We start from the raw sequence: 57,671 nt of genomic DNA on the forward strand, positions 1-57,671 counted from the left end.
ACAATAAATACAGATATCAATGGAATTTAAAGAAGATGACCCCTGTTCAATACAGAGATCACCTTCTTAATGTAGCCTAGGCTTTTTTTAAAACTGTCCTTTACAAAGGGTACACTTTAAACATGGTTTGGCTTTTTTTATTTGTATTCCTCCATCGAATTTTTTCTCTTACTATTCACCTCTAAAATATTTATCCTTTAAAATAAGGCACTAATTAGCTAAAAAGGCTGCTTTCGCAAGTTAATCGTAGAACTTTAATCATCTCAAAAAAATATCATTTTCTCCATTTTATTTACCATTTTTTAAATAGCGATATTAAGCTCTATTTTTTTATCTTCTTTGACAATATTCACGTTTAAATGAGTAAGTCATATAGCTCCTTTTGAAATATAACTGTAATAATTTTTTGTCCTAAATAGTCTATCTTTGATGTTATAATGGATACTGTGAATGTAAAATTATTGGATTTATCCATATAATTTGTCAAAAAACAGACTAACACGAGTGTTTTTTACATAAAATGACAAAATTTAGGTGATATTAAATGATAGAAATGCAGGATGTGTATAAAACTTATCCTAACGGTGTCCTAGCGATTAACGGGATTAGCGTGAAAATTAATGAAGGTGAATTTGTATATGTCGTTGGTCCTAGTGGTGCAGGGAAATCAACGTTTATTAAAATGATGTACCGTGAAGAAAAGCCATCAAATGGTTCAATTATGATAAATGGAATTAATTTATCAAGCCTTAAAGAAAAAAAGGTTCCTTTGTTACGGAGGCATATAGGAGTAGTCTTTCAAGATTTTAAACTTCTTCCTAAGCTTACTGTATATGAAAATGTGGCATTTGCTTTAGAAGTAATAGAAGAAAATCCAAAATACATAAAACGAAGAGTGATGGGAGTATTAGATTTAGTCCGCCTGAAGCATAAGGCTCGTTTTAAGCCAGATGAATTATCTGGTGGGGAGCAGCAACGTGTATCTATTGCTCGTTCCATCGTTAACTCTCCAAAAATAATGATAGCAGATGAACCTACGGGGAACCTTGACCCAGATACAGCGTGGGAAATCATGGACATATTTGAGGAAATTAATAATAGGGGAACGACAATTTTGATGGCGACTCATAATAGTGAGATCGTAAACAAAATTAAAAAACGAGTTATTGCAATTGAAAATGGCAAAATTGCCCGTGATGAAATGAGAGGGGAGTATGGTTATGAAATTTAGTACTCTCAAAAGACATACACGGGAAAGCGTTAAAAACCTAGGAAGAAACGGGTGGATGACCTTTGCTTCTATCAGTGCAGTGACTGTTACGTTGCTATTAGTAGGTGTTTTCCTTGTTATTATGATGAATATGTATCACTTTACTCAATTGATTGAAGAAGATGTAGAAATACGTGTGTTCATTGATACTGTAGCTACTGGTGATGAGGTAAAGGAATTAGAAAAGAATATTGATAAAATAGCTGAAGTTAAATCTATTACCTTCGTATCAAAGGATGAAGAGCTTGATAGCTTAGTAGAAAGTCTCGGACCAGTCCTTGATATGCTCAAAGGTGATAATAACCCTTTATCTGATGTATACGTCGTGAAAACGAATCAACCGATTGAAGTAAATGAAGTTGCAAAAAAAATTGCAGATTTCTCAGCAGTCGCACAGGTTGATTATGGTGAAGAAGTTGTAGACAACCTATTTAAAATATTTAATGTATCACGAAATATAGGGTTTGGTTTAGTCATCGGACTATTATTTACCGCAATGTTTTTGATCTCAAATACGATAAAAATTACGATTGTAGCACGTAGAAGTGAGATAGAAATTATGAAATTAGTTGGCGCAACTAATTCATTTATTCGCTGGCCGTTTTTCTTAGAAGGGTTATGGCTTGGAGTATTAGGTGCAATATTACCTATATCTATCATTCTAACAGCCTATTATTATTTACATGAAAATGCACAGCCGATGCTATCTGCTGATTTTCTACAAATGCTCCCATTTTACCCATTTGCACTGCAAATTGCTTTAATACTCATTTTGATTGGTGCGTGTATCGGTGTTTGGGGTAGTTTAATGTCCGTTCGAAAATTCTTAAAAGTATAGATAAAGAGATAACATAAAAAATGAACTTAGTGTGTGAAAGAAAGAGATTATGAAAACTCAATGTTTGGAGGAATAAGACTTTGAAGCCTTTCAAATCAAAGCTATTATTACTTGGAGTTTCAGTTACAGTTGGGCTTAGTGGATTATTAGTCACTTCGGATAAAGATGCTGCTTTCGCAGTAACAACTCAAGAAATTGAAGATAAGAAAAACGAAATTAAAAATATCCAAAGTAAGAAAAGTCAAGTTGCTGGTGAAATTACTGATGCAGAAAAGGAAGTTGAAGAATTACAACAGGAACAAGCTGTGTTACTTGATGAAATTAGACGATTAGATATTGCCGTAGCAGAAACAAATGAACAAATTACTGCAAAGCAAGCTGAGATTGAACAGAAAAAGCAAGAAATCGAAGTATTAAAAGGTAAAATAGCTGATTTGAAAGAACGAATTGAAGCAAGAGATGAGCTTATAAAAAATCGTGCTCGTTCCTTACAAGAAGGAGGAGGAGCAGTTAGTTATTTAGAAGTTTTGCTTGGTGCAAAAGACTTTGGTGATTTGATTGGACGCATGAGTGCGGTAGCTAAAATTGTTAAAGCAGATAAAGAAATTTTACGTGCACATGAAGCGGACAAGCAATTGAAGGAAGAAGAGGAAGCAAATCTTACTCAACAAAAGGAAGATTTAGAAAAAATACTAGGTGAATTAGAAACATTACAGGCTGAACTCATGCAAAAATCACAAGAAAAAGAAACATTTATGGAACAGCTAAGGGATAAAGAAGAAGAGATAGAAAGAGAGATTCTTTCAAAAGAGGAAGAACAAGAGATTCTTGCAAAGCAAGAGCAGGCAGAAAAAAATCTGCTAAAAGCATTGGAGGAAGAGCTTTCGAGACAGAATAGTGGCTCTTCAGCAGGATCTGGAACATTTATTAAACCAGCAGCAGGATCTTTTACATCTGGCTTTGGGGCGCGCTGGGGATCAACACACTTTGGAGTAGATATTGCAAAAGGTGGAACAGTGCCTATCGTAGCATCAGCTGACGGGTATGTATTCAGATCATATTATTCTACTAGCTATGGTAATGTTGTATTTTTATTGCATGATATTGGTGGACAAACATATACGACTGTTTATGCACATATGAGTAGTCGATCAGTATCTGAAGGACAAGTTGTACCCCAAGGGCAGCAAATCGGCGTGATGGGTAATACTGGGTTTTCCTTTGGTCAGCATCTTCATTTTGAAATACATAAAGGCTATTGGAATGCATCAAAATCAAATGCTGTAAACCCTAGAGATTATATTAACTAAAGATTTATTATATAAAGATTTACATCGTAAAATGCTGTAAGGTGTATATAAACTTAAGCTAGCTATTCTTTTTACAATAACAGTTAAGCTTACGAAAAATACTATACTTATGATGTTCAGATCATATAATAGAATTTGTTGACTATCCTGAGGTAGTCTGTGTAGAAAGACCGTAAGTGTTCATGTCACTTACGGTCTTTCTTTAGCATTGCTTTTTAGTATACATCAATGGTAGATTCATATAGAATAAGAAACAAACGGTAAGCTATATTACAGAAAATTCTAGTTAACATGGGTACAATATACCCTATTCGTATGGGTTGAAAGTATTAGTTTTGATGTGCTTTATTCACAAAATGAGGGTCATCTATGTCTAGTAGCTCTCCGACTAGTTTCAGCCTGTATTTGCTTACTTCAGAGTTAGTTAATTTAAAACACGACTCCTTAAAGAAGTACTGCCTTCATAAGAAATGATTTCAGAATTTAGTGGTAGTCATAGTGATGCCAAACTCATTGAAGAGGTGTAGCTATAAAGGTGTAAATCAAATGCAAAGGAGTGAAAAATTTGTCTCAAGCGATAAATAATAATAAGCTTTTACAAGCAAAAAATGTTATGGAGCTACAAAAAAAAGAAATGACAGAATTTTTAAATAACGCTGATAATATTGTTGAATCATCCAATAACTTAACGTACCTTTCAAACGATATTAATAATCAAGTAAATGAGGCAGCCCAGTATGCTGAAGATGGCACTCAAACCGTTGTCCGTACAGTTGAAGAGATGAACAGCATTCATCAATCTTCTACTGAGCTATTAACAAAGGTTGAAAATCTAGCTGGATTATCTCATCATTTAACTGAGATGATTAAATCATTACAAAATATTTCTTCCCAAACGAATCTTTTAGCTTTAAATGCCTCCATAGAAGCAGCCCGTGCTGGTGCTGCAGGGAGAGGATTTGATGTCGTCGCAAAGGAAATTCGTAAGCTATCTGAAGAAAGCGCCAAAGCAACAAAACAGGCGCAAACTTCAATTTCATCTATCTTATCTGAGATTCAAGATATTAGTGACCTTTCAAAGGATGGACAACATAAGATAGGAACAGGGATTCAAAGTGTTCAAACGTCAAAAGAGTTATTCGATTCAATCCATTCAGCGATCTCAGTTGTAGCTAATCAAAAAGAAGAGCTTAGGAATGTAACTGAAGAGATCAATCAAATGAGTCAAAAGGCTAACACGATAAGTCAAAGTATATCTGAAAATAGAAAAGTTATTGCAATAGGTTTAGATTCAGCCATAAGTGTACATAGTTAACTAGCCATAAGATCACTGGTGGAACAACAAGCAATACATAAGGTGATGAACCATATCGGTTAACGACGGTTCTCATGCCGTGCATACATACAACAGGCGCATTTAACATGAACGTCCATCCAGCAACTGCTGCCACCATTTTCTCAGAAAATGTCCATTTCTTAAAACATATATGTACGATAAAGATGCTTAAAATAGCAATAATAACTGTCTTTATGATAATCAAGTACAATATGGATAGTGAAAACATTGAATGGTCTATCATAAATGATCGATAAATATTTAAAATAATAAATCCATATAAGCTAATTGTGCCGAGCTTTTGATGTTGCTCGGTTTTCTTCTTATACAAGTGCATGTCCGTTCTTAATAAATGCAATCCATTACATAGACCAATGAACATACCGAGTACAAAGTCATATACAAAAGGAATGTTAGGAAATAAATGGTATTTAAACACAGCAACGATCATAGTTGTTATTGCTAATAAATATGCACTCTCCTTCGTAAAAGGGATATGTAATTTCTCTTTCTTTCCTATATGCCTATCTTGTAAGTTATCTTTACTATAAAACTGTCTGCTCAATAGTAAAAATATTGGCGTGATGAAAAAGACAAGCAACATCTGAATCGAACACCAATAAGATACGAGTGTTAAATCATCTTCAGAAACAAATGTGCTCACAAGTTCAATGTTAAAAGCAAACATAATAGAACTAAAAACCCATGTGTCAGTGCCACTAAGTAAATATGAAATGACATTCAAAAAGGTAATCAGTAAGGCACAAATGATGATTAGAGCAACTAGTCTGGATATGTATTTTCTATTAAGGACAGAAGCCATTTGCATCCCAATTGAAAAAAGAAATGCTGTTACCATAATTCTTTCTAACTCTAAAGGGAAAGTTAAAGGGTCGTTGAAAAATGCTGAAATTATAAACATTAGTACACTTCCGATGAACGGGATAGATACGAAATAATTTTGGAGTCCGTACTTTATAACTATGCTTTCACTGAATTTCATGACTAAGATAAGAAGAATGATCGATACTGCTATCAACATAAACACTCCATATAATTGCTCTTATATAATAGCTACTCTCGCATTGTGTTGTTAGTGTAAAAAAACATATACAACTGTAGATCGTGACACTTTTGCTCTTCAGTCGGATATAACCTTAGCAACAAAGTATACGAAGAGAACTTATACAATATATATAAGGCAATGTGAATTATTAAATCATCTTCAGCAACTGTATAATATAAATGACTATAATTCAGTAAGCGACCTTACATTCTATTCTCATGAGCTGTAAGTGGAGGAATTGATAAACTATATTTTTGAGTGTTGAGCACAATATTTAGCATTTATATGTAAATATATGGATTAATTACGATAGGATTTGAAAAAATAGTTGGAAAGCTTTAAACTATATATAACGACATAAAATGAAATAGTTATTCATATAGTTGCTGTAAAGGCATCGCACTACTATCGTGTGATGCCTTTGCTACAATGTTTTCATAAACATGTAAGATCATACGTTATTTTGGTTACGCTTAATAGTGTGTGTTCAAATGGAAAGTTGGACATCATGATATAATAGTGAGTGCGAAGTTAAGGGGGAACGTAGTTGTGAGTCGAAAAACAGCAGTAATTTTGATCGTTATATCGATGCTACTAGGAGCTGGAGGTACTTACGCTGGAGTAAAGTATGTTGATGATGATCAACCAGTCATGCAGTCAGATCAGTTGACTAGTGTAGAAGACAAAGCTGTTCAGCAAGAAGTCACCAAAGATGAAGAGGATTTTACAAAAGTTGAAGAAGTGTTTGAATTAATTAAAAATCGTTATGTAGAACAAATTGATGACTCGGAGTTGATTGAAGGAGCCATCGAAGGCATGATTGAAACATTAGAAGATCCGTTTTCATCATATATGGATAAGGAGACAGCTGACCAATTTAATCAGTCACTTTCATCATCATTTGAAGGAATTGGTGCAGAGGTAAGTATGGAAGATGGCACTCTTACAATTGTAACACCTTTTAAAAATTCACCTGCCGAAAAAGCAGGGCTAAAGTCTAAAGATAAAGTTATTAAAGTAGATGGTGAAAGTATAGAAGGCTTGGATCTATTTGAAGCAGTGTTAAAAATTCGTGGAGAAAAAGGCACGACCGTCGTTTTAGAGGTAATTCGAGAAGGTGTTTCTGACACTTTAACTTTTGACGTTGTAAGAGATGAAATACCTATTGAAACAGTCTATTCATCTGTGAAAGAGTACGCAGGGAAAAGCTTAGGATATATTCAAATTACTTCTTTTTCTGAAGACACGGATGAAGATTTCGAGCAACAGCTAGAGCAGCTTGAGAAACAAAATATAGATGGTCTTGTTGTTGACGTTCGTGGTAATGGCGGCGGTTATTTAGATAGTGTCGAGAAAATGTTAAAACAATTAGTTACGAAAGATAAGCCATATGTACAAATTGAAGACCGAAATGGTGAGAAGTTACGTAGTTCTTCATCATTAAAGGAACAGAAGCCATATCCAATCGTAGCTCTAATTAATGAAGGAAGTGCCTCTGCATCAGAAATCTTTGCTGTGGCGTTAAAAGAAGCAGGTGGTTACGATATTTTAGGGGAAACATCATTCGGAAAAGGAACAGTTCAACAGGCGATTCCGATGGATGATGGAAGCAGTGTAAAGCTTACACAATTTAAATGGTTAACACCAGATGGAAACTGGATTCATGAAAAAGGTGTGGAGCCAACTATTGAAGTGAAGCAACCAGCTTATTTTTATACAAATCCAATCCAGTTTGAAGAAGATTTAGCTTATGATATGAATTCTGAACAAATTAAAAATATTCAAATCATGTTAAAAGGACTAGGATTCGACCCAGGCCGTGAAGATGGCTATTTCGGGAAAGAAACTGAAACAGCTGTATCGAAGTTTCAGCAAGCAAATAACCTTGAAGTCACGGGAGTTATAAATCAAGAAACTGCAACACAAATAGAAGATAGAATTATTGAGGAAATCGGTAAAGAAGAAAATGATGCTCAATTAAAGGCAGCATTGGAACAACTGACAAAATAAGTTGCAAAGGTCTGACACTACAATCAATTCTGTGTAATTATCTTTTTAGAGGTGCTATACAGGATATGAGATTGTGTGGCAGACCTTTATTTATTTTCTTGTTTCTTCATGTGAATATTTGTAGTAGACAAGATTGTCAGTCCACTCATCGAATTCAAAGATAAACCCTTTCCTTATACATTCAAACTCCATACCTACACTTTTGGCTAATTGAATGGATGGTGTATTATCAGTATTAATATGGGCTTCAATACGGTGGAATTTTAAATCTCTGAAGGCGATATTAAGTGCTTCATTTACAGCCTCTTTACCATAGCCTTTCCGCCAATGATGATTATGAATCGTATAACCAATTCTTCCCCATTGAAAAGTATCTCTTGCTAAAGTGGAAAAATCAATCATGCCTATATGTGTACCTGCTTCTTTCAGGAAAATGCCAAATATGTACACTTGATCACTCAATGCTAATTCTTGATGCCTTTCTACTAAGTTGTTAAACCACTCACGTGTACACATACTCATATCAATTTTTCCTTCGTCATGCCTATGTTGAGATTGGAGTGTATTGTTAAATTCGTTTAGCCAGTTTTCGTAATCTTCTTGTGCTAATGGCCTTATGACTAATCTTGATGATGCCGAAGCCGTATTAAACTGCTGCAAATAAACACCCCTAAATACTTTATATTTTTTTTCATACTTAAATATACAACTAGTGCTCTTTTCGTAAACTTTGTTGCTACTGTTATCAAATTAGTTCCAAAAATGTTTTTTTATATTGTTAGTTATCGTTGTACAGAAGAAAAAGATTCCACGAACTCTAGTTATGTACATATTTATTTCTTAATACGAAAAACAACAGTCAATGCAAAACCAGCCTTTATAAAACGCTCATTAAACTTTATGTAACTAATTTACTTTAGTAAACAAATAGGTAAGAGCTAACGATCTAACTCATTTGCTAGATCACATACACAATCATGTAAACTACCAAATACATTTATATATTTGATGTAATATTTATAGATGCAAATTATGTATTCACATCATATCATGAAAGGTCATGCAGAGGTTAATATTGAACATATCCTTTTTTCCAACAATTTGATAAAATAATAGATAACTAATTGTACGTATTTCATAGATAACAGAGGGGGTGGCTTAGTGGTAGAAGAATGGGTACTTGAGTTCCTTAAAGCGATTGGTCGCTTTTTCCTTCATCCATTAACATATTATTTCATTGCATATACATTACTAATCGGCTTTATCCGTGTGAAGAAAGAACGTCGTGATTTCCATGTTCGTATTTATGATTCTTTTCATGAGCTTCGATCCTTATTCTCAGTCGGTTTATTTGCCGGAGCAATTCTTTCAATCATCACAATCGGGGTAGGAATTGTTCTAACATTAGAAACTATTGTTATCGTCGCAATTATTACTTTGATATTAAGCTTTATGATCACACCTAGATTGTTAACACCTGCAAATGTGTTAGGCTTAACATTTTTTTCTTTAATACTATTACCTAAATTAGACTTGAATGATTTTGCTATGTTGTCATTTTCGTCAGACCAGTTGTGGACAAGCCTGTCAGGATTAGCCATTCTACTCGCATTATTTATGATAATCGAAGGTTTTTTAATATGGAAAAAAGGTGGAGTAGGAACGTCGCCTTATTTGAAAAAAAGTAAACGTGGACTACAAGTAGGGGCACATAAAGCACAACGAATTTGGATGTTGCCTGTACTATTTCTATTACCGGGTGAAGTTATTACTAGTCAAATACCTTGGTGGCCTGTCTTTTCCATAGGACAAACTGAGTATGCTTTATGTTTCGTTCCTTTTGTCATCGGTTTTTCAATGCATATTCAAGGTATGCATCCATCTGAAATGATCCAACAAACAGGTAAACGCGTCGTATTTCTCAGTTTGATTGTAGCTACTGCTGCTATTATTAGTATTTGGTTACCTGTATTTGCAACGATTGCTGTATTCATTGCGATACTAGGAAGAGAGATGATTGCCATTCAACAACGGTTGAATGATGATTCCTATCCTTTTTATTTTTCACAGCGTGATCACGGTCTTGTTGTGTTAGCTATTATCTCCCAGTCTCCAGCAGAAAAAATGGCAATTCAAGTTGGAGAAATGATTACGAAAGTAAATGGTGTAGCTGTTCGATCAGTTGAAGAATTTTACGAAGCTATACAAAAAAATAGTGCTTTCTGTAAGCTTGAAGTCATTGATGTGAATGGTCAGTTGCGCTTTACACAAAGAGCGTTATACGATGGCGAACATCATGAGCTTGGCATACTCTTCGTCCAAGATGATAAGAAATGGGATAATGAAGCGGTATAAATGTGATTTTTCATAATTACGCGGGATTTTTTCAGATTTATACGGAAGGATTTTTCAAAATTATCCAGAATAAGTTACCTTGAAATAACAACTTCGATATTTATATACATGTTGAATTTTTTGAATAGTATTGTAGAAAAAGTAAGCCTAATATAAGAATAAAACAAATAAAATAAATGAGTGACAGTATAAACAAATGAAAATTCTTACGAACTAAAATAGTTCATTGTGATTAATTTAACAGTTTAATACGTCAGTCTAGGGTCAACGAATAAAGGAAGTTTAGTTCGCTTTTCAACTAGCTAAACATGGGTTGTTATTCCACAATACCAGCTAAGATAAGTCAATACATTTTAAGAAATCGTACTAGATTATGATTTAATTAAAAATGGACATGACAAATAAGCTTCAATATCTTTGTTTGAAGTTTTTGTTAGTTGTATAATTAATTGTATTGATTTATGCAATGTACATTTGCTTATACTTTAATATGGCATAAATTCAATGCAATAGCTAATTGGCACAAGCTATGATGGCTACTTTGTGAGGCTTGCCCTCACTTCTTTTTTTGTCATATTACGCTCGAATCTTCATATTTCGATTATTGGTCAATCCACACTGAACAACTGTATAGAGTGTCTGACGGAGCTTGGTAGACCCCTCTTTTAGTTATCCGATTGATCGTAGCCGTAAACTTACCTGATTGAAAAACCATTGGATCAATCCCTGCATAGGCTACTAGTTTTTTTGAGTGACTAAACTGCGTGATATCGTTTATTTCTGAAATAAGTGTCGCTGCTATTTTAGTCCTTATCCTTGGGATGGATGTAAGAATCCCATACTCCTCAACTGCAGGCTTTAATTCAGCTTGTATTTCTACCTCTTTGAAAAAGATAAAAATCATGTAATCCATTGGTATCATGCTTAAATTTGAAGGTCTTTCCGAAAGGATGCTTTCTTGCCAAGAAAGCTTGAACTTGGCTTTCTCCTTTTGCGACATTCAGGCCAACCACTGGATCCATACTATATCCTATATCACATCTCCTTTTAGTAGATTTGTCGGTAGCCCCTGTCTATCTTGTAGTGTCATAGCTTTGCTTGTTATACGGGGCAATGTGCCCCAACCAACCTCAAACATGTTCTACAAGAAGGGAGTGGACAGTATTGTGGACAGGATCAAGCCCCACTGGCGCCTAGGTCCTACTCCGACTACCTAAAGAATAGCCTATAAAAAGAAGACCAACCAGATAAAATATCAATATAATACGATATGTAGCTCATCTGAAATAAAGGTTAGCGTCTTTTTCTATATGTTAATATTTACTTTAAACAAGGACTTTCAGTAAAATTATATTGGTAAATTAATGTATGTAATTTTGATATTGTATGAGTATTTCAAAGCAATATATATGAAAAAAGAGAGGAAATTATAATAGAGAAATTTCTCGACGTCATTAAGAACATGATTCTAGACGTATTTGCTTTAAGATCTAGGGTTACCTTCGAATATAACTAGTAAAGGTAATTTTTGTTTCGTCTTTATTTTTGATCAAAATGATGATATTGAAATTGAAAAATATAAATTTACCTTTAACGAAGATTTTAAAGGCATTTCAGATGTTATTTACAATTCCAATCATGATATGAGTAAACCTAGAAAAGACAATATAAAAAATGAATTTTTGTTGACTCAAAGAAATGGATACCTAATCGAGGGGAGGATTCTTCCTTCTGGATTTTTTGATAAAATAAGTAAAATCATGTGAACACTATACAGTGTGGTGAAACTTAAAACTCTTTTTGTACGCATTTTTTCTTTCTCAAAACGCTAAAAACTAGATCCATAGTGTATCACTTCCCCTTAACTTGACTTGCCGGTATCACATTTTATCAATCTTTTTTAAAACGGCTTCTTTATTAGTGATAATATTTGATTTGTGAGGTCTTTTTGATCAAAATTTTTTGTATAGAAACAACTTGCTCTTGGTGTGTCTTCACACCTAATTGATCAATGAAAATAGTATTATATGAGAAGATGACAATATTAAAAGAAATTACATAAAGTCTACAAGCTTATTCAATTTTAAAAAAGTAGAGTAAATTCACTTGCTCGTTCATAGATTAAAGTAACAATAAATTAAAAAGAGTGGGTGGTTTTCTATGGGATTTGCTTATGTATCAAATGAAGGGACTAATATGGTATCTGTTATTAATACAGATACGCATGGAGTTATAGCTACTATACCTGTTGGTAATTTTCAATTCCCAAGAGTCATGGTCACTACACCCGACGGAAAATTTGTTTATGTTAATAATGGAGATGAAAATACTGTTTCGGTGATTTCAACAAGTACGCATAACGTGATAGCGACAGTGCAAGTTGGGACCGGTCCGGATATTCTTGCAATAACGCCAAATGGAAAGTTTGTTTATGTTACAAATTTTGATAGCAGTAATGTATCAGTGATTTCAACAAGTGATCACAGTGTGATAGCTGCTGTTCCAGTTAGTGGTTCACCTAGTCAAATAGTGATTTCACCCGATGGAAAGTTTGTTTATGTTGCAAATGAAAGTGTTGCTACAGTAACCGTAATTTCGACGAGTTCAAATCGTGTTATCGCTAATACTCCTATTGGTAATTTTCAATTCCCAAGAGTTATGGTCATTTCACCCGATGGAAAGTTTGTTTATGTCAATAATAATAACGAAAATACTATATCGGTGATTTCAACGAGTTCACATAAAGTGATTGCAACGGTCCAAGTTGGAATAAGCTCACAGTCTATGTCCTTCACGCCAGATAGTAAATTGGCTTATGTTACAAATAACGGACTTGTACCAAACCTTGGAACTGTATCAGTCATAGATGTGAAAACCCATAGTGTGATTGGAACGGTAAGGGTTGATGAGGAGCCACGTGAAGTGTCCTTTACACCAGATGGCAAATTGGCTTATGTCGTAAATAATGGTTTTTTCAATGATCCCGGAAGCGTATCTGTCATAGATGTGAAAACCCATAGTGTAATTGCAACAGTTACGGTTGGAGTGAACTCAAATACTGTGTCCTTTACGGAAGATGGTAAATTAGCTTTCGTCGTAAATTTCGGATTACCCCCAAATGCTGGAAATGTATCAGTCATAGATGTGAAAAGTCATAGTGTGATTTCGACTGTTCCGGTAGAGATAGGCCCACGTTCAATTGTCATTCTTCCTAAATGATCTTAAGGAAATTCCTTATATATAAAGATTTCTAGGATACGAGACTCTGATAACTATTGCATGTCTTAGTCAATATAAAATGAATTTCCATTCAATAATACACCAGTATAATACAGTAGGGTTTAATTTAAAAATCAACATATCAAACCCTCTGAATATCTATTTTATGGATGTGTTGACCATCAGTCGGCAGTTGCTGGTTCTAGCCTAGTTGAAGTTTGGTAGGAGATTTCTAAATACAATAATTAATGAGTCGATTAGTTTTTTTGTCGAGTGTCCAAAAAAAGACAATAACGACTTTGGAGGGCTCTGAAAAAGTCCAATATTTAATAAAGGTAGTTGAAGTTCAATCAAATGAACTTTCAACTGCCTTTTTACTTTAAAAAATGTATGTAGGTGATATCCAATGATTTCTAATCAAGAATTCCTCAACTTTAGCCCATTCATCGCTATATACCGAGGGGCGTTAATAAACGCTCCTCTCTATAATAATTGCATTTCAGTCATACAAGTTTGATCAGTTTTGTAAGTAGAAAAACTACTTTCTGCCATTTTTCCGTCATGAGTTATTCTAACTTCGTATTCTTTGTCACGTGGTAACCACATGTCAATAAAGCCATTTTCTCCAGAAACCATTGTTTCCTCAATGATAATATTCCCTGATGCATCTACGATTACAACATCAAATTGCTCATTCGCTAGTTCACCTTGGCAGCCTGTCAAGCTATGATTTGTACATGGATGTGTATTCTTTACATATGGTGCAAATGAAACAAAAAATTCATCATGTGGTAAATCATACTCGCGTTTCTCTCCGCTAGTTTCCTCTACAATGAGTTGCTCAGATGTAATAGATGCATTCTCCGCGTCAATGTTACCTATGCTGTAGTCATTTACTAAATCTTTAATAGACTGTGGATCCATTTCTTGTTGAGATTGTGTCTGTGTATTTTCTTCACTGCAGCCTACTAACAAAAACACGGTTGAGAGGACTACAAATATACTTTTCAATTTCATTAAAATACACCCCTTATTAGTTTCTACATGGTATTATACAGTATTTATTGTTAATTAGATAAAAAGCAAAATGTTTATCACTGAAATGTCATAATTTGTTTCACAATGATCTTTATGTGTTGCATTGGTGCTTTGAATACGAATGAATGATATGTAGTTTAGTACGAGGCACATAACAGCTCTAGCTAAACGACAAGAAAGTTAGCAAGCAGAACTAAGCGACAGCTAAGTATTGTTGTCATAAAGAAATTTCGAATTGGCTACTTTAAGCATATATGTAATGTTTTCGTGTTTTAAGTTGGATGTTAACAAAATGTTTTAAGAATCTGCAAAGTTTCTCAATTTTTTTAAAAGATAATAACAGTAAATAAATGAAGGAGGGAAAACGATGAAAAACAAAATAATGGTCGGCATACTAACTGTAAGCTTAGCAATTGGAGCTGGCACTACTGCTTTAGCATATGGTGGTCAATCAAGTAATTCAATGATTAATTACGATAAGATGAATAACATGGATTTGAACGAAATTAACTTTGAATGGGCTGAAATGAAAGAATACATGGAGGAAGTACATCCTGAACTCGAGGAAGAAGACTTACAAGAAATGTATAATTCTTGTCATGGTGAAGGCTCAGAGGTATTCACAAATTCAACATTATGATTGAAGAAGTAACACATACGATTAGTAAGCCGATTTATTGGCTCTTGGTCACACGTGTATGATGTAGATAATCGAAATAATCGTCATTTTCACCCTAGTAGGGAAAGATGCCACGAATGCTAGATGCATAGGTGCTTATATGTTAGAACGAAAAGTAATATTACATGCGACAACGGCCACATGAAACAATTATTTAAGAGAATGTTGAGCACAAATTGTTGTTAGTGGATATGAAAAATGGCGTATCCTCATTGCTTAGGTATACGCCTATTTTTGATTATAATTTTGCAGAAAAAAGCCTATAGGCTTTTTTGGTTAATGTTAATTGAGTTCATTACAAGACACTCACGCTCAAGTTTGACTGTTTTTATCCATACTACTGGTGTTCGTTTGTTGTTTATAAAAGCTTGTTGTAAGTACATAGCCTAAAAAAATAATAGCATACAGACTAAGATTATTTTTCCAGCTAAAAGCCTGTAAATCCCAAAAGAGAGAATATCTTGGAACATAAAAGTAACTTATGATTACAATAAACACTGCTGGTATACCTAGGAATATTAGCTTTTCAACAAGTACTCTCCATTTTCCTTGGTTTTTGCTTTCTTTGTATAGTGTTGGTAACCCTATCACTATACCAAATATCAAATTAGACAAGACGAATAGAGGAGAATATACATAATACGAAAGTGTAAATAAATTGAATCTTTCATCTAACCAACTATCAAAACTACTTTTAAAATACCAGAATATAAAAAATAATAGTGTAAAGATCATATATTCCTTTATTTTGCTAAATGATATCACGTTTGTCACCTTCTCATTAAATATTATTATGAAAAATAAATCGCAATGTTCTATATTACAAGCGTGTCCAGAAAGTTAGTTTTCACTGGTTATGTAGGCTAGTGCTCATTTACATATAAATGAAGCTTAGTTTATTCACATTTATTTATATACTTAAAGTAAGGTATTTCGTCGAAGTTGTCCATAGATTACTTTATTGTCCAAATTAGCACTGTTTTTATCCAACTACTTGCTTTTACTGTCCGGATAACTGCTTTTACTGTCGAAATACCACCTTTTACTGTCCAAATAGCTACTTTTACTGTCCAACAACAAAAAAAGGCTTCTCTTCGCGAAACAATTGAGAAGCCGCTATATCTATTCAATTCAAGTAAATGTGACTGTTTGCTCGTCACCATCAAAGATAGTGACCTCCGTCGTGTCTCCAATTGCTTTTCATCCAGATTTACCTTAAACCACTCTTGAAGCTAGTACATTAATTAATTCCTACTAGTTTTTTATATTCATTTTTCGTCATTCCAGGAGGAACATTTAAGCGGTTTAATAGGTATGGATTATCCCCCTTTTTTACAAATCCTCGTTTAGTTGTAAAAGCCATTTTGAACCCTTCCTCCATCACAACTTTTACGACATCTTCATTATATTGGCCAAAAGGATAGGCAAAGTAAGCCGTCTCCAAGATTGATTTATTCAATCGTAAATCTTTTTGTACTTCTTCAAGGGACTTAGCCACTAAGAAACTTTTTTGTCCCTTTAGCCGATGCATTTTATGTGTGTGTGCGCAAACGGTAAAAACATCTCTCATGTTATCAATCATTTGAGTACTCATAAATTGATATTTTGTAGCTTTTGGATTATACGGTTCCGCTTCGTTCGGGGAACGACTAGTTATAATAAATAAGTTACCGAGTTGGTTATTGGCTTTTAATGTTGGATAAACATATTCATTAACAGATTGTAACCCATCATCAAATGTCAATGCGACGACCTTTCCAGGTAAATTCGTCGTACCATTGAGAAAACCTTCTAAATCTTTGAGTGAAATTGTTTCAACTTCTTCCTCATTTAATATAGCCATTTGCTGATAAAATTCATGAGGAGAAATTGTATTAGGATTACTTAGGTCAAGATTATCTTCATCATGTGAAAAGTGGTGGTACATCAATATTGGAATACCGTCATCAAGCTCTACGTCTGTCTTTTTTACATAACCGATCTTACCTGCTATCTTCACTCCATAATAATCGTTTGACTCAGACATGATAGGATATCTTAAGTTTTCAGATATCGTTGCGATAGGATGAAGAGAGTCTGATGGTTGTTCATATATGTTCGTCTCTTTTATCGTAATAAACATATTGTTTGTGTTTTTTGTAGCCTTCAATACGTATGGTTCTTCATTCACAATGACATCTGTTTTTCTTACATATCCATAGCCATTACCAAAGGAAATTTGCCACCATTCATTGCCATAATCACGTAGTATCTTGAATGTATGTCCATTTTGTAAATACCCTACAATGGTGAATTCTTCCTTTCTATTATCGTACACAGGAGTATAAGCGCTGATAGGCTCTAATATATTCGTTTGTTGGATTGCTTTTGTAGATGTATAACCAACACTCATAACAGATCGTTCTTTGTCTATAACGAATGCAAAAAGCAAAGATAATCCTGCTATGACACTTAAGGATGTAAAAATCATTTTATAACTTTTCATGTTTTCCCCTTGTTCCAATGATGTTTAATTTTTGTTAGTAATATGGGTAAATAAAATACTATAAATTTAGACAATTTAAGAGTTATAAGTAAATGAGACCATTTACTTAGTTACTAATCCTTTTGATATTAGTATAGATGTCCAGATCATTTCAATGGTATGTATATCCAATCGTATTTTTGTAGCTAGGTTATAGGCTAAGAGGGAATAATTACATGTTGGTGTACGATATATTAAGTGAAAGGGGTAATGAGTTTAGTTGTTATTTGTAGACAGTTTTCACATAGATTGATGTTTTTCGTATTAAGGTCTAAACACGTTACATATTGAGTTCATGACTGCCTTTCTTCAACAAATCAATGGCAGCTGTATATAACGACTGCATGTCGTTCATCATTTGTAAAAAACAGCAACATATTTTACGAAAATAGCCTTTTCTAAAGCTCTTTTCATAATCTTTCTTACCAATGTATTTAAGTTAGGATAACTAGAAATGTTCGATTAGTATTAGTTAAACGAGGATAAGGTGTAGGAGTATTAATTATGAAACAATAATAATATATTAATAAATAACAAATATTTATTGATAATCGATATGTAATATATTAGGATATAATATATGAATGATAAGTGAATGATAAATTAGCGAGGTGTTTGTTATGAAGAAAGTAACTACACTATTGTTGAAAATAGCCATTGGTATGATAGGAGTTACGGTACTAGCTTTATGTATAGATTGGCTTCCTTGGCAAGCGAATGTGCTTGAGGCGATGTATCCAGAGTTTGCCCATTTAAAATACCCTCTGTTAATTGGTATCTATATGACAGCCATTCCATTTTTCTTTGCTCTGTACCAAGCTTTAAAACTACTAAGCTTTATTGACAAGAACAAAGCTTTTTCCAATTTATCTGTAAAATCTTTAAATTATATAACTTATTGCGCAACCACTATATGTATCTTATATGTGATAGGTTTTATCATTTTACACTCACAAAATGCAGAGAATCCAGGTATCTTAATACTCGGCTGGGCTATTACGTTTGTATCATTCGTAATAGCGATTTTTGCTGTGGTGCTTAAAAAACTCTTACAAAATGCCATACATTTGAAAGCAGAAAACGATTTAACAGTTTGAGGTGATGAAAATGGCGATTATCATCAACATCGATGTCATGTTAGCGAAAAGAAAAATGAGTGTCACAGAACTATCTCAAAAAGTGGGAATTACAATGGCTAACCTATCTATTTTAAAAAATGGGAAGGCAAAAGCCATTCGGTTTTCAACTTTAGAAGCGATATGTAAAGCTTTAGAATGTCAACCAGGTGATATTTTAGAATACAAAAGTGAGAAATAGTGAGATTTTTGACAAGCTCCTAAGCAAAAGTAACACCTTACTGTCAGGGTTAGAAATATTATTGTTTGCAGGAGTCTCATACCTTAAGGGTAGAGCGCAGTGGTGATCGTTTTCGAAGGTTGGCAGAGCGTTTAGTATTTTTATGCTGTAGACGCAATCTCACAACAGCCTAATTTTTCTATGCTATAAGGTGAATTTTAGTTAAGGATTGATATAGAGGCTTTCTTACGTGAAATGATTAAAAGCGCTAGGGAAATCTCCTAGCGCTAGAAGTGTTACTGTTGTACTACTTGTTATGAAGAAGCGGTTTTATTCGACTTTGGAAAGACTGAATATGATAGTGAGATTACCGCATCAAGTATTAGAATAATCATCCAAATTCTGCTTAGGTTATTTACACTTGCGTTGTTAAATGGGAAAGTAGCATTTTTATTGTTTAGCCAAACTGTAAATAGTTGTTCGATGCTGTTAATATTAACAACTTCATCTGACAGACCGTAAGAAATGAATAATATGATATGTACAATAGCAAAAATAAGAAAATGAGAAAAAAATTGTTTTCGTTGATTTTTGGCATGAGCTTTACCATATAGCACTTTAGCTGGTTTAGCTTGAGGGGTAGGTTCTCCTTTCCAAAGAGCAACTTTTTGTTGAATAATAGTATCTAATTTTTGTGCATCTGCTTTACCGTATGTGAGAGCGTAGACGATAATAACTAAAATAATGATCTGATAGCTCGTAAATTCTCCTGTTTTTAAATAATCAAAAAACCCCATTGCTGCAATCCATAAATCATTGATGATAAAAATGAAAAACAACAGCATGCTCAGCTTTTTTAACCCAAACCAATAGCGAACAGTCAAAAATGATATCATAAACACCCAAAAGAAGATTTCAGCAATAATTAAAAAAATCCATTTATGTTCTAGCACGAAATCCATAACGAACTTCTCCTCCTAATTTTGTTAAGAGTTTTAGACCCTCATCTCTATAGTTAAGGTTAACCTTAACTAACTTTTTCTATTGTCATACTAGGCCAAAGCAGTAGCTATTACAGCAATACCATTAAAGCAGCCATGAATGATCATAGCTGGTATGACCGACCCTGTCCGTTCGTACGTCCATGAAAAAACAAGTCCACTTACAAAAGTGATTGGCAGCACATTATATGTTGGAATGTGAACGAGCATAAAAATTAATGAGCTAACCGTCATCCCGCTATATATCCCCCATTTCCCCCTTAGCCATTTATAAATAAACCCCCGATAAAAAATCTCTTCATAAAAAGGAGAAATTACACTAGCTGATACAAATCCAATGATAAAATTAATAGGGGTGACCTGCGATTGAATACTGGCTGTTTTACTATTTTCATAGCTAACTCCAAACCACGACATAACAAATATTATAAAGACGCCAACAATGATTAAAAGTATTATCCAAAGTATAATCCATGTCAAATATTGAATTGGAAACGATCGTATACCAATATCCTTCCATGTTAAATGATGTGGCTTTAATGATAAAATATAAATACTACATAAAAAACATATTGCCATAATTAGCCCAGTGAGGGTACCTGCATATAGATCGTTGGCTAATATATTATTTATATATCCATGTAATAAATATTCAATAAGAATGGGTACAACAACGAATACTACTATAAGTGCTCCTATGAATTCCTTCCATGTCCATACTTCATTTTTAAAATCATATCTTTTAAATTGTATACTTTCCATAAATGAATCCTCCAAATTAATGTATGTTTTAGCTAAGAATGGTGAATGACTTCGATATGAATAAATTCCATATGATACAATTATTGTAAAAGGTGACGTAACGTCACCTGCAAGTACTTTTTTCGAAATGTTTTTTTTACGATATTGTCATGAATAGATGGCAGTTTCTTAACAATCATTGTGAAAACAACTTTTTGTAAAGCTTTTTTCAGAAATTTTGTTGATATAGTTCCTAAAATAGAAGATAAAAATGTCGTTTTACTCAACATTCATCTTTTATAGAAGAAAAGATGACGTGAAGTCTTGTTGTTTTTCTAAATATAGGGGTAGTTCGTTATGAAATAATTTCATCGATTGTGCTTGCTAATAGGGGGGATAAAAGTGTCATATTATTCAACGGGTGACGCTTCAAGGAAGCTTCATCTTTCCGTACGAACGCTTCGCTATTATGATCAAATTGGACTCGTCGAACCGACGATTAAAGAAGACAACGGTCGACGTCTTTATTCAGAGCAAGATATGCTTAAGCTAGAAAAGATCACAATACTGAAAGCTCTTTCACTTTCTCTAGATGACATTAAAAAAGTTCTAGATCAAATCACTGTTCAAGACATTTTAGCTGTCCATAAAAGGTCATTAGAGAACAAAATTCTTGAGCTACAAGGGTCGTTAAATCATACAACGACGATTTTAAATAGTATAAGAGTAGAACAGCAATTAAATTGGGAGGTTTTGTTACCACTAATAGATGAATATCAACATCGTAAGTCAACAGAACAGAAAGAAATGATTTGGAAGGAGCTTTTTAATGAAAAGGAAGTTGATGCACTCTCAAATAACCTTCCAAAAATGGGTGAGGACGATGAGCAAACTACGAAGTGGATTAACATTATTAGGAGAGTAGAGCTATGTTTGAAAAACAGCATAAAACCAGAAGCTGAAGAAGGTCAACTCATTGCAGAAGATATATTATTACTGTCGAAAGAAACCTTTCATGGTGATGAAGGGCTGGAACTGAAATTTTGGGAAGTTCGCAAATCAAAGGAGAAATCTCAAAAGCTAGGACTATACCCGATTAATGATGAAGTTGTTAAGTTTATAGAACAAGCTATTGATTATATTTTAGAAGAAAATTACATATGAAACTGATAAACAAAGTCATCAAAATCATAAAAAGGAGAGATAAGATGGATTTCAAAGAGCTGCAGGAAAGTTGTTTAACAAAACGAGGTGCTTATGAAGATTTTCCATTTGGGGATGATGCACATGTGATGAAGGTAGGAACTAAAATGTTTGCTATTTTGTCTCTAGGAGAAACCCACCCTGCCATTAGCTTAAAATGTGAGCCAGATGTAAACGAAATACTTCGTGAGCAATATCCCGCCATTAAACCAGGTTATCATTTAAACAAACGACATTGGAATACAATTACAGTTGATGGCACAGTACCAACTAAACAAATCTTACATATGATTGATAGGTCTTATGAGTTAGTGTTTAACAGTTTAAAAAAGGCTGAAAAGGCAGAAATTAATGAAAAAAATTAATTAAAAGCTGTTTTCGCAAGACATAAACACAGGTTCAATTACGTTAATTACGAAGGGCAACCACATCAAAACGTCCTTTACCGTCCTTTACCTATTTCATTTGATTACATAACTAAAATACGTAAAATTTGTTGCTATAGATAATACTCAACAGTCATCGTTTTATAGAAGAGAAGGTGTACGAGTTTATTTATAGTACGTAAAACAACAATCTATGCGAAAATAGCAAAACAAAAAAACATTTACATATAATTGAAATGCAACGTATAATAAAAGTGAGTAATCACTCACTAAAAATGGAGGGATACAACGTGGATAATGATACTTGTATTTCAGTTAGTCATGTAACAAAGAGGTTTGGTAAAAAAGCTGCTCTACAAGATGTAACATTTGATATTTCCTTCGGAGAGTTTTTTGGCTTACTAGGTCCATCTGGAGCTGGGAAAACAACACTTGTAAAAATGATAGGTGGAATAGATGAAGTAACTGAAGGATCGATCTCGGTTTTACACACTAAGATGCCTAATTTAAAGATGATGAATAAAATCGGTTTTATGGCACAATCAGATGCGTTATATAATGAGCTAACAGCATTTGAAAACATTGATTTTTTTGCAACAATTTATGGTTTAAAAGGGAAGGCAAAGCAACAAAGAATTGATAATGTATTAGAGCTTGTCAACCTGCTACCAGAAAAGAAAAAGCCTGTTCACCAGTTTTCTGGAGGTATGAAGCGTCGGCTATCACTTGCTATTGCTATTGTTCATGAGCCAGAAGTTTTATTATTAGATGAGCCGACTGTTGGGATTGATCCTATCTTAAGACAATCGATTTGGGATGAATTAAGAAGATTAAAAGATAATGGGAAGACAATCATCGTAACAACACATGTCATGGATGAAGCAGAGAAGTGTTCTCGCCTTGGTATGATTCGAGAAGGATGCTTAATCGGACTTGGAACACCAGAGGAATTAAAAGCGCAAACGAGTGCTAACACTCTAGAAGAGGCCTTTTTAACATTCGGGGGTGTAAGAGGATGAGAATAAGAGCGATGGTTATACGAATAATTCGTCAGTTCTTGGGAGATAAAAGAACGATAGGTCTCATGTTGGTAGCCCCTATGTTTATTTTATGGTTAATGTCGCTAGTATTTGATGGTAATGAATACACACCTACAATAGGGATGGTTGATGTCCCTGATATGTTGTTAGAGCAACTAGATGAGGAGAATGTTGAGCTACTTTCGATTAATTTAGAAGAAGCAGAAGAAAAACTTACTGACCAAGAAATAGATGCATTTATCATTATGGATCAGAATGTACCTCACATTAGCCTGGAAGGTAGTGATCCGACTGTTAATAAAGCGGTTTTATTATCAATACAACAAGCATTTCAACAGCTGGAAAACGAGCAACAATCATTAATAAAGCCTGAATTCACATATTTACATGGTTCAGAGGAGATGGCTCTCTTTGATAACATTGGTCCGTTTCTAATCGGTTATTTTGCATTTTTCTTCGTATTCTTAATTGCAGGGGTCTCTTTCTTACGAGAAAGAACGAGTGGTACGTTAGATCGTATATTATCTACACCGCTCAAACGATGGGAAATGGTTATAGGTTACGCTTTAGGATACGGTATATTCACAACCGTTCAAGCGACCATCATTGTGTTCTTCTCGATAGAAATTCTTGATATTATCATGGTTGGATCTATATGGTATGTGTTACTCATTACCTTTCTACTATCATTAACTGCACTAACTTTAGGAACATTCTTGTCTGCATTTGCTAATAACGAGTTACAGATGATCCAATTTATCCCGCTAGTTATTATCCCACAGGTGTTCTTTTCTGGGTTATTCCATTTGGAAACAATGGCACCGTGGTTACAGTCATTATGTGTAATTATGCCGATGACGTATGGTGGGGATGCTATGAGAGACATTATGATCCGTGGTGGAGGCTGGGCTGATATACAAATTGACGTATTCGTCTTGCTTGGATTTTCTTTATTATTTATGGTATTAAATGTAGTAGCTTTAAAGAAGCATAGAAGATTATAACAGTATAAAAAGCTAGAGTTCAAAAATGGTAATAGAAGAGAGCAAAAGGTAGCAGATATAAGGAGTTAATCATAATGCAGGATAAAGAGTGGCTTGAAGAGCTTTTAGAAATGGGTAGTCGTGACGAAAAGCTTAGCCCTAAGCAAAAGAAAATCCTTGAGGCTGCTGTTGAAATATTTTCCGAAAAGGGATTTGCAGCATCATCTACTAGTGAAATAGCCAAAAGGGCTGGGGTAGCAGAGGGTACAATTTTTCGACATTACAAAACGAAGCATGACCTGTTAATTTCAATCGTAGTTCCAACTTGGACAAAAATTATTACACCATTGCTCGCAAAATCATTCGTGAAAGAAGTGTTTAATAAAAATCAATACAAGCAAGCGGAGGATTTTCTTCGAGCGTTATTAACTAACCGCTTAGAATTCGCTAAGAAGCATTTACCGATGCTGAAAATTCTGTTGCAAGAGATCCCTTTTCAGGAGGATCTGAAAGAGCAATTTACGAGTATATTTACTGAACATATATATGTTCAGTTGCAAAAGATAATTAAACAGTTCCAAAAGCAAGGCGATATTATTGATCTCCCCTCAAAAACGGTCATCCGTATGATTTTGACTACTGGTATTGGATTTATACTAACAAGGTTATTCATTTTACCTGAGGCTGAATGGGATGATGAACAAGAGATAGAGCATACTATTCAATTTATGCTCTATGGTTTATCTGGGAAAGAAGACAATTAAAGAAACGACGTAAGAGCAAATATAATAGCTGTCTGTATTGGACTAATGTTAAACAATAGAATATCCATTTAAAAAGAAATGTGTGTAAAATCATACATTTCTTTTTGTTGTTTAGGGGTTGCCATTTTAACGGAATGAGGTTTAATGTGACTGTTACGTTTTTTATAGAAGAAAATATGTCAAGACACTGTAGTTGTTACGTAATTATTTCTACGTACGAAAAAACAATCAAAGCTAAAAAAGTTCTTACTTAAAATCTAATTAAATTAATACAAACATTACTATTCTAAAAAATATTTACAATTATCTGTCCATTCGTTAGTATAAAAATGGGTATTAATCTATTTTTTTGAATATTAGCATGGATAGTTTAGTATCTAAAAAAATCTAAGGAGGAGATTATGATGTTAATAACAACAAAGTTAAAGGATTTTAATAAGGTTAGGAATTGTAAAACGTAGAAATAAGAAAAAACTATAACTGAGTGTTCAACAATGACAAGCGGCTTGAGATAACGAGGTATTTTTCTAGAAGAAAAATTTAGCTATGAATAAACGGAATTAAAGCAAAAAGCTTCTAGAGTCAACTCACCGACGGATTTTTTGAACATCTCAATAAGGAGAATGATCATGGGGAAAGTGACATCAGATATTAATATTGTAGAATATCATAACGGATTAGCTGAAGCTGTAGCAGATATGTGGAATAACAGTCAAGAGGGCTGGGGAGGGTCCACATCTGTTAAAACAGGTGTACAGGTGAAGGTGCAGGAGGAGAATTCTAGTAATATTAAAGTATTTTTAGCAATTGATGGAGATATGGTAGTTGGTTATTGTTCTTTATCTGAGTACCGTGAAGACCGAGGAGCTATGTATATTCCTTTATTAAATGTTCGCCCAGATTACCATGGGAAAAAGATTGGGAAAATGCTCGTAACAAGAGTATTGAACGAAGTAATTCAAAGGAAATGGCCGCGTCTTGATTTGTATACATGGCCCGGAAATACGAAGGCTGTTCCTCTATACAAAAAGTGTGGTTTCTTTTGGGAAGATCGTGATGATACTACACATTTGATGAATTTTATTCCAACTGTGCTCGATACAGATGCAGTGAAAGATTATTTTGCAAAAGTAGATTGGTATACTGCTAGTGATCGGCAAATAGAGGTCGTACCAGATGATATTAAGCGTAACCATTTCGTTTATTACGAGTATTCGTGGAACGACGAGAACTATGGTAAATTACGTATGCAGTTTGAAAGGTCAGGACGTGGTTTACGGCTTATTGAAACGGATGACTATTTAGTAGAAGCTACAGTAGAGGACTTTGAGCTTGTTTGTAACAAATCTCATCAAATCCAATTTCATGTCATAAATAAAACCCATAAGCCACTTCAACTTCGATTTGAAGGGGAAGAGCAAGGGGAAATTAGTTTTTTATATGACAATGAAGTCATGGTCGAAGGTGAAAAGACTATTGAAGCAATGTTTTCAATCGCTGACTATGTAGAAGAGCAAAGCCCATGGCGAACACATCCAACTGTGCAAACAAATGTGTGGATAAATGGCAAAAAAGCTACTTTTGCAATTGGAGTGAATCCGAAATTACCTGCAAATATGAAAGCTGTTGCACCACAAGATCAATTTATGACAGGGGAAGAGGTAACCTTTTTCATTGATATTGAAAATCAATCAAAGGGTGAACAAACATTTTCTTTCTCATTACCTTCTACGGAGTTGCTAACGATTAAGCAACAAAAGATAGAAGTAACATTACAAGGGAAAGAAAAAATATCTTTACCGATCGATGCACACATACATGGCTATGGTTTTTATGGACCTGAAATAGAAGTGTTTGTTATAAGGGACGGTCAAACGGAACAAACCTTTAATAAACGAATTGGGGTTGGCTTTAAAGGGATTGGTGCACAATTTGACGGAGAATGTGATGAATACTGGCATATTTATAATGGGAGCTACCAAGGATACTTTAGTAAATTTAATAATCAATTCATTCCAGGTCGTAATATGAGTGATTCTCAACCGACAACGCTCATGTTTCCTAAGCTTGGGAAGCCGTATAACGACGAGTTTTCTAAGAAAAAACCAAAGAAGGTGGAGTTTGAGCAACAACAAGGAGCAATGGTTTTAAAGGCAACATTTGAATCGGAATCGATGAATAATATTTCATTTGTTTATATTTATAAGCTTTTTGCAGAAGGTTTAATAGAGGCAGCAGTACAAATGACGAACCAAGGTAACGAAGTTACATCAGAAGATGTGTGGATAAGTCAGCCGATTTATCATAGTCTGGAAAAGCCAGTTTTTCATTATAATAATGAGTTAGTTGAACACGGTAAAGGCTTCACTTTTTACGGAGAATGGGAAAGCTCTAAGCTTACGGAAAACTGGATTTTTTCACAGTACAAACCTTACCCTAGTGGATTTTGCTGGCCAAAGCAATCACAGTTGCAATTTGAAAACTGGTACACGTATTGTGAACAAAACCTCGGTAAGCTTGATGGGGGGGTGACTGTACAAACAGAGCCAATCTTCATCAACATGGGTGCCTTTCAAACATGGAAAGAATTCCGTCGTTTCGCGGAAAGAAAGCCTGTCAACAAACAGTTGCCACAGGATGCAATAGAGGTTGTATATAATAATAGCAACCCTGTTATCTCAACAAATGAAATCGTCATTAAAGCAGAACAAAAGAAAAATACCTCATCAGATGGAACTGTCCAAGTCAACTTGGCAAATGACACATACGCAGGAGAACATGAAGTATCTGTCCCAGTTAAGCAGATTCATGATCCGTTCGTGCATGTGAAGGTGAAAGATCGACGCAATAATATAGCATATTATTCAGACCGCGTCTTACTGAAACCTTCAAATGATAAAGTTGCGCATCATATTGTTGAAGAGGATGACCTAAAGGTTCATAGAGTGAATAATGGTTTAATAGATATAGGAGCATCAACAGACTTTTTCCCTACGCTATTTTCATTAAAAATGAATGGAGTAGAATGGTTAGATTCATCTTTTCCGAAGCTAACGTCTAAATCGTGGTGGAATCCATGGTCAGGTGGTATTCGTAGCACAATGAGTGATATGAGTAACCGATCTTGGAGCAAGGAATCATCTTCGATTCAGTTTGCTGCGTTAAAGGATCAATTTCAAAATGTATGGGAAGGTTTAGAAATTTCAACGAGCATAACGGAACATGAAAAATATAAAGGACTTAATTTTCACCAATATTTTATGATGCTACCAGGAGTACCTGTCGTTGCTCATGTCTCGAAAATTGAACAACATACAGGTACTTACCTACTCGATAAAAAGTTTGAAACAGAATTGTTAATCAAACCTAATTCACATTTGAACAAAACCTTTATACAAAATGGTGATGTGAAGGTTACTGGTGGTGGCGCGGAATACGAGGCTAAGCTAGAACTCCAGCATGTGTTTGGTGGGGAACAAGTAGACGAATTACTACACATTATTCAACATGACGAAGTATCAGATACTGAAGTATATATGAACAAGGATGTAACTTTTACAAGTATCGATCAAAAGCTACATTTAGCTAATCGTCAAACAATGTTTACAAAACCGTTACTCATCGCAGTAGGCAAGGAGAAAATTAATCACAAGGCATTGCATCATTTAGCAAATTTAGTCTTTACAAAAGAGGAAAAATCGCATGAAAATAATTGATGCTCATCTGCATTTTTCAAAAATTAATAGCTTCTTTCAAACTGCAGATGAAATGTCAAAAGTTAATTACTCATCTGAAGGAATCGTAAAGGAATTTGAAGAGGCAAATGTTGTACTTGGGGTTGCTATGGGGTTAACTGAAACGTCCAATCAAGGGTTTCCTTCAAAGTACGCACAAACGCCAATGGGGATTGATTTATCGTCGTCAATCCCTCCTTCTATTGTATATTGTGCAGGGGTTAATCCTTATACTTTAACTGAGGAATCATTGCGAATGCTCGAGAAAGAAGTTCAGAAGCCTCATGTAGTTGGGATAAAAATTTATTTAGGGTACTATCCTTTTTATGCGTATGATGACATATATAAGCCAGTATATGAAATAGCTGCGAAATATGGGCTACCAGTCGTATTTCATACAGGTGATACTTATTCAGAAAGAGGCTTATTGAAGTATTCCCATCCTCTCACACTTGATGAAGTTGCTGTAGAACATCGTGATGTCACATTTATGATGGCTCACTTCGGAGATCCGTGGGTGTTAGATGGGGCAGAGGTAGTATATAAAAACTCCAATATGTACGCAGATTTATCTGGATGGCTTGTTGGTACAAAACAAGATATTGAAAAACACTTAAACTCTAACTTTTTAGATCATATTCGTCATGCTTTAACGTTTTGTGATCATTACGACAAGCTATTATTTGGCACAGATTGGCCACTTGCTCCTATACAAGCATACATTGATTTAGTGAAGGAGCTAGTGCCAGAGCAGCATCACGAGGATGTTTTTTATCAAAATGCAATAAAAGTGTTTCCGAAAATTAAACCATTTTTATAAACAAATGTTTTGTTAACGTTAGTTAAACTCATGTTTAGTGCTTATTGGAAAAAACAGCTAATGTTTAAGGTAAGGCTGACCAAAAACCTTTTTAAGTAATACACTTACATGTGTATTTAAGGGTTATAATGGTCAGTCTTATTGTTATTGGCTTACTATTGTAACCAAATTAAAACCACAAGAAGCGGTTATAAACGTTTATCATCTTTATACAGTAGAGAAGTTTTGATCAACAACAATTCATTATGAAAACAGCTGTTTCTTAAATAAATGCCCTTTATACTTAAACCTTTGCTATAAACGTCGTTTTACTCAAATTATTGAGAAAAGATACTCCGAAACCTAGCTGTATGTGGGTTAGTTTTTTTCGTACGAAAAACAACATTCTATACTATAACAACCTAAATTAATTACTGTAATATTGTTGTGTTACTGTGACGATTAAGTGTAAGAATTGAATAATGCAAAGGTTAGCTGTTATGATGAGATAGGAATGTAATGTGGTTAAAAAGATCTTATCCGATAACAGAAAGTAGGGGTTATAACATGTATGTAGTTATGAATGTGTTAACTGTACCTGAAGACGGTAAGTCAAAGATGGTTGAGTTATTTAGCAAGAGTGCTGAAAATATGAAGAAGGTACCAGGTTGTGTAGAATTTCAATTTTTAAGTTCATCTGAAGAAGAGAAACAAGTCGTGTATACTAAATGGGAAAGCAAGGAAGATTTTAAGGCATGGACTGAAAGTGAAGCTTTTCGTCAAGCTCACGCTGAGCGTCGAACACGTGGCACAACTGCAACTGGATCAAAGATAGAAATTTATGAAGTCGTACATAGCTCATAATTCAACAAGAAAAGATGGTGTTTAGCCACCTCTTTTTTTTCTGACATGAAACCTCTATTGTGAATGTATTGACGATATCGTAAAGATTGTTTTGGTTGGCATGGATATTTTAAGCAAAAATTATTTTGTGATTGTACTATTTTGAATGCCTATCTTAGTATGAAAAATAAGTTAATACGAAAGCAGTTAACGTGCGTAAATCAGGGCTTAAACGGAAAATATATTAATGATGTACATTGAGGAGGTAGTCGTATATGTGGACGCCTCCTCAATTGATTTTTTCTTTTCAACTGTTTTCATCTAGCTCTTCACATCATCCAGCGGATAATGAATCCAGCAGACAAACTAAAGAGGAAAATCGCACCGATGAGAATGATTAAAACAATGATTAGACTTGTAATTATTTCCCCTAGCTCTTTCACTATTTTTCTTCACCTTTCTTTAATTATGGACCTTTTCGAAAATATTGTTGCTTATTTTCACTTGAATTTGTGAAACTGATGTATATTGTAGAATTTATTTACTTTAGAGAGGAAAAGAAGCTACGAACTCTAGTTGGATACGAGTTTACTTCTTAATAAGAAAAACAACAATCAATGAGAAAACAGCCTTAATTATTGGTATATAGTCACATTGTACAAGTGTTTTTATTCATTTTATACAGGTGTATTTATCCAATATAGTAAGAAGAATGATGTATCAAGAATTAAATTAGTAAAAAATGGATGAGTGTGAGTTTAAGCACAGTAATACTTAACAGTCGTTATTATCATTTTGTTAGTATATAAACCGTGAGTCATTATTATGGGAGGAATGAATGATGTTACATACTCTTACAAAAAATATATATTATATGGATTTTAAACAAGAAACAGATCAGCCCATTTTATTACTTGTCGTAGGTAAAGAAAAAAGCCTTGTAATAGATGCTGGAAATTCACCAAAACATGCGGAAAAATTTTTAGAGGAAGTTCGGCAGTTAAATGTTCCAAATCCAAGCTATTTAGCTATTACACACTGGCATTGGGATCATGTTTTTGGAATTGAGACAATGAATCTCCCAACTATCTCACACGAAATGACGAAAGAAAAGCTTGAGGAAATGAGCCTATTTGAATGGGACGACAAATCAATTATAGAGCGTGTTCAAGCAGGGATAGAAAGTGAATTTTGTCAGGATTATCTTTTAAGGGCGATGACAGAGGATGAAAGAAAGCAATTAAAAATACAGCTTCCTGATATGACATTTTCAGGTAAATTAACTGTAGATCTAGGTGGAGTGACTTGTATATTGGAACATGTAGGTGGAGACCATGCACCCGATTCTATCGTAATCCACATACCTGAAGAGAGAGTGCTTGTCATCTCTGATTGCTTATGGGTTGATATTTATGAACGATCATTTAAATATTCAAAAGAAAATATTTACCCCCTAATAGACAAAATATTAAGCTATGATGTCGATTACTATGTTTCATCACATATAAATCCTGAAACGAAACAGCAATTGGCCGACTATTATCTAAATGTAGTAAAAGAGATAGGGGATTTAGTGGAAAGTAACGACACAGAACAACAGGCAACCCAAAAATTCGTAAACCACTACAACAGAAAACCAAATGAAGACGAACTATTCTTACTAAAAGCATTTATCAAAGCGGCCTGACCCCCGTTGCTGTAGCGTTAAATTACTGGGAGGTCAGATCCGTTAGTTTTGTTTTGGTAGTATGAAAACGCAATATATGTATTATATAAACAGTTGTATTTAAGTCTCAATTATAAAAAAGTGAGCGTGGACATTTTCGCATTAATTGTTGCTTTTATTCTTACATATAAGCATGTCTAAACCTAGCGTTCGTTGCATCTTTTCTATTGTACAACGATGATTAACATAATAAATCACTTTTTTAGTACTAATTTGATAACAAAGGTTAAAAAAAACCCCCATCACTTTTACAATTTAAAAGTGATGGGGGTTAAACCTGTTATACTAGGCCTAGCCCTCTTACGACTTGTGCGATAATAAATGTTACACCCACAGCAATCAGTGTAGGAATGAGAAATGATAAAAATGTCCATTTTGCACTTTTAGTTTCTTTATATATATTTACTAATGTTGTTCCACAAGGATAATGGAGCAATGAGAACAGCATGACATTAAGGGCTGTTAACCAAGTCCATCCGTTATCGATGAAGATATTCTTTAAAGAATTTAAATCTTCTACCTCTAGCATAGCACCTGTAGATAAATATCCCATTAATAAAATAGGCAAGACAATTTCATTTGCTGGTAACCCTAAAATAAATGCCATTAAGATAAAGCCGTCAAGACCGAGCAGCTGTGCAAATGGATCTAAGAAATTGACTACATACATTAAGATGCTAGTATCCCCAATGTAAATGTTTGCAAAGACCCATGTGAGTACACCTGCTGGTGCAGCGATAATAATTGCACGTTTCAACACAAATACAGATTTATCAAGTGTAGCTCTTACAATCGTATTCCAAAATTGTGGCTTACGATAAGGTGGCAGCTCTAACGTGTAGTGAGTTGGAACACCTTTTAAAGCCGTTTTAGATAACACCCACGATACTGATAATGTTACAACGATACCAAATAAGACGATGCCCATAACAGTTGCTGCTGTAACAAGTGTGGCAGTACCTCCAGTGTAGCTTGCAGCCATAAACAATGAAGCCATTAAAATAATTGTTGGCCAGCGTCCATTACAAGGTACAAAGTTATTTGTAAGAATGGCTAGCATTCTCTCCCGTGGAGATTCTATAATTCTAGTCGACATGATTGCCGCGGCGTTACATCCAAAGCCCATCGCCATCGTTAACGACTGTTTTCCATGTGCGCCTGCACGCTTGAATAACCGATCCATATTAAATGCTACACGAGGTAAATACCCATAGTTTTCTAGTAAAGCAAAGACAGGGAAGAAAATTGCCATTGGCGGTAGCATGACGCTTATGACCCAAGATGTCCCTCTATATAGTCCTAATACTAAGACCCCATGTAACCAATCTGGAGCATTTACGGCATTAAATGCAGTCGTAATGTAACCTTCGATGGTGCCAAAAAATGTTGCTAGCATAGAAGATGGTACGTTCGCGCCTGCGATTGTTAGATAAAATATGAGCCCTAAAATTGCTAGCATAATCGGGAAACCCCAAATAGGAGATGTGAGAACTTTATCTATCTTTTCAGACCTTTGAAATCTATCTTGCTGATCGAGCGTCAAAACATCTGATGTAATGGCATTTGATGTTTCATAAATTTTTGAGACAATTTGATCTCTAGTTCTATCGTCAGAAGAGCTTTCTGATACTTGATCAAATAATTGATCAATGGCATCCTGGTTGAACTGGATTTGACTCTGCAAGGTGTTGAACCTCCTTCTGTCCTGTTAAATGTAGCTTAAGTTCTTCTATTAAACTCGTATCTCCGTCTAAAATACGCAGTGCAATCCATCTCAAAGGTAAGTGAGTGCCAAGCACATTTTGAATTTTTGGGATGAGGTTAGTAATTTCCTCCTCTAATTCATCGTTATATTGAATTTGGTATGGTTTAGTCTCAGTTTGTCCAAGGCACATTTTATTAATTTGATCTAATAAAGTATTAATACCTGTTTTGTTTCTGGCAGAGATTTTTACTACAGGAACCCCAAGAGTTTTAGCTAGTTTTTCTTCATTAATATGAATTCCTTTTCTCTTAGCTTCATCAATTAAATTGACACAGACAATTACTTGGTCTGTCATCTCCATAATTTGTAGCGCTAAATTTAAATTTCTTTTTAGCGCAGTTGCGTCTATAACAACGACTGTAACATCTGGCTTTTCAAACAATATATAATTCCTTGCAACTTCTTCGTCGGCTGAATTTGAGTATAATGAGTATGTTCCTGGTAAATCGATCACTTTAAAATGGTTTTCTTGATGTTCAAAATCTCCTTCCGCCCGTAACACTGTTTTTCCCGGCCAGTTACCAGTATGTTGACGTAAGCCAGTAAGAGTATTAAATAACGTGCTTTTTCCAGTATTGGGGTTCCCTGCGAGTGCAATCGTAAATGTACTCAACGTGATTCCCCTCCTATTTTCGTAGCATAAATTTTAGAGCTTTCTTCTTTTCTTAAGGCAATGACAGTGTCACTGACCGCAAATGCAATTGGATCACCCAAAGGGCTGCGCTGTAGGACTTTTACGGTCGCTCCGGGAACGAAGCCCAAATCTAGTAATCTTCTTCTCATTGTTCCAGAGATATCTAAACGATCAATTTTTACTTCATCTCCAGATGTAAAATGGTACAATTCATTTATTTTATTGGATATACACATGAATATTCCCCCTAGCCTAAATGTATGGGTGAAACTTAATATGTTTCCCTCGACCAACTTTTAATTACATCATATGTAGTAAGTGCCTAATTGTCAAATTTATTTAGTTAAATTGCAAGAATTTTGTTGACGATTATAAGACGGCTATGGTAGTTTTAAATCAAATTATTGTCAATATGAACATATGTACATATAAATATTATAGAAAAGGTGTGATATTGAATGACTGACAAAAAAGATCACATTGATATAAAAACAGCTTATGAGGAATTAGATGAAGAAACGTTATTTATCGTTTCTCAAACGTTCAAAGCGTTATCTGACCCTACAAGAATTCGAATTCTACATTTGTTATCAGCTCAAGAATGCTCAGTAAATGAAATTGCTGATAAATTAGGCTTACTGCAATCAACTGTATCTCATCAGTTACGCTTCTTAAAAAATTTACGTTTAGTGAAATACAGAAGAGCAGGCACAACTTTATTCTATTCTCAAGACGATGAACATGTAATGGATATTCTTGAACAAACTATAAACCATGCTCTACATCATTAGAATAGTAAAAAGGAGCTAGACAATGAAAGAGTATAAAATTGAAGGTTTGAGCTGCGCGAATTGTGCAGCTGATATGGAAAAGCAGATTAAAGGGCTAGATCATGGTGAATCAGCTGCCTTATTATACAACTCGTCTAAGTTAAAGGTTGATGAAAGTATCGACCTCAACAAAGTTAAAAAAATTCTTGCTAGTGATGGTGCAGCCCTTATAACAACAGAAGATCACGATCATTCCCATGCCCATTCCCATAATACAAATAAAATAAAGATGTACTTAGGGATTTCTACGACGTTATTTTTGTTAACCATTTTATTGGAATCATCAATACCAACTCTACTAGCCGTTTCATTATATCTTGTGGCAATTGTCATCAGCGGATATCAAACATTTATAAAAGGGGCTAAAAACTTAGCTCGATTTAAATTCAATATTGATACGTTAATGACGATCGCTTTAATTGGAGCAATTTCAATCGGTGAATGGAAGGAAGCGACAATTGTTGCCATCTTGTTCGGTTTAAATGAATACCTTGAAGGTCTCGGTATGGAAAAGGCGAGAAAATCAATGGAGAAATTATTACAAGTTGCGCCTAAAGATGCAATATTAATTACGAATGGTGTTGAACAAGTCGTCCCTATTTCAACTTTAACAGAAGATGACATCGTCCTTGTGAAGCCTGGTGCAAAAATACCTTCTGATGGTGTCGTAATTGATGGTAAAAGCTCGGTAAATGAAGCAGCGATTACTGGTGAATCATTACCAGTAGAAAAAGAATCAAGCACCAATGTATTTGGTGGCAGCATTAATAATGAAGGTGTCCTTAAGGTAAAGATTTTAAAAGCATATGAGGATTCATCATTGGCCAAAATCTTACACCTTGTGCAAGAAGCACAGGAAACGAAGACACCAACTGAGCAGTTTATTAACAAATTTGCTAAGTACTATACACCAATCATTATGATCATTTCTTTACTTGTTATGGTTGTACCCCCATTGTTATTCGGGGATGCTTGGGGACCATGGTTTTATCAAGGTTTAGCTGTGTTAATCGTAGGCTGCCCTTGTGCATTAATATTATCTTCACCAATTGCGATAGTATCTGGGATTACACGCAATGCACGGAACGGTATTCTCGTAAAAGGCGGTGTTTTCCTAGAGCAGTTAGGGAAAATTGAATCCATTGCATTTGATAAAACAGGTACGTTAACAAAAGGACAGCCTCACGTAGAAACAATTATCGAGTATGATAACAATTTGTTAAACATTGCAGGAGCTGTTGAAAGTAAATCTTCACATCCATTAGCAAAGGCGATCATGAAAAAGGTAGCAGAAAAAGAAATAGCTTACGTTGAAGCAGATGATATAGAAACGGCCACTGGACGTGGTGTCATTGCGAAAATTAGTGACAAAACTTATTTTGTCGGTAATGAAAAAAGTATGCCTCACATACACTTTGATGAAAATAAACAATTAGATATTGATCGCCTAAAGAGCGAAGGGCTCACACTTGTTATCGTCGCTGATGAACAGCATGTGTTAGGAATCTTTGGTATATCTGATGAGATACGTGAGGAAAGTAAAATTGTTATGAAAGAGCTTCACAAAAAGGGTATAAAACATACAATTATGCTTACGGGTGATCACGGGAAAACAGCTGAAAAGGTAGCTAGAATAGTAGGCGTAACAGATTTTTACGCAAACCTTCTTCCAGAAGAAAAAGTAGATAAAATAAGAAATATACATGAGCATGGCCAAGTAGCGATGATTGGTGACGGTATAAATGATGCACCTGCTCTAGCGGTCGCTGATCTAGGCATAGCGATGGGAAAAGGAACAGATAGTGCGATTGAAACAGCTGATATTGTTTTAATGCAAGACCATCTAGGTAAACTGCCCAGCGCTGTATCCATTGCGAAAAAGGTGAATAGAACGATTAAACTTAATATCACTTTAGCACTAGGATTAAAAGTCATTGCGCTTTTATTAACAATCCCTGGCTGGCTAACTTTATGGATTGCCATTCTAGCAGATATGGGCGCCACAATCCTCGTCACACTCATTAGCTTAACAATTATGCTAGAAAAATAAGGGGTCTGACACCCGCTGCGTTAATGTGTTGTCGCAGCTAGGGTCAGGCCCTATACCTTTTTATACACGTATTGATTTAGAAAAAATTCAGTAATAAGTAAGTTCTTTGTAGAAATAAAAATACTCCTATTGTAGAGATGAGAGCATAATTATCCACAATCTTCTACAAAGGAATATCTATGTATAAGAAATGTATAGCTCAAGAAAGCAGCTAATTAGTCAGTGCTTATCGTTTTTTCAATAAATACCGAACTATTAAGGTCTTTTTATGTGTAAGTTTTAATTAATTTGTTTACTTTCCTTGTGTTTTTTTCATAAAACTCTACATGACACACCCCTGTTCTCCTATAAAAACGGAAACCCCTAAAAAATCTACGAGCTTTACCACACAAACAACGAAGTTATCCATTGTCATGTTAATATCATTTTCATCCATTTCAATCCTTTATCAATAAAAAGTGTTGTTTCGTACTAACATATAAACACGTACACAACTAGAGTTTCGTGGCATCTTTGCTTCTATAAAACGCTGACTGTTAAGTAAAATGATGTTTTAATCTTCAATTATAGGAACTATAGCAACAAAGTTTACTAAAAGTACTTTGTTATTTTATTGATTTAAAGTGACATGGTGTTAATTAAGAAACGAATATAAGTTCGCATTTTTGTTTAATTAATGATAAAATATGGTACAATGATAATACAACTACTACGGGATTGGGGGCTTTCGTCAAAATGGATCAGTTCGAGTTAGTCTCAGCTTTTAAACCGTCTGGTGATCAGCCACAGGCAATTACTGAAATTGTAGACGGTATTAAACAAAAGAAAAAGCATCAAACATTATTAGGGGCAACTGGTACGGGAAAAACGTTTACGATCTCTAATGTAATTAAGGAAGTTAATAAACCTACGTTAATTATTGCTCATAATAAAACGCTTGCAGGACAGCTATATAGTGAGTTTAAAGAGTTTTTCCCTAATAATGCTGTGGAATATTTTGTTAGTTATTATGACTATTATCAACCTGAAGCGTATGTTCCACAAACCGATACTTTTATTGAAAAGGACGCCAGTATAAACGATGAAATTGATAAGCTGCGTCACTCAGCAACTTCTTCATTGCTTGAACGGAAGGACGTTATTATTATTGCGAGTGTATCTTGCATATATGGTCTAGGTTCCCCAGAGGAATATGGTGAGCTCGTCGTGTCATTACGTGTTGGAATGGAAATAGAGCGTGATCAAATGCTTAGAAAACTCGTCGATGTTCAGTATGACAGAAATGATATTGACTTTAAGAGAGGAACGTTTCGGGTACGTGGAGATGTAGTTGAAATCTTTCCAGCATCACGAGACGAGCATTGTATACGCATTGAATTTTTTGGAGATGAGATTGATCGTATACGTGAAGTCGACGCTTTAACAGGAGAAATTATCGGTGAGCGTGAACACGTGGCTATTTTTCCTGCATCACATTTCGTAACACGAGAAGAAAAAATGCAAATTGCCATGAAAAATATTGAACAAGAACTTGAAGAGCGTTTGAAAGAGCTTCGTGACGATGACAAATTACTTGAAGCCCAAAGAATTGAGCAACGTACTAGATATGATCTGGAAATGATGAGGGAAATGGGTTTTTGTTCTGGTATTGAAAATTATTCGCGGCATTTAACACTCCGAGAAGCGGGATCCACACCATATACGCTGATCGATTATTTTCCTGATGATTTTCTAATTGTTATTGACGAATCACATGTGTCATTACCACAAATTCGAGGTATGTTTAACGGTGATAAAGCTCGAAAGCAGATGCTCGTAGATCATGGTTTTAGGTTGCCATCAGCATTAGATAACCGCCCGTTACGTTTTGAAGAGTTTGAGGAGCATGTGAACCAAATAGTCTATGTATCAGCAACACCTGGTCCTTATGAGTTGGAGCATTCTCCTGAAATGGTTCAACAGATTATTCGCCCAACAGGGTTATTAGATCCATTAATCGATGTGCGCCCAATTGAAGGACAAATTGATGACCTTATCGGGGAAATTCAAGTGCGTATCGCGAGAAAAGAACGCGTGCTAGTTACAACATTGACAAAGAAAATGTCAGAGGACCTAACAGACTACCTCAAAGAAATAGGCATAAAAGTTACATATCTCCACTCAGAAATTAAAACGCTTGAACGAATAGAGATTATACGTGATCTCCGACTTGGAAAATTTGATGTACTCGTTGGTATCAATTTATTAAGGGAAGGTTTAGATATACCAGAAGTTTCTCTAGTTACAATTTTAGACGCCGACAAAGAAGGATTCTTAAGATCAGAAAGGTCGCTAATCCAGACAATGGGAAGGGCTGCACGTAATGAAAACGGTAGAGTCATTATGTATGCCGATCATGTGACCAATTCAATGGATATTGCCATTAAAGAGACGAAGCGGCGTCGTGAAATACAAGAAGCTCATAACAAAAAGCACGGCATTACGCCAAAAACAATAAGAAAAGAAGTCCGAGATGTCATACAGGCAACTTATGCAGCTGAAAATCAAGAAACATACGAGACAAACAAACCAAAAGTAAAAATGACCAAAACAGAACGACAAAAGCTAATTGCAGATATGGAAAAAGAAATGAAGGATGCTGCAAAAGCACTCCACTTCGAACGTGCAGCTGAACTGCGTGACATATTGATCGAGTTAAAAGCGGAAGGATGAAAATAAGAGCATGGTAAAGGATAAAATCATTGTCAAAGGAGCTAGAGCTCATAATTTAAAAGACATCGACGTCACAATACCAAGAGACCAGCTTGTTGTATTAACTGGTCTTTCTGGTTCAGGTAAATCTTCGTTAGCATTTGATACGATTTATGCGGAAGGTCAACGACGCTATGTTGAATCATTATCAGCATATGCACGTCAATTTTTAGGACAAATGGACAAACCTGATGTCGATGCAATCGATGGGCTTTCTCCAGCCATATCGATAGACCAAAAAACGACAAGTCGTAACCCTCGATCAACAGTCGGTACAGTTACTGAAATATATGATTATTTAAGGTTATTATATGCTCGTGTAGGTCGTCCAGTATGTCCTAATCATCATATAGAAATTACATCTCAAACGATAGAGCAGATGGTTGATCGTATTTTGCAATACCCTGAGAGAACGAAAATGCAAGTTCTGGCTCCAATCGTTTCTGGCCGTAAAGGGACACATGTGAAGACTTTTGAGGAAATTAAAAAGCAGGGATATGTTCGTGTTCGTGTTGATGGTGAAATGACCGAGCTAACAGAAAATATAACATTAGAAAAAAATAAAAAGCACTCAATTGAAATCGTCATCGATCGGATTGTCATAAAGGATGGCATTGCTTCAAGGCTATCAGATTCGCTAGAAACGGCATTGAAGTTAGGTGAAGGTAAAGTAATCATTGATGTAATAGGCGAAGAGGAGCTGTTATTTAGTGAGCTTCACGCATGCCCGCATTGTGGATTTTCAATAGGGGAATTGGAGCCGAGAATGTTTTCATTCAACAGTCCATTTGGAGCGTGTCCAAGTTGTGATGGACTAGGTACCAAGCTTGAAGTAGATCTTAATTTAGTTATTCCTAATTGGGATCTATCATTACTAGAACATGCTATTGCTCCGTGGGAACCACAAAGCTCTCAATACTACCCTCAATTATTAAAGGCTGTTTGTGATCATTACGGAATAGATATGAATGTCCCAGTAAAGGACATACCTAAGCATTTGTTTGAGAAAGTACTGCATGGTAGTGGGAATGAAGAGATATATTTCCGTTATGAAAATGACTTTGGACAAGTGCGTGAAAATCATATTATTTTTGAAGGGGTTATACCTAATATTGAGCGTAGATATCGTGAAACGAGCTCGGATTATATTCGTGAGCAAATGGAAAAATATATGGCACAGCAGTCTTGCCCAACGTGTAAAAGCTATCGCTTAAAGAAAGAAAGTTTAGCTGTTTTAATAGATCAGAAGCATATTGGTGAAATTACTTCTTTTTCCATTACAGAAGCGCTGGATTTCTTTGAGAACCTTAAACTGACTGACAAAGAAATGACAATAGCTAACATGATTTTACGAGAAATTAGTGAGCGCTTAGGCTTTTTAAACAATGTTGGACTAGATTATTTAACTTTACACCGGTCAGCTGGAACACTTTCTGGGGGAGAAGCCCAAAGAATACGCTTAGCGACACAGATTGGTTCAAGGTTAACAGGTGTTCTTTATATTCTAGATGAACCGTCAATTGGTTTACATCAGCGTGATAACGATCGTCTTATACAAACATTAAAAAACATGAGAGATATCGGTAATACATTAATCGTCGTGGAACACGACGAGGATACGATGCTAGCAGCTGACCATTTAATTGATATCGGCCCAGGCGCAGGAATCCACGGTGGACAGGTTGTTTCTGCAGGTACGCCTGAAGAAGTTATGAATGACCCACAATCATTAACAGGCCAATACTTGTCGGGAATCAAATTTATTCCTCTACCAACAGAACGTCGTAAGCCTGATGGACGTTATATTGAAATCGTTGGTGCTAAGGAAAATAACTTAAAAAATGCGAAAGTCAAAATTCCTTTAGGCACATTTATATCTGTTACAGGTGTGTCTGGATCAGGGAAGAGTACACTGATTAACGAGGTTTTACACAAATCGTTAGCTCAAAAGCTTCACAAGGCAAAATCAAGACCTGGTGAGCATAAAGAAATCAAAGGAATAGAATATTTGGACAAGGTTATTGACATTGATCAATCACCAATCGGCCGAACTCCACGTTCAAACCCAGCTACATATACAGGTGTGTTTGATGATATTAGGGATGTATTTGCCGCTACAAATGAAGCAAAGGTTAGAGGATATAAAAAAGGACGTTTTAGCTTTAATGTAAAAGGTGGTCGCTGTGAAGCATGCCGTGGTGACGGAATTATAAAAATTGAAATGCACTTCTTACCTGACGTTTATGTTCCTTGTGAGGTATGTCATGGGAAACGCTATAATCGCGAAACTTTAGAAGTGAGGTATAAGGATAAGAATATATCAGAGATATTAGAAATGACAGTAGAAGATTCACTCTCTTTCTTTGAAAACATTCCTAAAATCAGGAGGAAGCTTCAAACGATCTACGATGTTGGTCTAGGCTATATTACGCTTGGACAGCCTGCTACGACATTATCAGGCGGTGAGGCTCAGCGGGTAAAACTAGCATCGGAATTACACCGACGCTCAACGGGAAGGTCTCTTTATATTTTAGACGAGCCAACGACTGGTTTACATGTAGATGATATTTCACGATTATTAAAGGTACTTCAAAGACTTGTAGAAAATGGAGATACCGTTTTAGTAATTGAACATAACCTAGATATTATTAAGGCAGCTGATTATTTAATTGACCTTGGTCCTGAAGGTGGAGACAAAGGTGGAAAAATTATTGCAACAGGTACACCTGAACAGGTAGTTAAACAAGACGCTTCTTATACTGGAAGATATTTAAAGCCTATTCTAGAACGAGATCGAAAGCGTATGGAAGAGATTATAACAGAAAAAGAGGAGCTAGTCCTGAAAAAATAAGGCTGTTCGTAAACTTAAAATCTTAATTATATTAGCAAGATGTGTTTATGTGCAATTGTCATCGTTTTATAAATACGAAAATTTAAATAGAGGATTTTATTTAAGACACTGGGAAAAGTCCCAGTGTCTTTTACTCGTTTAGTATTAAGCTCCTAAAAATAGCACAAGGAATATGCCTAACGGGATGAGAAAGCGAACACTAACGTACCAAAATCGAAATAAATAGTTTCCAACCTGTGATGAAACATTAAAACTTTTTTCTAGTATTGGCCGAGATACTTGATAACCGACAAATAACGAAATAAGTAACGATCCCACAGGTAGAGATATGTTACTTACAAAGTAATCTGCTAAATCAAATATTGTTTTATTAAATACTTTGATATCCTTCAACATTCCAAATGATAATGCTGACGGGATACCTACAATAAAAATAATAATTCCACCAATCCAAGTAGCGACTTTTCTTTTTTCTTGTTGTTCTTTAATCAGCGCAGCTACGATGATTTCTAAAATTGAAAAAGACGATGTTAACGTTGCAAATAATAGCAATAATAAGAATGTTGTTAGGAATAACCCTCCAAATGCTATCTCATTAAATACAGCAGGTATGACGACAAATATTAGTCCTGGACCTGTATCTGGCTCAAAACCAAGAGAAAAAACAGCTGGAAATATAGCTAGTCCTGCTAATAAAGATATGACAATATTCAACGTTACAATCCATGACGCTGATTTAACAATATTTTCTTCCTTAGGTAAGTATGAACTATATGTAACCATGATGGAAATTCCAAGGCTTAATGAAAAGAGTGATTGCCCTAATGCAAGAAAAACGGTCTCTTTTGTAACTTCACCTACATTTGGCTGTAAGAAGAATTTTACCCCCTCTATCGCACCATCAAGTGTTAATGACCGGAAAACTAAAATGATAAAAAGAAGAAATAGCGCCGGCATCATAACACGGCTAGCTCGTTCGATACCTTTTTGTATCCCACCTTGAACAACAAGTATAGTCAAGAGAATAAATGAAAATTGTGCAATCGTTGCTTCTAGTGGACTTGCTATAATTGAATCAAATAGTTGTCCATAAGATTCAGTTGGAAGGTTGCTAAGCCTTCCTGATGCACTTCTAATCAAATATAAAATGATCCAGCCACCCACAACACTATAAAAAGATAATAATATAAAACTTGCAATGACACCTAAATAACCAATTCCGTACCATAGGGATCGAGGGGCTAATTGTTTAAAAGCGGAGATGGCATTTTTACCTGTTGCTTTGCCAATGACAAACTCAGCCAACAGCATCGGCATGCCGATAAGAAGTGTAAAAAGTAAAAACAGGAGAAAGAATATCCCGCCCCCATTTGTGCCGGCCATATATGGAAACTTCCAAACAGCTCCTAGTCCAATTGCTGAGCCTGCAGCTGCCAAAATAAAACCTAGCTTTGAATTCCATTGTTCTTTCTTCATGATGTATAAATCACCTTTCTTTGCAATATGCTCAAGGCTCTTTTCGTAAAATTCATTGATGTTATTACAAAATAACAATGAGATTCTTTACGCTTTTGTCAGCGATTTATTGTAGTAAATATAAGTGTTTACTATTATCAATACGAAAATAGCCAAGCTAAAAAAGTTAATGAATACATTAACATGAAACACAATCGAATTCAAATTAGCCATGATAAGTTAACTAGTATTAGGAAGCATAAAATTTTATATATCAACACTCTATTCATTGTTATAACATGACTTGTTTAATCTAAAGTAGGAAATATGCACAAACATAAGTGGTGTCTCATTAAATACCTTCGTAAGAAAGACAACAACCAAGGCGAATTACTATTAAAAAAGGTCTGCACCTTTGCTGTGCTATGCAGCGTAGGTGCAGACCATGAATATAGGCTGTTAGGAATCACATGAAAGAACGAAGGATATAAGCTCATGAGTATTTTTTTCTTACATTTTAAATTGACTAGACTTTTCACTAAGTTCATTAGCCAATGTCACTTGCTCATTCGTGTAATCTGCTATTTTCTTCATGGAATCTACTTGCTTTTCAAAACTGCTAGAGATCTCTTGCATCACAGCACTTGTTTGCTGACTTGTTGCACTCGTCTCTCTCACGTTACTTTGTATTATAGTCGCCTTCTGTTGAACGTCTATAAGGTTATTATTTATTAGTGCTAGTTCCTCTAACATTGCATTAAAACGAATACTCACGTCTTCAAAGCTGTTCATGACTATTTTTGTATTTTTACCGTTTTCTTCATTCTTGTTATTTGCAAACTGTAATAATTGTTGGAAATTAGCCATCTTATCAACATTAACTTTTACGACTTCTAAAATTTCTTTAGAAACTTCTGATGTTTGTGTCGATAAGTTTCTTACCTCTTCTGCCACTACATTGAAGCTTTTACCGTCTGCCCCTGCTCTATTCGCCTCAATAGATGCATTTAAAGATACTATTTTAATGCTGGAAGCAATATTTACGATTTGTTTAGATAATTCATCTATATTTTCGAAACTGGACAATAACTCAGTGAATGAAACTAATAATGTATTGTTTGTTTCTTCTACATCTTTAGAGTTATTAGAGACATTAGCTAAACTCTTAGAGAAAGAGTTAATCTCATCATCTGTTTTAGTTACATTTTTCTTAAACATGTCCAACGATTCAACAGTTACATGGAGTTTATCTGTTAATTCAGTTACGTGGAGTAAAGACTCCTCAGCTGCACTGGCTTGTTGGTCTATCCCCCTAGTTATTTCCTCTACAGCACCTGCTGTATTTTCAATACTAGCATTACTACTCGTCATATTTGTCCTAGTTTTTACAGAAAGATTCTTTAATTTCTCTACAAATTCTTTTATATCGAAAAAGGTTGTTTTTAATACTTCTACTAAGCCATCTATATTATTAGCTAGTTTACCTAATTCATTCTTTTTATTTGAGCCTGTACTAATTCTAAAATCACCAGATGATAAGCCTTTATATTTATTAATAACCCGTACGATATCTTTAGAAGTACTTAAATAAACCCAACTAGCAAAAGAAATGATAAGTACAACTAATGTAATAGAGAATATGATAACTGTTAAAATGATGCTCTCAGCAAGCTTATCTAACTCTGTTTCAGTTTGTAAAAGATATTGGAAAGAGGCTCTGTCATGAGCTGAAAATGCTTGCATTAATGTAAGATAGCTATTCTTTTCTAAATCATAGTCTATTAAAAAGGTTTCTAAATCAAAATTTAGCATTTGCTCTTTTATAGATTTTAGACTGGATTCAAATAGACTGTAATTTTTCATAATACTATCTAAGTATGCTGTATCTTCCGCACTGTAATAATCCAATAACGGGTTTTCCGTAAATTGGTTTAGCAAACTATTAATCAGTTCCATTGATGTTTCTAAATCTGTAACCAAAGATTCATCATATGTTTTAGAAAAATCCACAACAATCCCATGGGCTTCATCAACTTTGCCAAGTATGAAATGTAAATCCTCAATGACAGCTAAGCGATTACTGTATTTTTCTTCAATGTGACCTTTATAACTGTTCATACTTACAATTGGACTGATGGCTAATGTGATGACGGTAATAGTAACAAAAACCATGAGTAAAATGAGCTTCATTCTTATTGTCATATCAAAGATTTTAGTAAAAAATGAACGCATAAATAATTTCTCCTCCTATAAATTATTGTGAGCAAACTAAATCAAGCATCATTCTCATGTAAGTGAGTGATGTATTATTCGCTATTAAATGAATACGTTTTCAATTGGTTATGTCGAAAAAATTCCTTGTCGTGTAGCTTTGGATATAGAAAAGAATTCGTAAAATATCGGAGATAGTGCAAGATATTTAGTTCCTTAGTACTAATCATTCATAAATATGTAAAAATCATCCATGTGTTTGTCACTATAATATTTTGCTGTACCGAAACAATTCGGCATAGTTTGATAAAATCCTCTATTCACGAAACTTTTATACTAATTTATTTTACCATTTTGTAAAACACATAAGGAAAAAATATTTAATTTATAATAGTTTTCACTAAATTGACAAGATGTCCCATAAGTAATACTACAATCAAACTTTTGTCCTATAAAGTTGAAGAGAACTTATAGAAAATAAAATATTTAGCCATCATTTATTATTTTTTGACTAGTTTTGGGAAAATTCATGAAACTTCTTCTGGGTTCTATTCGTATAATAGGCTAAAGGAGATGATGTCTTTGTGGATTTAAATAAATTATTGTCTTCATTAAGCTATTTCAGCGTATTTTTTGCACCATTTTTATTTCCGATTGTTGCATATTTTGTATCAGATAGTAATGAAGTTAAATCACATGCGAAGAGTGCTTTTGTTTCACACCTATTACCGTTCGTATCTATCATATTTGCTTTCTTCATTGCATTTGTAGATATATTTTCTGGCGGTGTAGCATTCACAACAGTATTTTGGCCAGTAGTTATTATTATAATTGTAAATGTAGGTGTAGTTATTTGGAATATTATTAGAGGCATCCAAGTACTGATTCAATAAACTGTAAGTAACGTAGAGTGAATGGAGTATTGTTAACAAGTCCAATCCTCTACTGTAAAACTAGCTAAATAAAAAAACTGTAATTTAAAAAACTGAAAAGAAAAGTGAGGGTGTTTTAAATGATTGAAGAACGTAAGCGGATATTGAAGATGGTAGAAGAAGGAAAGCTTTCAACTGATGAAGCATTAACACTTTTAGAAGCATTAAATGACCAGAAAGAAAAGGATAAAGCGGATCAAGTAGTAAATACGGACTTATCGACAGAAATTGACTATGAGAATGCTCAACAACGTCCGTACAGTAGTGAAACTAAGCATACATCAACGAAAGATAAATTCATTGATTTCATGAATACAGCAGTAAAGAAAGTGAAGAATTTAGATTTAGACTTTAATTTTGGACCTTCGGTTGACGTGCATCATATATTTCAAAATTCAAATGTTTTCATTGATAAGGTTGATTTAGATGTGTATAACGGGAGTATTGAGTTAATACCTTGGAATGAAAATGATGTTCGTATTGAATGTGAGGCGAAAGTGTACAAAGTCGAAAATAATGAAGAAGCAAGAAGAGTATTTTTACAAGACGTGTTATTTTCCACTGATAACAGTCTAATGCGTTTTGCTGTTCAGAAAAAACAAATGAAGGTTCATACAAAAATTTATATTCCTGAGAAGGATTATAGCCAGATCAGAATTCGGGTATTCAATGGGCCAGTTATTAGTACAGGGTTTAAGGTGAAAGACTTTAAAGCAAAAACATCAAATGGATCAGTGACATTAGAACGCATGCATGTTGATGAGATGGAAATTGAGACTACAAATGGTGCTGTTGATGTGTTTGATAGCTATAGTCGTGACTGTGAGGCCGAAGTAGTTAATGGTGGTATTAATGTTAGAGGTAGCTTTGAAAGAGTAGACCTACAAAGTGTTACTGGTAGTATCAAATGTAAGATAAACAATGAAAGGGCACATACCGTTTTTGCTAAAACAACAACGGGTAGTATAGATATTACTGTCCCTGACGGCATGACAATGGAAGGTGATTTAAAGTCAAGTGTAGGGAAAGTAAAATGTTATGTGCCAAATATTAATATTATTGAGGAAAAAGACGAAATTGTTCAAAAAATATTAAGGTTTACTGTTAATGATAAGGCAACTGAACCGCTTCATTTATTTGCTGATTCAAAAAGTGGCTCAGTACACGTTACTACACATAGTAACGATTAACAGAAATTATTTTTCTTCACTCCATTTTGCAAAGGGAATTACCTTTGTGAAGTGGAGTTTTTATCATTTTCCGATCACTTAATGTCACCGTTTCAAAAAGTGCCTTCAAAAGAAAAGGATTCATTACCGTTTTGGGTTTTTATGGCACTTAGGCATTTCTTCTTGTCTAGCTTCGCCTCCTGTCCTTCGAGGTTACTCCATCATTTCATTCGAAGTCAAAAACGCTTCAAATGAAGTGCTTCCAATGCTAGTAGGGACAAATCTATAGGCAAAGGCATTTCTTCTTTGTTAGTAGGGAAAAAAACTGATAAAATAAAGAAAGTGTTTGTGAGTGTTCAAAAAGGAGGATTTCTATGCCTAAGGTTAGAACGATAGACATTATAGATAAGTTTCAGTTAGAGTTGATAAGTGGGGAAGATGGGGTAAATAGACCGATTATTACGAGTGATTTATCTAGACCTGGGATTGAAATGGCGGGATACTTTACTTATTATCCAGCAGAACGAATACAACTATTAGGTAAAACAGAGCTTTCATTTTATGATAAGTTAACAAAATCGGAAAAACAGCTTCGTATGAATAAATTATGTACTGATATTACTCCAGGAATTATTATTTCAAGAGATTTGGACATTCCTGAAGAGTTAATTGAAGCTTCTGAGCGTGAGGTAGTACCTGTTATGCGTTCATCAATGAAGACAACACGCTTAACGAGTCGTCTCACAAACTATTTAGAAAGTAAGCTTGCACCTACAACTGCAGTTCATGGCGTGTTAGTAGACATATATGGTATAGGTGTATTAATTACTGGGAAAAGCGGTGTTGGAAAAAGTGAAACTGCTCTTGAATTAGTGAAGAGAGGGCATAGACTAGTTGCTGATGATTTAGTTGAGATTCGTGAAGAAGACCAAAACACGTTAATAGGAAACGCACCAGATCTGTTGGAACACTTACTAGAAATTCGTGGCTTAGGAATTATAAATGTCATGACATTGTTTGGTGCGGGAGCAGTTCGGAATTTCAAAAGAATTTCTTTAGTGATCACTTTAGAGCTTTGGGATCAAGCTAAACAATATGACCGTGTAGGCCTAGATGAAGATAAAATGAAAATTATTAATTCAGAAATAACACATTTAACAGTTCCTGTTCGTCCAGGAAGAAATTTAGCAGTCATTATTGAAGTAGCAGCAATGAATTTTCGATTAAAGAGAATGGGTATGGACGCTGCAGAACAATTTTCAAATAGATTGGCGGATGTTATTGAAGATAGTGAAGAGCTGTAAGGTGTACATATTATATGTAGAAATATATGTTAGGAGTTGAGAGGATGGAAGAGCAAATACAGCCGTTAGACCGTGTTTTTATTGAACTTGGTCCATTGTCGATTCAATGGTATGGTGCAATCATCGGTATCGGTGTCATTTTAGGTTTATATTTAGCAGTCAAGGAATCTGAAAAGAGAGGTCTTCATAAAGACACGTTTGTAGACTTAGTATTATTTGCAGTACCAATTGCTATTATTTCAGCACGACTTTATTATGTCATTTTTAAATGGGATTATTATTCAGAAAATCTCTTAGAAATTGTTATGATTAATCAAGGTGGCTTAGCCATTCACGGTGGTTTAATTGGGGCGGTATTAACGGCTATCGTCTTTGCGAGGAAAAAAGGTATTTCTTTTTGGAAGCTTGCAGATATAGCTGCACCAAGTATCATTTTAGGACAAGCTATCGGTAGGTGGGGGAACTTTGTCAATCAAGAAGCACACGGTGGTGTAGTGACAAGGGAATTTTTGGAGAACCTACAATTACCAAATTTTATTATAAATCAGATGTATATTAACGGGGAGTATTATCACCCAACATTTTTATATGAGTCAATTTGGAGTCTCACTGGATTTATTATCTTACTACTGCTAAGAAAAGTTAATTTAAAACGTGGTGAGATATTCTTAACGTATGTCATTTGGTATTCATTTGGCCGCTTTTTCATTGAAGGAATGCGAACAGACAGCTTAATGCTAACTGAAAGCTTACGTGTTGCTCAGTTTATCTCGTTGTTATTAATTGGTTTTGCAATTGCCATGATTGTAGTCCGACGCGTAAAAGGGTATGCAGATAAAAGGTATAAAGATTCATAGAAGCTAAACAGTATAATAAGTGACGTTCAAAGTGAACAAATGTAAAGCAATTGGGTATTTACCAATTGCTTTACATTTTGTTATTATTCTAATTAAAAAGCTAGGAGTGGGAATTTGGTTGGGTCAGTTAAAAAGGGGTTTATTGTAGGGTTACAGACGACATGGACATTAGGGAAAATCATTTTTCCAGTTACATTAATAGTGACTATTTTACAATACACTGTTATTCTACAATGGATTATGGAAGGCATATCACCTTTGATGGGCTTGTTTGGACTATCTGGAGATGCAGCAATCCCGTTGGTTCTCGGGAATTTCCTCAATCTGTATGCTGCTATCGGTGCGATTTTAACACTTGATTTGACTGTAAAAGAAGTATTTATTTTAGCTGTGATGTTATCGTTTTCTCATAACTTGTTAATAGAGTCAAGCGTTGCTGCAAGAGTAGGGGTAAAGCTCTGGATAATGATGGTTACTCGTATAGGATTAGCAGTTATATCAGCATTCTTGATTAATATTCTGTGGGCAGGCGGAAATGAGTTAGCTCAATATGGATTTATATCTAAAAAAGAAGAAGTTGTTTCAGGCTGGGGAAGTATCATCATGGCTGGGGTAGAAAAGGGCTTAATAGGTATTTTACAACTTGCACTTATCGTTATTCCACTTATGATCGGTATACAAATATTAAAAGATCTTAAATGGTTAGAGACGTTCTCCAAGTGGATGTCACCCTTGACGAAATTATTAGGTATGAAGGAGAATACGTCAACCACATTAGCAGCTGGACTTTTATTTGGACTTGCATATGGATCTGGTGTCATGATTCAAGCAGTAAAGGAAGACGGTGTGTCTAAAAAAGATACTGTACTTGCATTTATATTTCTCGTCTCATGCCATGCTGTTATTGAGGATACACTTGTATTTATACCTTTAGGAATTCCAATTTTACCATTGTTATTAATACGTGTATTCGTTGCGATACTATTAACGATGCTTGTCGCTTTTATATGGAAAAAAGCAGAGTTGCATAACAGAAAGGAAGCTAACTATGACCATTAAGACGATATTGTTTGATTTAGACGGAACATTGATTGACACGAATGAATTAATTATCCAATCGTTTATGCATACATTAGAGCAGTATTACCCTAATGATTATTCAAGGGAAGATGTGCTCGAATTCATTGGCCCACCGTTGTACGAATCATTACACTCAGTAGATAAAGACCGTGTTGAGGATATGGTAAAAACCTATCGCGAGTTTAATTTAGCAAATCATGATTTACTCGTAAAGGAATATCATAGTGTGTTTGATACCGTTAAAGCACTCCACGAGCAAAAATTCAAGTTAGGAATTGTGACAACGAAAATGAGGTTAACGACAACAATGGGATTAAAACTCACAAACCTAGATCAGTTCTTTGATGTTGTCATTACTTTAGATGATGTTGAACGTGCAAAACCAGATCCTGAGCCAATTCATAAAGCATTACAGCAACTCAACGCTCTCCCACATGAAGCGATTATGGTCGGTGATAATCATCATGACATGTTGGCAGGTCAAAATGCTGGAACAAAAACTGCCGCCGTAGGGTGGGCGATCAAAGGTAGAGAACATTTAACACAATACAACCCAGATTATGTTTTAGATAAAATGAGTGATTTACTCTCCATTGTGAAGGCTGAGAATCAGTGAGAAAAACAACAAGATACCCTGTAAAGGGAGCAAATTCATTATGGCATGTTTATAAAACAGTCCCCTTTTGGAAAGTAGTAAAAAACTTTATTGTTATCCAAACAGCCCGTTATACGCCATTTTTAGGGATGAAAAACTGGTTATATCGTACATTTTTACGAATGAAAGTTGGCGAACAAACATCCTTTGCATTAATGGTAATGCTAGATGTCATGTTTCCAGAAAAAATTACTGTAGGACGAAATACTGTGATCGGCTACAATACAACAATATTAGCACATGAATACTTAATTGAAGAGTACCGTCTTGGCGATGTTATAATTGGAGATGAGGTGCTAATTGGGGCTAACACCACTATTTTACCTGGTGTAGTAATTGGTGATCGTGCGATAGTGTCTGCAGGGACGCTCGTACATAAAGACGTGCCTGCTGGAGCATTTGTAGGCGGGAACCCAATGCAAATGATTTACACGAAAGAAGAGATGGAAAAACGAATCGAAAATGGTGTTAAGGATAAAATCATGAGCTAATGCTTACATATAAAAGAACCTGTTTCAACAAACAGGTTCTTATTTATGATATAGGCTTTTCTCGAGTTGGTAGCTGTTATTAATGCTAGAATTATATTTCCTGGTAAATCTTTAACAATTCTCAAAGTTAGTAGAAATTGCCTTCAACCTAGTCCCTTCAGATCATCACTTCATTCTAAAGCATATTGTACCTTCAGTGCTTCAGAGAACCTCGGCTCGGCTTTTCAACTTTCACAACTTTTAGCTGCTTGGGGAAAATGTTCTCCAATCTTTGATGAGACTACCCAGTCGTCTCCACTTTATTGTTTTCATGCTTGTTTTCACTGAAAAACCACTTCATCATAGGTGGTGTAACGATTGTTGTAATTAGGACAACAACTACAATTACTGCAAATAATTCTTGGCTTAACAACGCGGCTTCTAGTCCAATCGCTGCAATAATTAATGCTACTTCACCTCTTGATACCATACCAGATCCGATACCCATTGAACTTCTCCAATTGAATCCAGCGGCTTTTGCACCAACTGCTGAACCAAGCAGTTTCGTAAGGATAGCTACGATACTAAGAATGACAATTAGACCAATGTTATCACCAATGCCGAATAATTCTACAGTAACACCAATTGATGTGAAAAATACAGGTACAAAGATCGAGTAGCTGATTGTTTCTACTTTTTCAAACACTTCATGTTTATGATTAGTTAAACTGATCGCAACACCAGCAATATAAGCACCAATAATTGCTGCAACTCCTGCATACTCAGCGATAAATGCATAGCTAAAGCAAATGATCAAGGCTGCAGAAATGACTGATTCAGTTACTTTTAATGGTGCAAACTTATTTAATACCCAAGGGACTACTTTCCAAGCTAAGCCTATAGCTACGGCGAAGAAGATAACTTTCTTTATAATCACTTCTCCTAAATGAACATCCCCACCTGCTAAGCTCATTAAAAAGGCCAATGATACGATAACGAGAATATCGTCAATAACAGCTGCTCCTAAAATCGTTGCACCTTCTTTAGACTTAAGCTTATTCATTTCTTTCAATGCTTGGACTGAAATACTTACGCTTGTAGCAGAAAGTAATAATCCAAGAAATATAGCTTCAAATGTCGGTAATCCAATAATTACTCCTGATAAATATCCGATAGATAAAGGTACAATGATTCCAAGTACACCTACATAGGTTGAAGCCTTTCCAGTACGTTTAAATTCATCAACATCGGTTTCTAAGCCTGCAATAAACATTAATAAAATGACTCCGATTTGACTAATTTCACTTAAGATTTCTGTATCGTTAACGATTCCTAAAACGGTAGGGCCTAATACAATCCCGATTAATAACTTACCTAGAACAGATGGCTGACCAAGCCTGACACTAATATCTCCAGCTATTTTTGAAGCAAATAAAATAGCGGCTAATTCAATAATAAGCACTGCTTATCTCCCCCTCTTTGTATACGTAATAATCAACTATCGTGCTTGTAGCCCCTTTTTTCCCCTAGTAAAAGACCATGATTTCTCAGTAAACACCTGTGTTTAGTGGTATTTTTGTCGATATGACTCCAATGTTTAATACGAGTCACTTCTTAAAAAGATTCAAAAATCAATGGTTTCTTTTGAAATATATTTTCAACTTGCTTAATAGTAGGCTATATTAGTATCTCTCCTTTCCATCATTTTTTATCTAGAATGAATGAAGTAACTTTTGGTACTCTATTCAATATTTTTCTCACAAAAAAACCCTTACCAATGATGGTAAAGGTTTTTTACATAAAAAGGCCTTTACCAACTGATAAAGGTCTCGCTAACAACGTATGTTGCCAACAAAGCCGAGAGTATAATACTCCGTAATGACGACTTTGCTGTAAAAGCTACTCCCCTTTAGGAGAAAATTTAATTATATAAATGATCATAAAATAAATATTATAATTTTGTCAATTAATTAGGCTCTGTTGGTAAAAATTGTTGCTGTAGCTTCTAAACTATTAGCTGGGATTTGTTTTATAGAAGAAAAGATGCCATGAATTTTAGTTGTATGCGTGTTTGTTTTTTAGTACGAGAAATAACAATCTTTAGGTAAACAGCTATTTTTATATGGTTATTCAACCATTATTTGTATATTTAATACTTGAGCTTCTCACAGAAACCTCATGAATACAGCTACCTGTAAGTCACTACAGTATAAGTAGAAGAAGGCTAAATTAAAAAGCTCTACATAATATTATTTCAAAATAATAAGGCCTTATTGTGAACAAATTAAATTATGAGCAAGATATTACAATTTGTATCTTGACGAATGTTAGAAGCCAAGTTACAATACTAAAAACTTTAACTTATTAGCAAATTAGCGAACTAAAGTATTTTAGTTCGATTTTGAAATAAATTTCAATGTAGCTAGCGCATCAATTAACATCTCCTCCAGGGATGCTTAATGCGCTGAAGCTTCACAAATTAATAACTAAAGGGCGGATTGAAATGCAGAAGCTTTTTATGTTTGAAAAGCCATTAGGTATGAGAGACACATTACCTTCATTGTATGAAACTAAAAAAGAACTTAGGAGTCAGTTACTAAAGGGGATTGAGCAATGGGGTTATCAGTTAATTGAGACGCCAACGCTAGAGTATTATGATACCGTAGGGTCATCATCAGCGATTGCGGATAGGCAGCTGTTCAAGCTTTTGGATCAGCAAGGTCATACGTTAGTATTACGGCCAGATATGACAGCCCCTATTGCTAGGGTAGCTGCATCAAAATTATTAGCAAACAAGAACCCGTTACGTCTTGCCTATTCTGCAAACGTTTATCGCGCTCAACAGCGCGAAGGGGGACGTCCAGCAGAGTTTGAACAAGTTGGAATTGAGTGTATAGGTGATCAGACACTAAGTGCAGACGCCGAAGTGATTGCTCTGCTAGTATCCCTATTACAAAATATTGGGTTAGAGACATTTGCAGTTACTGTTGGTCACATCGGATTTGTTAATGAGCTATTTTTAGAAACAGTTGGTAGTGAAGAGCGGGCTAACACGTTGCGACGGTTCTTATATGAAAAAAACTTTGTTGGATATAAAGAACATGTGAAAGGTTTGCCTCTATCATCTATTGATAAACAACGTTTATTACAATTATTACATTTACGTGGTGACGAAAATATTATAAATGATGCTATGCAGCTTGTTGACGGGGAGAGAGGTAAACAATTGCTTCTGGAACTGCAACTAGTATGTGAGCACCTACGATCATTTGGTGTATCCAAATTTATAAAATTAGATCTTACATTATTGAGCCATATGAGCTATTATACAGGTCTTTTATTTGAAGTATATGCAGATAAAGTAGGTTTCTTACTTGGAAACGGTGGACGCTATGATAATCTACTATCCAAATTTCATGTTGATGCACCAGCAACAGGGTTTGGAATACGGATAGACCGTCTACTAGAAGCGCTCGGGTATTGTGGTCAAGAACCTCTTATTCATAGTGTCATTTACAGTTCTGATAACTTAAAACGAGCAATCGAGTTTGCAGACGAACGTAGAAAGAATGGTGAGCGTGTCATACTCCAAGATATATCTGGCCTTACGAACGTCGATGCTTATACGAAATCTTTTGCACAGGTTTCTTTCTTTATAGGGGAACAAAGCCGAAGTTGAATATATTGTATCTCATCACAGAAGGGAGATGAATAGGCTTGCTTACTATTGCTATGCCAAAGGGACGCATATTTACGGAAGCAGTTGAATTACTGAGAAAGGCTGGCTATCGGTTGCCTAATAAATTTGAAGCTTCACGTAAATTGATTATAGATGTAGAGGAAGAACAAATTCAATTTATCCTTGCTAAGCCGATGGATGTGACAACGTATGTTGAATACGGTGTAGCTGATCTCGGTATCGCAGGTAAGGATGTCATGCTAGAAGAAGAGCGAGATGTATATGAGCTACTTGATCTTTATATTAGTCATTGTTACTTAGCAGTTGCTGGGTTGCCAGATGTAAAAACAACAGATGTCGCACCTAAAGTAGCGACCAAATATCCAAATATTGCATCTACTTATTTTAGAGAGCAGGGAGAGCAAGTTGAAATTATTAAATTGAATGGTTCTATAGAATTAGCACCACTCATCGGCTTAGCTGATCGCATCGTTGATATCGTTTCAACAGGTCAGACTTTGCGGGAAAATGGACTTGTTGAAATGGAGCATATAGGTCATGTAACTTCGAGACTAATTGTAAATCCAGTAAGCTATCGAATGAAGGAACAACAAATAGGTGAGCTTGTTGAGCGTCTTGCATCAATTATTGAGCAACTCGATTTTGCGATGGATGGTGAAAAAATGCTATGAACATAAAACGGGTATCAAAGGACATGACGTTGAAGCGAACAATTGATAGTGGAACAGAACAGCAGAGACAGTCAGTATTATCAATTATTGGGCAAGTTAAAGCAGATGGAGATGTAGCTCTTAGA

Annotated in this window: 47 protein-coding genes and 1 pseudogene (1 of these 48 running past the window's edge); 34 read left to right on the forward strand and 14 right to left on the reverse strand. The window is 34.9% G+C overall.

The genetic code is table 11. The annotated features are described in order from the left end of the window. Positions 1-544 precede the first annotated feature (544 nt). The 4 genes from ftsE (at position 545) to ACSVDA_RS12125 (ending at position 4,733) form a co-directional block, all read left to right on the forward strand. Positions 545-1,231 carry a cell division ATP-binding protein FtsE gene (gene ftsE, locus ACSVDA_RS12110; protein ID WP_320207546.1) on the forward strand — a complete coding sequence of 229 codons (687 nt, stop codon included), beginning with the start codon at positions 545-547 and terminating at the stop codon, positions 1,229-1,231. Then, positions 1,221-2,108 (forward strand): permease-like cell division protein FtsX, encoded by an 888-nt coding sequence (ftsX, locus tag ACSVDA_RS12115; protein WP_485883518.1) that lies wholly within the window; start codon positions 1,221-1,223, stop codon positions 2,106-2,108. Before ftsE ends, ftsX begins: the two co-directional genes overlap by 11 nt. An 80-nt stretch (positions 2,109-2,188) precedes the next feature. Further along, positions 2,189-3,418, forward strand: coding sequence for a murein hydrolase activator EnvC family protein (locus ACSVDA_RS12120; RefSeq protein WP_485883520.1), 1,230 nt, complete (start codon positions 2,189-2,191; stop codon positions 3,416-3,418). A gap of 565 nt (positions 3,419-3,983) precedes the next feature. Beyond that, positions 3,984-4,733 carry a methyl-accepting chemotaxis protein gene (locus ACSVDA_RS12125; RefSeq protein WP_485883522.1) on the forward strand — a complete coding sequence of 250 codons (750 nt, stop codon included), beginning with the start codon at positions 3,984-3,986 and terminating at the stop codon, positions 4,731-4,733. On the opposite strand, the gene ACSVDA_RS12130 is transcribed toward ACSVDA_RS12125, so the two are convergent. Further along, positions 4,690-5,793: a hypothetical protein gene (locus tag ACSVDA_RS12130; RefSeq protein WP_485883524.1), complete on the reverse strand. Its 1,104-nt coding sequence runs from the start codon at positions 5,791-5,793 to the stop codon at positions 4,690-4,692. The genes ACSVDA_RS12125 and ACSVDA_RS12130 overlap by 44 nt on opposite strands. Positions 5,794-6,369: 576 nt before the next feature. On the opposite strand from ACSVDA_RS12130, the gene ACSVDA_RS12135 reads away from it, so the two are divergent. Further along, positions 6,370-7,830 (forward strand): S41 family peptidase, encoded by a 1,461-nt coding sequence (locus ACSVDA_RS12135; protein WP_485883525.1) that lies wholly within the window; start codon positions 6,370-6,372, stop codon positions 7,828-7,830. 90 nt (positions 7,831-7,920) lie between these two features. Here the strand turns inward: ACSVDA_RS12135 and ACSVDA_RS12140 are convergent, their stop codons facing one another. Then, positions 7,921-8,490, reverse strand: a complete 570-nt coding sequence (locus tag ACSVDA_RS12140) for a GNAT family N-acetyltransferase (protein WP_485883527.1) — start codon at positions 8,488-8,490, stop codon at positions 7,921-7,923. A gap of 501 nt (positions 8,491-8,991) precedes the next feature. Between ACSVDA_RS12140 and ACSVDA_RS12145 the strand changes: the two genes are divergently transcribed. Beyond that, on the forward strand, positions 8,992-10,185 hold the full coding sequence (locus ACSVDA_RS12145) for a PDZ domain-containing protein (protein WP_485883528.1): 1,194 nt from the start codon (positions 8,992-8,994) through the stop codon (positions 10,183-10,185). 513 nt (positions 10,186-10,698) lie between these two features. Here ACSVDA_RS12145 and ACSVDA_RS12150 read toward each other — a convergent pair. Then, positions 10,699-11,062: pseudogene (locus ACSVDA_RS12150) on the reverse strand (transposase); the annotation flags it as partial. A gap of 1,283 nt (positions 11,063-12,345) precedes the next feature. On the opposite strand from ACSVDA_RS12150, the gene ACSVDA_RS12155 reads away from it, so the two are divergent. Continuing rightward, a complete protein-coding gene (locus ACSVDA_RS12155; RefSeq protein ID WP_485883530.1) occupies positions 12,346-13,404 on the forward strand; it encodes a beta-propeller fold lactonase family protein in 1,059 nt (352 codons plus the stop codon). Between the two features lie 483 nt (positions 13,405-13,887). Here the strand turns inward: ACSVDA_RS12155 and ACSVDA_RS12160 are convergent, their stop codons facing one another. Then, on the reverse strand, positions 13,888-14,421 hold the full coding sequence (locus ACSVDA_RS12160) for a CueP family metal-binding protein (RefSeq protein ID WP_485883531.1): 534 nt from the start codon (positions 14,419-14,421) through the stop codon (positions 13,888-13,890). Positions 14,422-14,809: 388 nt separating this feature from the next. Between ACSVDA_RS12160 and ACSVDA_RS12165 the strand changes: the two genes are divergently transcribed. Further along, positions 14,810-15,082: a hypothetical protein gene (locus ACSVDA_RS12165; RefSeq protein WP_485883533.1), complete on the forward strand. Its 273-nt coding sequence runs from the start codon at positions 14,810-14,812 to the stop codon at positions 15,080-15,082. A 992-nt stretch (positions 15,083-16,074) separates the two neighbouring features. Here ACSVDA_RS12165 and ACSVDA_RS12170 read toward each other — a convergent pair. Together ACSVDA_RS12170 and ACSVDA_RS12175 are read right to left on the reverse strand one after the other, a co-directional pair. Then, positions 16,075-16,287 carry a hypothetical protein gene (locus tag ACSVDA_RS12170; RefSeq protein ID WP_485883534.1) on the reverse strand — a complete coding sequence of 71 codons (213 nt, stop codon included), beginning with the start codon at positions 16,285-16,287 and terminating at the stop codon, positions 16,075-16,077. A gap of 74 nt (positions 16,288-16,361) precedes the next feature. Next, positions 16,362-17,606 carry a polysaccharide deacetylase family protein gene (locus ACSVDA_RS12175; RefSeq protein ID WP_485883536.1) on the reverse strand — a complete coding sequence of 415 codons (1,245 nt, stop codon included), beginning with the start codon at positions 17,604-17,606 and terminating at the stop codon, positions 16,362-16,364. 659 nt (positions 17,607-18,265) lie between these two features. Here ACSVDA_RS12175 and ACSVDA_RS12180 point away from each other — a divergent pair. Together ACSVDA_RS12180 and ACSVDA_RS12185 are read left to right on the forward strand one after the other, a co-directional pair. After that, a complete protein-coding gene (locus ACSVDA_RS12180) occupies positions 18,266-18,742 on the forward strand; it encodes a DUF2975 domain-containing protein (protein ID WP_485883537.1) in 477 nt (158 codons plus the stop codon). A 10-nt stretch (positions 18,743-18,752) separates the two neighbouring features. Further along, positions 18,753-18,962 carry a helix-turn-helix domain-containing protein gene (locus tag ACSVDA_RS12185; protein WP_485883539.1) on the forward strand — a complete coding sequence of 70 codons (210 nt, stop codon included), beginning with the start codon at positions 18,753-18,755 and terminating at the stop codon, positions 18,960-18,962. A 293-nt stretch (positions 18,963-19,255) separates the two neighbouring features. Here ACSVDA_RS12185 and ACSVDA_RS12190 read toward each other — a convergent pair whose 3' ends face one another. Together ACSVDA_RS12190 and ACSVDA_RS12195 are read right to left on the reverse strand one after the other, a co-directional pair. Further along, the gene (locus ACSVDA_RS12190; RefSeq protein ID WP_485883541.1) at positions 19,256-19,903 is read right to left on the reverse strand and encodes a hypothetical protein; all 648 of its coding nucleotides are present in this window, start codon (positions 19,901-19,903) and stop codon (positions 19,256-19,258) included. Between the two features lie 90 nt (positions 19,904-19,993). Then, positions 19,994-20,704 carry a CPBP family intramembrane glutamic endopeptidase gene (locus ACSVDA_RS12195; RefSeq protein WP_485883543.1) on the reverse strand — a complete coding sequence of 237 codons (711 nt, stop codon included), beginning with the start codon at positions 20,702-20,704 and terminating at the stop codon, positions 19,994-19,996. Between the two features lie 381 nt (positions 20,705-21,085). On the opposite strand from ACSVDA_RS12195, the gene ACSVDA_RS12200 reads away from it, so the two are divergent. The 10 genes from ACSVDA_RS12200 to ACSVDA_RS12245 all read left to right on the forward strand — a co-directional run bounded on the left by ACSVDA_RS12200 (position 21,086) and on the right by ACSVDA_RS12245 (position 32,122). Beyond that, positions 21,086-21,847 (forward strand): MerR family transcriptional regulator, encoded by a 762-nt coding sequence (locus ACSVDA_RS12200; RefSeq protein ID WP_485883544.1) that lies wholly within the window; start codon positions 21,086-21,088, stop codon positions 21,845-21,847. A gap of 44 nt (positions 21,848-21,891) precedes the next feature. Next, positions 21,892-22,251, forward strand: a complete 360-nt coding sequence (locus tag ACSVDA_RS12205; RefSeq protein WP_485883546.1) for an MmcQ/YjbR family DNA-binding protein — start codon at positions 21,892-21,894, stop codon at positions 22,249-22,251. A gap of 296 nt (positions 22,252-22,547) precedes the next feature. Beyond that, a complete protein-coding gene (locus ACSVDA_RS12210; RefSeq protein WP_485883547.1) occupies positions 22,548-23,291 on the forward strand; it encodes an ABC transporter ATP-binding protein in 744 nt (247 codons plus the stop codon). Next, positions 23,288-24,316: an ABC transporter permease gene (locus ACSVDA_RS12215; RefSeq protein WP_485883548.1), complete on the forward strand. Its 1,029-nt coding sequence runs from the start codon at positions 23,288-23,290 to the stop codon at positions 24,314-24,316. Before ACSVDA_RS12210 ends, ACSVDA_RS12215 begins: the two co-directional genes overlap by 4 nt. Positions 24,317-24,390: 74 nt before the next feature. Next, complete coding sequence (locus tag ACSVDA_RS12220; RefSeq protein WP_485883549.1) at positions 24,391-25,059, forward strand: TetR/AcrR family transcriptional regulator; 669 nt, start codon at positions 24,391-24,393, stop codon at positions 25,057-25,059. Positions 25,060-25,688: 629 nt separating this feature from the next. Next, complete coding sequence (locus ACSVDA_RS12225; RefSeq protein ID WP_485883550.1) at positions 25,689-28,775, forward strand: GNAT family N-acetyltransferase; 3,087 nt, start codon at positions 25,689-25,691, stop codon at positions 28,773-28,775. Continuing rightward, positions 28,762-29,613: an amidohydrolase family protein gene (locus ACSVDA_RS12230; RefSeq protein WP_485883552.1), complete on the forward strand. Its 852-nt coding sequence runs from the start codon at positions 28,762-28,764 to the stop codon at positions 29,611-29,613. The genes ACSVDA_RS12225 and ACSVDA_RS12230 overlap by 14 nt, the downstream gene beginning before the upstream one ends. Before the next feature lie 546 nt (positions 29,614-30,159). Then, the gene (locus tag ACSVDA_RS12235) at positions 30,160-30,456 is read left to right on the forward strand and encodes an antibiotic biosynthesis monooxygenase family protein (RefSeq protein ID WP_320207569.1); all 297 of its coding nucleotides are present in this window, start codon (positions 30,160-30,162) and stop codon (positions 30,454-30,456) included. 254 nt (positions 30,457-30,710) lie between these two features. Then, entirely contained in the window at positions 30,711-30,836 is a 126-nt protein-coding gene (locus tag ACSVDA_RS12240) for a hypothetical protein (RefSeq protein ID WP_485883554.1), read from the forward strand. A gap of 440 nt (positions 30,837-31,276) precedes the next feature. After that, positions 31,277-32,122 carry an MBL fold metallo-hydrolase gene (locus tag ACSVDA_RS12245; protein WP_485883556.1) on the forward strand — a complete coding sequence of 282 codons (846 nt, stop codon included), beginning with the start codon at positions 31,277-31,279 and terminating at the stop codon, positions 32,120-32,122. Between the two features lie 319 nt (positions 32,123-32,441). Here the strand turns inward: ACSVDA_RS12245 and ACSVDA_RS12250 are convergent, their stop codons facing one another. Genes ACSVDA_RS12250 through ACSVDA_RS12260 form a run of 3 tightly spaced genes read right to left on the reverse strand, consistent with a single transcriptional unit; the run spans position 32,442 to position 34,796 of the window. Then, a complete protein-coding gene (locus ACSVDA_RS12250; RefSeq protein WP_485883672.1) occupies positions 32,442-33,812 on the reverse strand; it encodes a nucleoside recognition domain-containing protein in 1,371 nt (456 codons plus the stop codon). Continuing rightward, a complete protein-coding gene (locus ACSVDA_RS12255) occupies positions 33,808-34,539 on the reverse strand; it encodes a FeoB small GTPase domain-containing protein (protein ID WP_485883558.1) in 732 nt (243 codons plus the stop codon). Before ACSVDA_RS12255 ends, ACSVDA_RS12250 begins: the two co-directional genes overlap by 5 nt. Beyond that, positions 34,536-34,796 (reverse strand): FeoA family protein, encoded by a 261-nt coding sequence (locus ACSVDA_RS12260; RefSeq protein ID WP_320207573.1) that lies wholly within the window; start codon positions 34,794-34,796, stop codon positions 34,536-34,538. The genes ACSVDA_RS12255 and ACSVDA_RS12260 overlap by 4 nt, the downstream gene beginning before the upstream one ends. A 222-nt stretch (positions 34,797-35,018) precedes the next feature. Between ACSVDA_RS12260 and ACSVDA_RS12265 the strand changes: the two genes are divergently transcribed. From ACSVDA_RS12265 to uvrA, 4 genes are all read left to right on the forward strand, one after another. Further along, complete coding sequence (locus tag ACSVDA_RS12265; RefSeq protein WP_320207574.1) at positions 35,019-35,351, forward strand: ArsR/SmtB family transcription factor; 333 nt, start codon at positions 35,019-35,021, stop codon at positions 35,349-35,351. 22 nt (positions 35,352-35,373) lie between these two features. Next, entirely contained in the window at positions 35,374-37,440 is a 2,067-nt protein-coding gene (locus ACSVDA_RS12270; protein ID WP_485883561.1) for a heavy metal translocating P-type ATPase, read from the forward strand. Positions 37,441-38,175: 735 nt separating this feature from the next. After that, positions 38,176-40,152, forward strand: coding sequence for an excinuclease ABC subunit UvrB (gene uvrB / locus ACSVDA_RS12275; protein WP_485883562.1), 1,977 nt, complete (start codon positions 38,176-38,178; stop codon positions 40,150-40,152). 10 nt (positions 40,153-40,162) lie between these two features. Beyond that, entirely contained in the window at positions 40,163-43,042 is a 2,880-nt protein-coding gene (uvrA, locus tag ACSVDA_RS12280; RefSeq protein WP_485883563.1) for an excinuclease ABC subunit UvrA, read from the forward strand. A 144-nt stretch (positions 43,043-43,186) separates the two neighbouring features. Here the strand turns inward: uvrA and ACSVDA_RS12285 are convergent, their stop codons facing one another. Beyond that, complete coding sequence (locus ACSVDA_RS12285; RefSeq protein ID WP_485883565.1) at positions 43,187-44,518, reverse strand: sodium-dependent transporter; 1,332 nt, start codon at positions 44,516-44,518, stop codon at positions 43,187-43,189. A 489-nt stretch (positions 44,519-45,007) separates the two neighbouring features. After that, a complete protein-coding gene (locus tag ACSVDA_RS12290) occupies positions 45,008-46,729 on the reverse strand; it encodes a methyl-accepting chemotaxis protein (RefSeq protein ID WP_485883567.1) in 1,722 nt (573 codons plus the stop codon). Between the two features lie 563 nt (positions 46,730-47,292). Between ACSVDA_RS12290 and ACSVDA_RS12295 the strand changes: the two genes are divergently transcribed. From ACSVDA_RS12295 to ACSVDA_RS12325, 7 genes are all read left to right on the forward strand, one after another. Next, positions 47,293-47,601 (forward strand): hypothetical protein, encoded by a 309-nt coding sequence (locus tag ACSVDA_RS12295; protein ID WP_485883569.1) that lies wholly within the window; start codon positions 47,293-47,295, stop codon positions 47,599-47,601. 119 nt (positions 47,602-47,720) lie between these two features. Then, positions 47,721-48,830, forward strand: coding sequence for a DUF4097 family beta strand repeat-containing protein (locus tag ACSVDA_RS12300; RefSeq protein WP_485883571.1), 1,110 nt, complete (start codon positions 47,721-47,723; stop codon positions 48,828-48,830). Between the two features lie 353 nt (positions 48,831-49,183). Then, complete coding sequence (hprK, locus tag ACSVDA_RS12305) at positions 49,184-50,113, forward strand: HPr(Ser) kinase/phosphatase (RefSeq protein ID WP_214484224.1); 930 nt, start codon at positions 49,184-49,186, stop codon at positions 50,111-50,113. A 44-nt stretch (positions 50,114-50,157) separates the two neighbouring features. Beyond that, complete coding sequence (lgt, locus tag ACSVDA_RS12310) at positions 50,158-50,970, forward strand: prolipoprotein diacylglyceryl transferase (protein ID WP_485883573.1); 813 nt, start codon at positions 50,158-50,160, stop codon at positions 50,968-50,970. A gap of 114 nt (positions 50,971-51,084) precedes the next feature. Then, on the forward strand, positions 51,085-52,029 hold the full coding sequence (locus ACSVDA_RS12315) for a nucleoside recognition domain-containing protein (protein WP_485883575.1): 945 nt from the start codon (positions 51,085-51,087) through the stop codon (positions 52,027-52,029). Next, on the forward strand, positions 52,019-52,666 hold the full coding sequence (ppaX, locus tag ACSVDA_RS12320; protein ID WP_485883577.1) for a pyrophosphatase PpaX: 648 nt from the start codon (positions 52,019-52,021) through the stop codon (positions 52,664-52,666). The genes ACSVDA_RS12315 and ppaX overlap by 11 nt, the downstream gene beginning before the upstream one ends. Beyond that, positions 52,663-53,196 carry an acyltransferase gene (locus ACSVDA_RS12325; RefSeq protein WP_485883578.1) on the forward strand — a complete coding sequence of 178 codons (534 nt, stop codon included), beginning with the start codon at positions 52,663-52,665 and terminating at the stop codon, positions 53,194-53,196. The genes ppaX and ACSVDA_RS12325 overlap by 4 nt, the downstream gene beginning before the upstream one ends. Before the next feature lie 280 nt (positions 53,197-53,476). Here ACSVDA_RS12325 and ACSVDA_RS12330 read toward each other — a convergent pair whose 3' ends face one another. After that, the gene (locus ACSVDA_RS12330; protein WP_485883579.1) at positions 53,477-54,637 is read right to left on the reverse strand and encodes a cation:proton antiporter; all 1,161 of its coding nucleotides are present in this window, start codon (positions 54,635-54,637) and stop codon (positions 53,477-53,479) included. A gap of 1,041 nt (positions 54,638-55,678) precedes the next feature. On the opposite strand from ACSVDA_RS12330, the gene ACSVDA_RS12335 reads away from it, so the two are divergent. The 3 genes in view from ACSVDA_RS12335 to hisD are tightly spaced (at most 53 nt apart) and all read left to right on the forward strand, a layout consistent with a single transcriptional unit that may run on beyond the window. Beyond that, positions 55,679-56,854: an ATP phosphoribosyltransferase regulatory subunit gene (locus tag ACSVDA_RS12335; RefSeq protein WP_485883581.1), complete on the forward strand. Its 1,176-nt coding sequence runs from the start codon at positions 55,679-55,681 to the stop codon at positions 56,852-56,854. Positions 56,855-56,907: 53 nt separating this feature from the next. Further along, positions 56,908-57,546, forward strand: coding sequence for an ATP phosphoribosyltransferase (gene hisG / locus ACSVDA_RS12340; protein ID WP_485883673.1), 639 nt, complete (start codon positions 56,908-56,910; stop codon positions 57,544-57,546). Next, positions 57,543-57,671 carry the beginning of a histidinol dehydrogenase gene (gene hisD / locus ACSVDA_RS12345; protein ID WP_485883583.1) on the forward strand. The gene runs 1,158 nt beyond the window's last position, so the window shows 129 of its 1,287 coding nt (coding positions 1-129); its start codon is at positions 57,543-57,545; its stop codon lies beyond the right edge, outside the window. Before hisG ends, hisD begins: the two co-directional genes overlap by 4 nt.

The organism is Cytobacillus sp. Hm23 (genome assembly GCF_051842895.1).
Lineage (GTDB): Bacteria > Bacillota > Bacilli > Bacillales > SM2101 > Nanhaiella.

What these genes read in the sequence shown, in the direction of transcription:
- ftsE (WP_320207546.1), top strand. Translation starts at nt 545, where the DNA reads ATGATAGAAATGCAGGATGTGTATAAAACTTATCCTAACGGTGTCCTA.
- ftsX (WP_485883518.1), top strand. Translation starts at nt 1,221, where the DNA reads ATGAAATTTAGTACTCTCAAAAGACATACACGGGAAAGCGTTAAAAAC.
- ACSVDA_RS12155 (WP_485883530.1), top strand. Translation starts at nt 12,346, where the DNA reads ATGGGATTTGCTTATGTATCAAATGAAGGGACTAATATGGTATCTGTT.
- ACSVDA_RS12160 (WP_485883531.1), bottom strand. Translation starts at nt 14,421, where the DNA reads ATGAAATTGAAAAGTATATTTGTAGTCCTCTCAACCGTGTTTTTGTTA.
- ACSVDA_RS12165 (WP_485883533.1), top strand. Translation starts at nt 14,810, where the DNA reads ATGAAAAACAAAATAATGGTCGGCATACTAACTGTAAGCTTAGCAATT.
- ACSVDA_RS12175 (WP_485883536.1), bottom strand. Translation starts at nt 17,606, where the DNA reads ATGAAAAGTTATAAAATGATTTTTACATCCTTAAGTGTCATAGCAGGA.
- ACSVDA_RS12180 (WP_485883537.1), top strand. Translation starts at nt 18,266, where the DNA reads ATGAAGAAAGTAACTACACTATTGTTGAAAATAGCCATTGGTATGATA.
- ACSVDA_RS12185 (WP_485883539.1), top strand. Translation starts at nt 18,753, where the DNA reads ATGGCGATTATCATCAACATCGATGTCATGTTAGCGAAAAGAAAAATG.
- ACSVDA_RS12190 (WP_485883541.1), bottom strand. Translation starts at nt 19,903, where the DNA reads ATGGATTTCGTGCTAGAACATAAATGGATTTTTTTAATTATTGCTGAA.
- ACSVDA_RS12195 (WP_485883543.1), bottom strand. Translation starts at nt 20,704, where the DNA reads ATGGAAAGTATACAATTTAAAAGATATGATTTTAAAAATGAAGTATGG.
- ACSVDA_RS12205 (WP_485883546.1), top strand. Translation starts at nt 21,892, where the DNA reads ATGGATTTCAAAGAGCTGCAGGAAAGTTGTTTAACAAAACGAGGTGCT.
- ACSVDA_RS12210 (WP_485883547.1), top strand. Translation starts at nt 22,548, where the DNA reads ATGGAGGGATACAACGTGGATAATGATACTTGTATTTCAGTTAGTCAT.
- ACSVDA_RS12215 (WP_485883548.1), top strand. Translation starts at nt 23,288, where the DNA reads ATGAGAATAAGAGCGATGGTTATACGAATAATTCGTCAGTTCTTGGGA.
- ACSVDA_RS12220 (WP_485883549.1), top strand. Translation starts at nt 24,391, where the DNA reads ATGCAGGATAAAGAGTGGCTTGAAGAGCTTTTAGAAATGGGTAGTCGT.
- ACSVDA_RS12225 (WP_485883550.1), top strand. Translation starts at nt 25,689, where the DNA reads ATGGGGAAAGTGACATCAGATATTAATATTGTAGAATATCATAACGGA.
- ACSVDA_RS12230 (WP_485883552.1), top strand. Translation starts at nt 28,762, where the DNA reads ATGAAAATAATTGATGCTCATCTGCATTTTTCAAAAATTAATAGCTTC.
- ACSVDA_RS12235 (WP_320207569.1), top strand. Translation starts at nt 30,160, where the DNA reads ATGTATGTAGTTATGAATGTGTTAACTGTACCTGAAGACGGTAAGTCA.
- ACSVDA_RS12240 (WP_485883554.1), top strand. Translation starts at nt 30,711, where the DNA reads ATGTGGACGCCTCCTCAATTGATTTTTTCTTTTCAACTGTTTTCATCT.
- ACSVDA_RS12245 (WP_485883556.1), top strand. Translation starts at nt 31,277, where the DNA reads ATGTTACATACTCTTACAAAAAATATATATTATATGGATTTTAAACAA.
- ACSVDA_RS12260 (WP_320207573.1), bottom strand. Translation starts at nt 34,796, where the DNA reads ATGTGTATATCCAATAAAATAAATGAATTGTACCATTTTACATCTGGA.
- ACSVDA_RS12265 (WP_320207574.1), top strand. Translation starts at nt 35,019, where the DNA reads ATGACTGACAAAAAAGATCACATTGATATAAAAACAGCTTATGAGGAA.
- ACSVDA_RS12270 (WP_485883561.1), top strand. Translation starts at nt 35,374, where the DNA reads ATGAAAGAGTATAAAATTGAAGGTTTGAGCTGCGCGAATTGTGCAGCT.
- uvrB (WP_485883562.1), top strand. Translation starts at nt 38,176, where the DNA reads ATGGATCAGTTCGAGTTAGTCTCAGCTTTTAAACCGTCTGGTGATCAG.
- uvrA (WP_485883563.1), top strand. Translation starts at nt 40,163, where the DNA reads ATGGTAAAGGATAAAATCATTGTCAAAGGAGCTAGAGCTCATAATTTA.
- ACSVDA_RS12285 (WP_485883565.1), bottom strand. Translation starts at nt 44,518, where the DNA reads ATGAAGAAAGAACAATGGAATTCAAAGCTAGGTTTTATTTTGGCAGCT.
- ACSVDA_RS12290 (WP_485883567.1), bottom strand. Translation starts at nt 46,729, where the DNA reads ATGCGTTCATTTTTTACTAAAATCTTTGATATGACAATAAGAATGAAG.
- ACSVDA_RS12300 (WP_485883571.1), top strand. Translation starts at nt 47,721, where the DNA reads ATGATTGAAGAACGTAAGCGGATATTGAAGATGGTAGAAGAAGGAAAG.
- hprK (WP_214484224.1), top strand. Translation starts at nt 49,184, where the DNA reads ATGCCTAAGGTTAGAACGATAGACATTATAGATAAGTTTCAGTTAGAG.
- lgt (WP_485883573.1), top strand. Translation starts at nt 50,158, where the DNA reads ATGGAAGAGCAAATACAGCCGTTAGACCGTGTTTTTATTGAACTTGGT.
- ppaX (WP_485883577.1), top strand. Translation starts at nt 52,019, where the DNA reads ATGACCATTAAGACGATATTGTTTGATTTAGACGGAACATTGATTGAC.
- ACSVDA_RS12335 (WP_485883581.1), top strand. Translation starts at nt 55,679, where the DNA reads ATGCAGAAGCTTTTTATGTTTGAAAAGCCATTAGGTATGAGAGACACA.
- hisG (WP_485883673.1), top strand. Translation starts at nt 56,908, where the DNA reads ATGCCAAAGGGACGCATATTTACGGAAGCAGTTGAATTACTGAGAAAG.